The 56214-nt window shown below is 71.0% G+C and carries 49 protein-coding genes (2 of these 49 running past the window's edge); 32 read left to right on the top strand and 17 right to left on the bottom strand.

The genetic code is table 11. The annotated features are described in order from the left end of the window. From AC3WXD_RS06110 to AC3WXD_RS06075, 8 genes are all read left to right on the top strand, one after another. On the top strand, window positions 1-85 hold the 3' end of the coding sequence (locus AC3WXD_RS06110; RefSeq protein WP_492323268.1) for a response regulator. 617 nt of this gene lie to the left of the window's left edge; only the last 85 of its 702 coding nucleotides appear in the window; the start codon falls outside the window, past its left edge; it ends in the stop codon at window positions 83-85. A 155-nt stretch (window positions 86-240) separates the two neighbouring features. Then, the gene (locus AC3WXD_RS06105; RefSeq protein WP_492323267.1) at window positions 241-1521 is read left to right on the top strand and encodes an MFS transporter; all 1281 of its coding nucleotides are present in this window, start codon (window positions 241-243) and stop codon (window positions 1519-1521) included. Window positions 1522-1539: 18 nt separating this feature from the next. Beyond that, the gene (locus AC3WXD_RS06100) at window positions 1540-2991 is read left to right on the top strand and encodes a NarK family nitrate/nitrite MFS transporter (RefSeq protein ID WP_020206495.1); all 1452 of its coding nucleotides are present in this window, start codon (window positions 1540-1542) and stop codon (window positions 2989-2991) included. A 40-nt stretch (window positions 2992-3031) separates the two neighbouring features. After that, window positions 3032-6871, top strand: coding sequence for a nitrate reductase subunit alpha (locus AC3WXD_RS06095; protein WP_492323266.1), 3840 nt, complete (start codon window positions 3032-3034; stop codon window positions 6869-6871). A gap of 17 nt (window positions 6872-6888) precedes the next feature. Then, window positions 6889-8412, top strand: a complete 1524-nt coding sequence (gene narH, locus AC3WXD_RS06090; protein WP_454733546.1) for a nitrate reductase subunit beta — start codon at window positions 6889-6891, stop codon at window positions 8410-8412. 11 nt (window positions 8413-8423) lie between these two features. Next, a complete protein-coding gene (gene narJ, locus AC3WXD_RS06085; RefSeq protein ID WP_492323265.1) occupies window positions 8424-9104 on the top strand; it encodes a nitrate reductase molybdenum cofactor assembly chaperone in 681 nt (226 codons plus the stop codon). After that, entirely contained in the window at window positions 9101-9847 is a 747-nt protein-coding gene (gene narI / locus AC3WXD_RS06080; protein ID WP_020206500.1) for a respiratory nitrate reductase subunit gamma, read from the top strand. Before narJ (AC3WXD_RS06085) ends, narI (AC3WXD_RS06080) begins: the two co-directional genes overlap by 4 nt. A gap of 10 nt (window positions 9848-9857) precedes the next feature. Next, window positions 9858-10664, top strand: coding sequence for a peptidylprolyl isomerase (locus AC3WXD_RS06075; RefSeq protein WP_492323264.1), 807 nt, complete (start codon window positions 9858-9860; stop codon window positions 10662-10664). Between the two features lie 44 nt (window positions 10665-10708). On the opposite strand, the gene moaA is transcribed toward AC3WXD_RS06075, so the two are convergent. The 3 genes from moaA to AC3WXD_RS06060 are packed head-to-tail and all read right to left on the bottom strand — an operon-like array spanning window position 10709 to window position 14524. Continuing rightward, complete coding sequence (gene moaA / locus AC3WXD_RS06070) at window positions 10709-11833, bottom strand: GTP 3',8-cyclase MoaA (RefSeq protein ID WP_492323263.1); 1125 nt, start codon at window positions 11831-11833, stop codon at window positions 10709-10711. A 7-nt stretch (window positions 11834-11840) separates the two neighbouring features. Continuing rightward, the gene (locus AC3WXD_RS06065) at window positions 11841-12503 is read right to left on the bottom strand and encodes a response regulator (RefSeq protein WP_059411393.1); all 663 of its coding nucleotides are present in this window, start codon (window positions 12501-12503) and stop codon (window positions 11841-11843) included. 5 nt (window positions 12504-12508) lie between these two features. Beyond that, on the bottom strand, window positions 12509-14524 hold the full coding sequence (locus tag AC3WXD_RS06060; protein WP_370552797.1) for a type IV pili methyl-accepting chemotaxis transducer N-terminal domain-containing protein: 2016 nt from the start codon (window positions 14522-14524) through the stop codon (window positions 12509-12511). A gap of 293 nt (window positions 14525-14817) precedes the next feature. Here AC3WXD_RS06060 and AC3WXD_RS06055 point away from each other — a divergent pair, with 293 nt between their 5' ends. Continuing rightward, complete coding sequence (locus AC3WXD_RS06055; protein WP_020206265.1) at window positions 14818-15552, top strand: Crp/Fnr family transcriptional regulator; 735 nt, start codon at window positions 14818-14820, stop codon at window positions 15550-15552. 61 nt (window positions 15553-15613) lie between these two features. Here the strand turns inward: AC3WXD_RS06055 and fabI are convergent, their stop codons facing one another. Both fabI and AC3WXD_RS06045 read right to left on the bottom strand, forming a co-directional pair. Next, on the bottom strand, window positions 15614-16396 hold the full coding sequence (gene fabI / locus AC3WXD_RS06050; RefSeq protein WP_020206264.1) for an enoyl-ACP reductase FabI: 783 nt from the start codon (window positions 16394-16396) through the stop codon (window positions 15614-15616). Between the two features lie 67 nt (window positions 16397-16463). Then, complete coding sequence (locus AC3WXD_RS06045; RefSeq protein WP_020206263.1) at window positions 16464-17663, bottom strand: NAD(P)H-dependent flavin oxidoreductase; 1200 nt, start codon at window positions 17661-17663, stop codon at window positions 16464-16466. 322 nt (window positions 17664-17985) lie between these two features. Here AC3WXD_RS06045 and ubiU point away from each other — a divergent pair, with 322 nt between their 5' ends. From ubiU to ubiT, 3 genes are all read left to right on the top strand, one after another. Then, window positions 17986-19023, top strand: a complete 1038-nt coding sequence (ubiU, locus tag AC3WXD_RS06040) for a ubiquinone anaerobic biosynthesis protein UbiU (protein ID WP_020206262.1) — start codon at window positions 17986-17988, stop codon at window positions 19021-19023. A gap of 74 nt (window positions 19024-19097) precedes the next feature. Then, entirely contained in the window at window positions 19098-20018 is a 921-nt protein-coding gene (locus tag AC3WXD_RS06035) for a U32 family peptidase (protein ID WP_155888359.1), read from the top strand. Next, entirely contained in the window at window positions 20015-20470 is a 456-nt protein-coding gene (ubiT, locus tag AC3WXD_RS06030; RefSeq protein WP_020206260.1) for a ubiquinone anaerobic biosynthesis accessory factor UbiT, read from the top strand. The genes AC3WXD_RS06035 and ubiT overlap by 4 nt, the downstream gene beginning before the upstream one ends. Before the next feature lie 52 nt (window positions 20471-20522). Here the strand turns inward: ubiT and AC3WXD_RS06025 are convergent, their stop codons facing one another. The 10 genes from AC3WXD_RS06025 to norR all read right to left on the bottom strand — a co-directional run bounded on the left by AC3WXD_RS06025 (window position 20523) and on the right by norR (window position 33968). After that, window positions 20523-20954: a putative zinc-binding protein gene (locus AC3WXD_RS06025; protein WP_059411396.1), complete on the bottom strand. Its 432-nt coding sequence runs from the start codon at window positions 20952-20954 to the stop codon at window positions 20523-20525. Between the two features lie 41 nt (window positions 20955-20995). After that, window positions 20996-21562, bottom strand: a complete 567-nt coding sequence (gene mobB, locus AC3WXD_RS06020) for a molybdopterin-guanine dinucleotide biosynthesis protein B (protein WP_454733541.1) — start codon at window positions 21560-21562, stop codon at window positions 20996-20998. Window positions 21563-21743: 181 nt separating this feature from the next. Then, window positions 21744-22487, bottom strand: coding sequence for a peptidylprolyl isomerase (locus tag AC3WXD_RS06015; RefSeq protein WP_492323262.1), 744 nt, complete (start codon window positions 22485-22487; stop codon window positions 21744-21746). 47 nt (window positions 22488-22534) lie between these two features. Continuing rightward, on the bottom strand, window positions 22535-23218 hold the full coding sequence (gene narI / locus AC3WXD_RS06010) for a respiratory nitrate reductase subunit gamma (protein WP_454733539.1): 684 nt from the start codon (window positions 23216-23218) through the stop codon (window positions 22535-22537). A 10-nt stretch (window positions 23219-23228) separates the two neighbouring features. Beyond that, window positions 23229-23897: a nitrate reductase molybdenum cofactor assembly chaperone gene (gene narJ / locus AC3WXD_RS06005; RefSeq protein WP_020206255.1), complete on the bottom strand. Its 669-nt coding sequence runs from the start codon at window positions 23895-23897 to the stop codon at window positions 23229-23231. An 83-nt stretch (window positions 23898-23980) separates the two neighbouring features. After that, entirely contained in the window at window positions 23981-25531 is a 1551-nt protein-coding gene (gene narH, locus AC3WXD_RS06000; protein WP_029044293.1) for a nitrate reductase subunit beta, read from the bottom strand. Further along, window positions 25528-29268 carry a nitrate reductase subunit alpha gene (locus AC3WXD_RS05995; protein WP_492323261.1) on the bottom strand — a complete coding sequence of 1247 codons (3741 nt, stop codon included), beginning with the start codon at window positions 29266-29268 and terminating at the stop codon, window positions 25528-25530. The genes narH (AC3WXD_RS06000) and AC3WXD_RS05995 overlap by 4 nt, the downstream gene beginning before the upstream one ends. 182 nt (window positions 29269-29450) lie before the next feature. Further along, on the bottom strand, window positions 29451-30845 hold the full coding sequence (locus AC3WXD_RS05990; RefSeq protein ID WP_454733537.1) for a NarK family nitrate/nitrite MFS transporter: 1395 nt from the start codon (window positions 30843-30845) through the stop codon (window positions 29451-29453). A gap of 67 nt (window positions 30846-30912) precedes the next feature. Continuing rightward, complete coding sequence (locus tag AC3WXD_RS05985; protein ID WP_156173764.1) at window positions 30913-32223, bottom strand: MFS transporter; 1311 nt, start codon at window positions 32221-32223, stop codon at window positions 30913-30915. 185 nt (window positions 32224-32408) lie between these two features. Next, on the bottom strand, window positions 32409-33968 hold the full coding sequence (gene norR / locus AC3WXD_RS05980; RefSeq protein WP_059411402.1) for a nitric oxide reductase transcriptional regulator NorR: 1560 nt from the start codon (window positions 33966-33968) through the stop codon (window positions 32409-32411). 149 nt (window positions 33969-34117) lie between these two features. Between norR and ytfE the strand changes: the two genes are divergently transcribed. The 17 genes from ytfE (at window position 34118) to AC3WXD_RS05895 (ending at window position 51233) form a co-directional block, all read left to right on the top strand. Further along, window positions 34118-34798 carry an iron-sulfur cluster repair protein YtfE gene (gene ytfE / locus AC3WXD_RS05975; protein WP_454733536.1) on the top strand — a complete coding sequence of 227 codons (681 nt, stop codon included), beginning with the start codon at window positions 34118-34120 and terminating at the stop codon, window positions 34796-34798. Window positions 34799-34922: 124 nt separating this feature from the next. Further along, window positions 34923-37208: a nitric-oxide reductase large subunit gene (locus tag AC3WXD_RS05970; RefSeq protein WP_454733535.1), complete on the top strand. Its 2286-nt coding sequence runs from the start codon at window positions 34923-34925 to the stop codon at window positions 37206-37208. Between the two features lie 263 nt (window positions 37209-37471). Then, on the top strand, window positions 37472-39124 hold the full coding sequence (locus AC3WXD_RS05965; RefSeq protein WP_454733534.1) for a cytochrome D1 domain-containing protein: 1653 nt from the start codon (window positions 37472-37474) through the stop codon (window positions 39122-39124). Window positions 39125-39148: 24 nt separating this feature from the next. Further along, window positions 39149-39454: a c-type cytochrome gene (locus tag AC3WXD_RS05960; protein ID WP_020203209.1), complete on the top strand. Its 306-nt coding sequence runs from the start codon at window positions 39149-39151 to the stop codon at window positions 39452-39454. Next, entirely contained in the window at window positions 39436-39801 is a 366-nt protein-coding gene (locus AC3WXD_RS05955; RefSeq protein ID WP_492323260.1) for a c-type cytochrome, read from the top strand. The genes AC3WXD_RS05960 and AC3WXD_RS05955 overlap by 19 nt, the downstream gene beginning before the upstream one ends. Next, window positions 39741-40991 carry a cytochrome D1 domain-containing protein gene (locus AC3WXD_RS05950; RefSeq protein ID WP_492323259.1) on the top strand — a complete coding sequence of 417 codons (1251 nt, stop codon included), beginning with the start codon at window positions 39741-39743 and terminating at the stop codon, window positions 40989-40991. Before AC3WXD_RS05955 ends, AC3WXD_RS05950 begins: the two co-directional genes overlap by 61 nt. Before the next feature lie 13 nt (window positions 40992-41004). Continuing rightward, window positions 41005-41988 (top strand): siroheme decarboxylase subunit beta, encoded by a 984-nt coding sequence (ahbB, locus tag AC3WXD_RS05945; RefSeq protein WP_020203212.1) that lies wholly within the window; start codon window positions 41005-41007, stop codon window positions 41986-41988. Next, window positions 41985-42482, top strand: a complete 498-nt coding sequence (locus tag AC3WXD_RS05940) for an Lrp/AsnC family transcriptional regulator (RefSeq protein WP_059411406.1) — start codon at window positions 41985-41987, stop codon at window positions 42480-42482. The genes ahbB (AC3WXD_RS05945) and AC3WXD_RS05940 overlap by 4 nt, the downstream gene beginning before the upstream one ends. A 99-nt stretch (window positions 42483-42581) precedes the next feature. Further along, entirely contained in the window at window positions 42582-43037 is a 456-nt protein-coding gene (gene ahbB, locus AC3WXD_RS05935) for a siroheme decarboxylase subunit beta (RefSeq protein ID WP_043366638.1), read from the top strand. 2 nt (window positions 43038-43039) lie between these two features. After that, window positions 43040-44203 carry a heme d1 biosynthesis radical SAM protein NirJ gene (gene nirJ / locus AC3WXD_RS05930; RefSeq protein ID WP_059411407.1) on the top strand — a complete coding sequence of 388 codons (1164 nt, stop codon included), beginning with the start codon at window positions 43040-43042 and terminating at the stop codon, window positions 44201-44203. 77 nt (window positions 44204-44280) lie between these two features. Continuing rightward, window positions 44281-45765, top strand: a complete 1485-nt coding sequence (locus tag AC3WXD_RS05925) for a cytochrome D1 domain-containing protein (protein WP_492323362.1) — start codon at window positions 44281-44283, stop codon at window positions 45763-45765. A gap of 10 nt (window positions 45766-45775) precedes the next feature. Then, window positions 45776-46543, top strand: a complete 768-nt coding sequence (gene cobA, locus AC3WXD_RS05920) for a uroporphyrinogen-III C-methyltransferase (protein ID WP_492323258.1) — start codon at window positions 45776-45778, stop codon at window positions 46541-46543. 55 nt (window positions 46544-46598) lie between these two features. Next, on the top strand, window positions 46599-48638 hold the full coding sequence (locus tag AC3WXD_RS05915; protein ID WP_492323257.1) for a ribonucleoside triphosphate reductase: 2040 nt from the start codon (window positions 46599-46601) through the stop codon (window positions 48636-48638). 107 nt (window positions 48639-48745) lie between these two features. Further along, window positions 48746-48949, top strand: coding sequence for an anaerobic ribonucleoside-triphosphate reductase (gene nrdD / locus AC3WXD_RS05910; protein WP_020203219.1), 204 nt, complete (start codon window positions 48746-48748; stop codon window positions 48947-48949). After that, a complete protein-coding gene (locus AC3WXD_RS05905; protein ID WP_492323256.1) occupies window positions 48933-49631 on the top strand; it encodes an anaerobic ribonucleoside-triphosphate reductase activating protein in 699 nt (232 codons plus the stop codon). Before nrdD ends, AC3WXD_RS05905 begins: the two co-directional genes overlap by 17 nt. A gap of 112 nt (window positions 49632-49743) precedes the next feature. Further along, the gene (locus tag AC3WXD_RS05900) at window positions 49744-50097 is read left to right on the top strand and encodes a metal-sulfur cluster assembly factor (protein ID WP_020203221.1); all 354 of its coding nucleotides are present in this window, start codon (window positions 49744-49746) and stop codon (window positions 50095-50097) included. Next, window positions 50091-51233 carry a DUF8744 domain-containing protein gene (locus AC3WXD_RS05895; RefSeq protein WP_020203222.1) on the top strand — a complete coding sequence of 381 codons (1143 nt, stop codon included), beginning with the start codon at window positions 50091-50093 and terminating at the stop codon, window positions 51231-51233. The genes AC3WXD_RS05900 and AC3WXD_RS05895 overlap by 7 nt, the downstream gene beginning before the upstream one ends. A gap of 192 nt (window positions 51234-51425) precedes the next feature. On the opposite strand, the gene AC3WXD_RS05890 is transcribed toward AC3WXD_RS05895, so the two are convergent. Both AC3WXD_RS05890 and AC3WXD_RS05885 read right to left on the bottom strand, forming a co-directional pair. Then, window positions 51426-52106 (bottom strand): Crp/Fnr family transcriptional regulator, encoded by a 681-nt coding sequence (locus AC3WXD_RS05890; protein WP_020203223.1) that lies wholly within the window; start codon window positions 52104-52106, stop codon window positions 51426-51428. Between the two features lie 227 nt (window positions 52107-52333). Next, a complete protein-coding gene (locus AC3WXD_RS05885; protein ID WP_492323255.1) occupies window positions 52334-52885 on the bottom strand; it encodes a hemerythrin domain-containing protein in 552 nt (183 codons plus the stop codon). A gap of 365 nt (window positions 52886-53250) precedes the next feature. Between AC3WXD_RS05885 and AC3WXD_RS05880 the strand changes: the two genes are divergently transcribed. The 3 genes from AC3WXD_RS05880 to AC3WXD_RS05870 form a co-directional block, all read left to right on the top strand. Beyond that, window positions 53251-54576: a hypothetical protein gene (locus AC3WXD_RS05880; protein WP_492323254.1), complete on the top strand. Its 1326-nt coding sequence runs from the start codon at window positions 53251-53253 to the stop codon at window positions 54574-54576. Between the two features lie 111 nt (window positions 54577-54687). Beyond that, the gene (locus AC3WXD_RS05875; RefSeq protein ID WP_492323253.1) at window positions 54688-55230 is read left to right on the top strand and encodes a flavin reductase family protein; all 543 of its coding nucleotides are present in this window, start codon (window positions 54688-54690) and stop codon (window positions 55228-55230) included. Between the two features lie 158 nt (window positions 55231-55388). After that, on the top strand, window positions 55389-56214 hold the 5' portion of the coding sequence (locus AC3WXD_RS05870; protein ID WP_492323252.1) for a GntR family transcriptional regulator. Its footprint extends 104 nt past the window's final position; 826 of the gene's 930 nt are visible here — the first part of the coding sequence; the start codon lies at window positions 55389-55391; the stop codon falls past the right edge of the window.

The following is a 56214-nucleotide window of genomic DNA, read 5'->3' as shown; positions in this document are numbered from 1 at the left end:
CCACGTCCAGCACATCCTGCGCAAGCTCAACCTGAGTTCGCGGGTGCAGGCGGCGGTCTTCCTGGCCGGGCACGACAGCGCCTGATGCTGCCCCGGCCATAGTTCTTTCGAACTATGGCCGGGGCCCCGCGCGCGCCGCATCCCTACTCCTTCCGGACATGCCGGGCTGCCCGGCAGACCTATGTCGCGCCGCGCCGCCGGCGCCTAGATTGAAATCCGGCGAAAGACAGGGGGGGCGGCATGGCGCTATCGCAACGGGACCGGGTCGCGGCACCGGCCATCCGCGTGCTGGCGGCAAGCACGCTGGCCTTCACCGTGTGCTTCATGGTCTGGATGATGTTCGGCGTCATCGGCATCCCGATCCGCAAGACCCTCGGGCTGAACGCCACCGAGTTCGGCCTGCTGACCGCGGTGCCGGTGCTGACCGGCTCGCTGGTGCGCGTGCCGCTCGGCTTCATGACCGACCGCTTTGGCGGGCGCGTGGTCTTCTTCGTGCTGATGCTGGCCTGCGTGCCGCCGGTGTGGCTGATGTCCTACGCCACGCAGTACTGGCATTTCCTGCTGGCCGGATTGTTCGTCGGCCTGGCCGGCGGCTCGTTCTCGGTCGGCACGCCGTACGTCGCGCGCTGGTTCCCGAAAAGCCGGCAGGGTTTCGCGATGGGCGTGTTCGGCGCCGGCAACTCGGGCGCGGCGGTCAACAAGTTCATCGCGCCGGCGCTGGTGATGAGCTTCGGCTGGGCGATGGTGCCGCGCGCCTACGCGGCCATCCTGCTCGGCACGGCGCTGCTGTTCTGGCTGCTGAGCGCGCACGACCCGGCCCACGTCGCCGGCGGCGGCGCCTCCCTGCGGGAGCAGTTGCGCGCGCTGCGGGACCCGCGCGTGCTCAAGTATTGCCAGTATTACTCGATCGTCTTCGGCGGCTACGTCGCGCTGAGCCTGTGGATGGTGCAGTACTACGTGGGCGAGTACGGCCTGGGGCTGTCCGCCGCGGCGCTGCTGGCGGCCTGTTTCTCGCTGCCCGGCGGCGTCCTGCGCGCGGCGGGCGGCTGGCTCGCCGACCGCTACGGCGCGCACAGCGTGACGTGGTGGGTGCTGTGGGTGTGCTGGGTCTGCCTGTTCCTGCTGAGCTACCCGCGCACGGAATTCACGGTGGCCGCCGTGGACGGCGCCCGCAGCTTCCGGCTGGGCCTGAACGTCTATGCCTTCACCGCGCTGCTGGCGGTGCTGGGCATCGCCTTCGCGTTCGGCAAGGCGAGCGTGTTCAAGTACATCAGCGACGACTACCCGGACAACATCGGCGCCATCAGCGGCATCGTCGGCCTGGCCGGCGGGCTGGGCGGCTTCGTGTTGCCCATCCTGTTCGGCGTGCTGGTCGATGTCACCGGGGTGCGCTCGAGCGCCTTCATGCTGATGTACGGCGTGGTGTGGGTATCCCTGATCTGGATGTACTTCACCGAGGTGCGCCGCACCGAGATGATGGGCCCGCACGGCGCGCGCGCGGGCATGGCGGCGCGGCCCTGAGCGCGCCAGGAGACGGCAATGATCCGAACCGCAGCAGACACCCCGAAGCCCGCCGGCGGCGGCCGCGTGCTGACCATCTGGACGCCCGAGGACCGGGCCTTCTGGGAGCGCGAGGGCGAGGCGATCGCCAAGCTGAACCTGTGGATCTCGGTGCCGGCGCTGTTCCTGGCGTTCGCGATCTGGCAGTTGTGGAGCGTGGTGGCGGTCAACCTGCCGCAGCTCGGCTTCCGCTACTCGACCAACCAGCTGTTCTGGCTGGCGGCCGCGCCCGCGCTGTCGGGCGCCACGCTGCGCATCTTCTATTCCTTCATGGTGCCGCTGTTCGGCGGGCGCCGCTGGACCGCGATCTCCACCGCGTCGCTGCTGGTGCCCGCCATCGGCATCGGCATCGCGGTGCAGGACCCGTCCACCAGCTACCCGACCATGCTGCTGCTGGCGCTGCTGTGCGGGCTGGGCGGCGGCAACTTCAGCTCCAGCATGGCCAACATCAGCTTCTTCTTTCCCAAGGAGCACAAGGGCTCGGCGCTCGGCGTGAACGCGGGGCTGGGAAACCTCGGCGTCTCGGTGGTGCAGTTCCTGAGCCCGCTGGTGGTGACGGTGGGCATCCTCGGCATCTTCGGCGGCGACCCGCAGACCATCGTCGGCAAGAGCGGCCAGGCCAGCCAGGTGTGGGCGCAGAACGCCGCCTACATCTGGATTCCGTGGATCGCGCTGGCCTCGCTGGCGGCATGGTTCTTCATGAACGACATCGCCGACGCGCGCGCGTCGTTCGCCGCGCAGGCGGCCATCTTCCGGCGCAAGCACAACTGGCTGATGTGCGTGCTCTACCTCGGCACCTTCGGCTCGTTCATCGGCTTCGCGGCGGGCTTTCCGCTGCTGATCAAGAGCCAGTTCCCCGACATCAACCCGCTGGCCTACGCGTGGCTGGGGCCGCTGCTCGGCGCGCTGATCCGCCCGGTGGGCGGCTGGCTGGCCGACCGGCTCGGCGGCGCCTCGGTGACGCTGTGGAACTTCGCCGTGATGGCGCTGGCGGTGGTGGGGGTGCTGTATTTCCTGCCCAAGGGCGCGGGCGGCTACGCGCTCGCCGCCGGTCCGGCGCAGGGCAGCTTCACCGGCTTCTTCCTGATGTTCCTGGTGCTGTTCCTGACCACCGGCATCGGCAACGGCTCGACCTTCCGCATGATCCCGGTGATCTTCCTCAACCAGAAGCTGCGCGAGGTGGACGGCGCCGGCGAGGAGGCGCAGGCCCGCGCCATCAAGGAAGGCAATACCGAAGGGGCGGCGGCGCTGGGCTTCGCCGGGGCGCTGGGCGCCTACGGCGGCTTCTTCATCCCCAAGAGCTACGGCACCGCCATCGCCGCGACCGGCGGGCCGGAGGCGGCGCTGTGGGTGTTCGTCGTGTTCTACCTGCTGTGCGTGGCGATCACCTGGTGGTACTACGGGCGCCGCGGCGCCGAGATGCCGTGCTGAGCACGCGCGTGATCCGCACAACCGAGACCGGAGCCCCGCCATGAGCCATTTCCTCGACCGCCTGACCTATTTCAGCCAGACGCGCGAGCGTTTCTCCGACGGCCACGGCCAGACCACCGGCGAGGACCGCACCTGGGAGGACGCCTACCGCAACCGCTGGCAGCACGACAAGATCGTGCGCTCCACCCACGGCACCAACTGCACCGGCTCGTGCTCGTGGAAGATCTACGTCAAGGGCGGCATCGTGACCTGGGAGACCCAGCAGACCGACTACCCGCGCACGCGCGCCGACCTGCCCAACCACGAGCCGCGCGGCTGCGCGCGCGGCGCGAGCTATTCCTGGTACCTGTACAGCGCCAACCGCGTCAAGTACCCGATGGTGCGCGGGCGGCTGCTCAAGCACTGGCGCGCCGCGCGCGCGGTGGCCAGCAGCGCGGTGGACGCCTGGGCCGCCGTGGTCGAGGACGACGCGGCCCGCCGCGAATACCAGCAGCAGCGCGGCCTGGGCGGCTTCGTGCGCAGCACCTGGGACGAGGTCAACGAGCTGATCGCCGCGGCCAACGTGTACACCATCCAGCGGCACGGCCCGGACCGCGTGATCGGCTTCTCGCCGATCCCGGCCATGAGCATGGTCAGCTACGCCGCGGGCAGCCGCTACCTGAGCCTGATCGGCGGAGTCAGCATGAGCTTCTACGACTGGTACTGCGACCTGCCGCCGGCCAGCCCGCAGACCTGGGGCGAGCAGACCGATGTGCCGGAGAGCGCCGACTGGTACAACGCCACCTTCCTGATCGCCTGGGGCTCCAACGTGCCGCAGACGCGCACGCCGGACGCGCATTTCTTCACCGAGGTGCGCTACAAGGGCGCCAAGGTGGTGGCGGTGACGCCGGACTACGCCGAGGTCTCCAAGCTGGCCGACCTGTGGCTGCACCCGAAGCAGGGCACCGACGCGGCGCTGGCGATGGCGATGGGCCACGTCATCCTCAAGGAGTTCTATTTCGCGCGGCGCAGCGCCTACTTCGACGACTACGCGCGCCGCTACACGGACCTGCCCATGCTGGTCGCGCTCAAGGCGCGCACGCTGCCCGGCGGCGGCACGATCCTGGTGCCGGACCGCTACGTGCGCGCGAGCGACTTCGCCGACGGCCTGGCGCAGCAGAACCATCCCGAATGGAAGACGGTCGGCTTCGACGACCAGGGCCGGGTCGCGCTGCCGCACGGCTCGATCGGCTTTCGCTGGGGCCCGGACGGCAGGCCCGACGCCGGCCGCTGGAACCTGGAGGACAAGGAAGCGCGCCACGGCGAGGCGGCCAGGCTCAAGCTGTCGGTGCTGGAGGACGGCGCGCAGCCGCACGAGGTCGTCGACGTGGGCTTTCCGTATTTCGGCGGCATCGACACGCCCAACTTCACCGCCAGCAAGACCGCCGGCGACGTGATCGCGCGGCGCGTGCCGGCGGTGCGGCTGGCATTGCGCGAGGATGGCGGGCAGGAAGGCGCGCAGGAAGGCGGACAGGACCGCGCGCAGGGCGGGACGCTGGTGGCCACGGTGTTCGACCTGCTGGCGGCCAACTACGGCGTGGCGCGCGGGCTGCCGGGCGAGCAGCCGGGCACGGCCGCCACCGGCGGCTACGACGACGATGCGCCCTACACCCCGGCCTGGCAGGAGCGCATCACCGGCGTGCCGCGCCAGCAGGTCATCGCGGTGGCGCGGCAGTTCGCCGAGAACGCCGACAAGACCCGCGGCAAGTCGATGGTCATCATCGGCGCGGCCATGAACCACTGGTATCACTGCGACATGAACTACCGCGGCATCATCAACATGCTGATGCTGTGCGGCTGCATCGGCCAGAGCGGCGGCGGCTGGGCGCACTACGTGGGCCAGGAAAAGCTGCGCCCGCAGACCGGCTGGACCGCGCTGGCGTTCGCGCTGGACTGGATCCGCCCGCCGCGCCAGATGAACTCCACCAGCTTCTTCTACGCCCACACGGACCAGTGGCGCTACGAGAAGCTCGGCGTGGGCGAGATCCTCTCGCCGCTGGCCGACCCGGCCCGCCACGGCGGCTCGATGATCGACTACAACGTGCGCGCCGAGCGCATGGGCTGGCTGCCGTCGGCGCCGCAGCTGCAGACCAATCCGCTGCAGGTGCACCGCGACGCGCAGCAGCGCGGGCTGGACACGCGCGACTACGTGGTCCAGTCGCTCAAGGACGGCACGCTGAAGATGAGCTGCGAGGACCCCGACCACCCGGCCAACTGGCCGCGCAACATGTTCGTGTGGCGCTCCAACCTGCTGGGCTCGTCCGGCAAGGGGCACGAATATTTCCTCAAGCACCTGCTCGGCACCAGCCACGGCGTGCAGGGCCGCGACCTGGGGCCCGACCATGCCCATCCCGAGGAAGTGCGCTGGCACGAGCAGGCGCCCGAGGGCAAGCTGGACCTGCTGGTCACGCTCGACTTCCGCATGAGCACCACCTGCATGTACTCCGACGTGGTGCTGCCGACCGCCACCTGGTACGAGAAGAACGACCTCAACACCAGCGACATGCACCCGTTCATCCATCCGCTTTCCACCGCGGTCGACCCGGCCTGGCAGGCGCGCAGCGACTGGGAGATCTACAAGGGCCTGGCCCGGGTCTTCAGCGAGGTCTGCGCGGGCCACCTCGGCGTGGAGAAGGACGTGATGCTCACCCCGCTCATGCACGACACGCCCGCCGAACTGGCGCAGCCGTTCGGCGTGCATGACTGGAAGAAGGGCGAATGCGAGCTGCTGCCCGGCCAGACCGCGCCGCAGATCAGCGTGGTGGAGCGCGACTATCCCAACACCTACCGGCGCTTCACCGCGCTGGGGCCGCTGATGACCCGCATCGGCAACGGCGGCAAGGGCATCGGCTGGAACACGGAAAGCGAGGTGCGGGCGCTGGGCGAGCTCAACGGCACGGTCGACGAGCCCGGCGCCACGCAGGGCCTGCCGCGCATCGACACCGACATCGACGCCGCCGAGGTGGTGATGATGCTGGCGCCCGAGACCAACGGCCACGTCGCGGTCAAGGCGTGGGAGGCGCTGGGCCGCATCACCGGGCGCGAGCATGCGCACCTGGCGCTGCACCGCGAGGACGAGAAGATCCGCTTCCGCGACATCCAGGCGCAGCCGCGCAAGATCATCTCGTCGCCGACCTGGAGCGGGCTGGAGAGCGAGAAGGTGAGCTACAACGCGGGCTACACCAACGTGCACGAGCTGATCCCGTGGCGCACGCTGAGCGGGCGCCAGCAGTTCTACCAGGACCATCCGTGGATGCGCGATTTCGGCGAGGGGTTCGTCAGCTACCGGCCGCCGATCAACCTCAAGAACGTCGACGAGATGCGCGGCCGAAAGCCCAACGGCCACCCGGAGATCGCGCTGAACTTCATCACCCCGCACCAGAAGTGGGGCATCCACTCGACCTACACCGACAACCTGATCATGCTCACGCTCAACCGCGGCGGGCCGGTGGTCTGGCTGTCCGAGGACGACGCGGTGCGCGCCGGCATCGTCGACAACGACTGGGTCGAGCTGTTCAACGCCAACGGCGCCATCGCCGCGCGCGCGGTGGTGAGCCAGCGCGTCAAGCCCGGCATGGTGATGATGTACCACGCGCAGGAGAAGATCATCAACACGCCCGGCTCGGAGATCACCGGGCTGCGCGGCGGCATCCACAACTCGGTCACGCGCGTGGTGCTCAAGCCGACCCACATGATCGGCGGCTACGCGCAGTACAGCTACGGCTTCAACTACTACGGGACCATCGGCACCAACCGCGACGAGTTCGTGCTGGTGCGCAAGATGGACCGCGTCGACTGGCTCGACGAGCCCGCCCGCGCCGGCGCCCCCGGCATCGCCTGAGAACGAGGAGAGCGACGATGAAAGTCCGCGCCCAGATCGGCATGGTCCTCAACCTGGACAAATGCATCGGCTGCCATACCTGCTCCGTGACCTGCAAGAACGTCTGGACCAACCGCTCCGGCATGGAGTATGCGTGGTTCAACAACGTGGAGACCAAGCCCGGCATCGGCTATCCCAAGGAATGGGAGGACCAGGCGCGCTGGAACGGCGGCTGGGTGCGCAAGGCGGACGGCAGCATCGAGCCGCGCCAGGGCGGCAGGTGGAAGCTGCTGATGCGCATCTTCTCCAATCCCAACCTGCCGCAGATCGACGACTACTACGAGCCCTTCACCTTCGACTACGACCACCTGCAGTCGGCGCCCGAATCCGTCACGGCGCCGACCGCGCGGCCGCGCAGCCTGATCACCGGCAAGCGCATGGAGAAGATCGAGTGGGGGCCGAACTGGGAGGAGATCCTCGGCGGCGAGTTCGCCAAGCGCTCGAAGGACCGCAACTTCGACGACATCCAGAAGGAGATCTACGGGCAGTTCGAGAACACCTTCATGATGTACCTGCCGCGCCTGTGCGAGCACTGCCTGAACCCGGCCTGCGTGGCGTCCTGCCCGTCGGGGTCGATCTACAAGCGGGAAGAGGACGGCATCGTGCTGATCGACCAGGACAAGTGCCGCGGCTGGCGCATGTGCGTGTCCGGCTGCCCGTACAAGAAGATCTACTACAACTGGCAGAGCGGCAAGGCCGAGAAATGCATCTTCTGCTATCCGCGCATCGAGGCCGGCCAGCCCACGGTGTGCTCGGAGACCTGCGTGGGCCGCATCCGCTATCTCGGCGTGCTGCTCTACGACGCGGACCGCATCGAGGCGGCGGCCAGCGTGGAGCACGACCGCGATCTCTACGAGGCGCAGCTCGACATCTTCCTCGACCCGGACGACCCCGAGGTCATCGAGCAGGCGCGCGCGGACGGCGTGCCCGAGTCGTGGATGGAGGGCGCGCGCCGCAGCCCGGTCTACCGCATGGCGGTGGACTGGAAGGTCGCGCTGCCGCTGCACCCGGAGTACCGCACGCTGCCGATGGTCTGGTACGTGCCGCCGCTGTCGCCGATCACGGCCGCGGCCAACGCGGGCGAGGTCGGCATCAACGGCGAGATTCCCGACGTGAAGCAGCTGCGCATCCCGGTCAAGTACCTCGCCAACCTGCTCACCGCGGGCGACACCACGCCGGTGGTGCGCGCGCTCGAGCGGCTGCTGGCCATGCGCGCGTACCAGCGCGACAAGCACGTGGAGGGGCGCCAGAACCTGGCGGCGCTGCAGCAGGCCGGGCTGAGCGTGGCGCAGGTCGAGCAGATGTACCAGGTGATGGCCATCGCCAACTACGAGGACCGCTTCGTCATTCCCACGGCGCACCGCGAGTACGCCGAGGACGCCTTCGACCTGCGCGGCGGCTGCGGCTTCTCGTTCGGCAACGGCTGCTCGGACGGCACCAGCGAGACCAGCCTGTTCGGCGGCAAGAAGCGGCGCACCATTCCGATCAAGGCAACCCTGTAGGAGACGCGGCCATGAGACCATTCGATGCGCGGATCTGCTTGGCGCTGGCGCGCCTGCTGGCCTACCCCGGGGACGAGCTGCGCGCGTCGCTGGCGCCGCTGCGCGACTGCATCGCGCACAGCCGCGCGCTCGGCGACGACGGGCGCGACGGCCTGCTGGCGCTGGTGGACGGCATGCGCCAGCGCGACCCCTACGAGCTGGAAGCGGGCTACGTCGACACCTTCGACCGCGGCCGCGCCACCGCGCTGCACCTGTTCGAGCACGTGCACGGCGATTCGCGCGAGCGCGGCCAGGCGCTGGTGGACCTGCTGCGGATGTACGAGGCCGCCGGCCTGGCGCTGGGCCCGGGCGAGCTGCCCGACTACCTGCCGGTGGTGCTGGAGTTCGCCGCCACCCAGCCCGCGCCCACCGCGCGCGCGTTCCTGGCCGAGATGGCGCACATCCTCAACGCCGTGCACGCCGCGCTGGCGCAGCGCCACAGCCCGTACCGGGCGGCCATCGCCGCCGTGCTGGAGCTGGCCGGCGAGCGCGTCGAGCCGGTGCGGCTGCCGCCCGAGGAGCCGCTCGACGAAGCCTGGGCCGAGCCGCCCGCCTTCGACGGCTGCGCCACGCGCGGCCAGGACAAGCCCGGCGCGCCGCAGCCCATCCATTTCGTCCGCCGCGACGGACCCGCCACCGGAGCGCGATCATGACTGCCGCCCTCGACACCTTCTTCTTCAGCCTGTATCCGTACATCTGCCTGGCCGTGTTCCTGGTCGGCAGCCTGATCCGCTTCGACCGCGACCAGTACACGTGGAAAAGCGATTCCTCGCAGATGCTGCGCGCCGGGCAACTGCGCTGGGCCAGCAACCTGTTCCACGTCGGCGTGCTGTTCCTGTTCTTCGGGCACCTGTTCGGCATGCTCACGCCGCACGCGGTCTACGGCCATTTCATCAGCGCCGGCGCCAAGCAGCTGCTGGCGATGGTGTCCGGCGGCGTGGCCGGCGTGCTCGGCTTCGTCGGCGTGAGCCTGCTGCTGCATCGCCGCCTGGGCGACGCGCGCATCCGCGCCACCTCGCGGCCCGGCGACATCGCCATCCTCTGGCTGCTGTGGGTGCAGCTGGCGCTGGGGCTGGGCACCATACCGCTGTCCGGCCAGCACCTGGACGGCAGCATGATGCTGGTGCTGGCCGAATGGGCGCAGCGCGTCGTGACGCTGCGCGGCGGCACGGCGGAACTGATGCAGGGCGTGGGCTGGGTGTTCAAGCTCCACATGGTGCTGGGCATGACGGTGTTCCTGGTCTTTCCCTTCACCCGGCTGGTCCATGTCTGGAGCGGCTTCGCCTCGGTGGCCTATCTGTTCCGCCCCTATCAGGTGGTGCGCAGCCGGCGCCTGAACCTGCCGGCCGGACAGGAACGCGGCACCCGGCGCGCGCAGCCCGGGCAATCGCATTGAGGAGCGCGCCATGACCGGGCACACATCCACGGCATTCGTCCCCGTCGCCCCCGTCGCGTCGGTGAACGGCCAGGCCCTGCACGCGCGCGGCGAAGCGCTCGCGCCCGAGACGCTGCGCCAGCGCGCCTGCACCGAACTGCTGTGCCAGGCGGCCCGGCGCGCCGGGCTGCTCGATGCGGCCGACGCCGGCACCGTCGACGGCGTGGTCAGCGAGGCGGCCAGCGCCGCGATCGAGGGCCTGCTGGAAACCGCCCTGCAGGTGCCCGAGCCCGGCGAGGAAGCGTGCCGGCGCCACCACGCCGCCAACCCCGCCGCCTACAGCCGCGGCGAGCGCGTGCTGGCGCGCCACATCCTGTTCGCGGTGACGCCCGGCATGGACGTCAACGCGCTGCGCCAGCGCGCCGAGCGCATGCTGGTGGAAGTGCGCTGCCACGCGGACCCGGAACTGGCCGGCGAGTACTTCGCCAAGGCCGCCGGCGAGTTCTCGAACTGCCCGAGCGGCGCCGAGGGCGGCGAGCTGGGCTGGCTGGAAGCGGGCGACTGCGCGCCGGAGTTCGCGCGCGAGCTGTTCGGGCACCAGGAAGTGGGCGTGCTGCCGCGGCTGGTGCACAGCCGCTTCGGCCTGCACGTGGTGGAAGTGCGCGCGCGCGAGCGCGGCGAGGCACAGCCGTTCGAGGCGGTGCGCGCCGCGGTGGCGCTGCGGATGCGCCAGCAGGCCTACGTCACGGCGCTGCGCCAGTACCTGCGGCTGCTGGCGGGCCAGGCCGTGATCGAAGGGGTCGATCTCGACGCGGCCGACACACCGCTCGTGCAATAGGGCATCCGGGTCGTCCTCAACCGCCGCTCCTCAGCCACCGCTCCTCAGCCGCCGATATAGGACATCTCGATCTTGCTGTCGGCGCGCGCGTGCCGCACGGCGGGGTCGCCGCGCTGCTCGGAGTAATGGTCGGTGCGGGCCTGCCAGACCCGCGCGATAGCGTTGGCGATCTCCAGGTCGCTGTGCGGGCCGCGCAGCAGCGCGCGCAGGTCGTGGCCCTCGGTGGCGAACAGGCACAGGTAGAGCTTGCCTTCGGTCGACAGCCGGATGCGGCTGCAGTCGCCGCAGAACGCGCGCGTCACGCTGGAGATCACGCCGATCTCGCCGGCGCCGTCGCGGTAGCGCCAGCGCTCGGCGGTCTCGCCGCTGTAGTTGGCGGCCACGGCGTCGAGCGGGAAGGCTTCGTGGATGCGGCCCACCACCTCGGCCGAGGGCAGCACCTCGTCCATGCGCCAGTGGTTGCTGGCGCCCACGTCCATGAACTCGATGAAGCGCACGATGATGCCGCTGCCGCGGAAATGCGCCGCCATCGGCACGATCTCGGCGTCGTTGGTGCCGCGCTTGACCACCATGTTGACCTTGATCGGCGCCAGGCCGGCGGCCTGGGCGGTCTCGATGCCGTCGAGCACGTCGGCCACGGCGAAGTCGACGTCGTTCATGCGGCGGAAGGTGGCGTCGTCGATGGCGTCCAGGCTCACGCTCACGCGGGTCAGGCCGGCGTCGCGCAGGGCGCGGGCCTTGCGCGCGAGCAGGGAGGCGTTGGTGGTGAGGGTGAGGTCGAGCGGCTTGCCGGCGGGGGTCTCGATGCGGGCGAGCATCTCGACGAGTTTCTCGATGTTCTTGCGCAGCAGCGGCTCGCCGCCGGTCAAGCGGATCTTCTCGACGCCATGCGCGACGAAGAGGCGGGCGGCGCGCTCGATTTCCTCGAAGCTGAGCAGCGCGGAGTGGGGCAGGAAGGTGTAGTCCTTGTCGAAGACTTCCTTGGGCATGCAGTAGACGCAGCGGAAGTTGCAGCGGTCGGTGACGGAGATGCGCAGGTCGTGCAGCGGCCTGCCGCGGGTGTCGGCAACCAGTCCCGAGGGCGCGGCGAGCACGTCCGGGATGACGGGCATCATCGAACGGTAGCGATGGTCGCGCAGGTCGAAGATGGGGATGACGGTTTCGGTCATGGCCGGGTCAGCCGGGCGTGGTCAGCCCGCGCTCGACCGCGTAGACCGCGATCTGGACGCGGCTGGTCAGGTTGAGCTTCTTGAGGATGTTCTGCACGTGGATCTTGACCGTGCTTTCCGCCACGCCCAGCTCGCGCGCGATCTCCTTGTTGCTTTCGCCGCGCGCCAGGCCGCGCACGATCTCGTGCTCGCGCGAGGTCAGGCGGGCCTTGTCGCCGGCGCTGGCCGCCGCCGCGGGCTGCGGGGCGGGCGCGCGGAACTGCGCGACCAGCTTTTCCGTCATGCCGGGCGAGATCACCGCCTCGCCGGCCGCGGCGCGGCGGATGGCGCTGGTCAGGGTCTCCGCCTCGATGTTCTTGAGCAGGTAGCCCTGCGCGCCGCTGCGCAGCGCCGCGGCCAGCTCCTCGGCTTCCTCGGACACGGTGAGCATGACCACGGCGCAGCCGGGCAGGTCCTCCACCAGGAATTTCAGGGTTTCGAGCCCGGACAGGCCCGGCATGTTCAGGTCCAGCAGGATCACGTCGGGCCGGTGCTGCTTGGCCCGCTTGACGCCTTCCACGCCGTCGGCCGCTTCGTCGACGATCTCGAAATCGGTCTGGCGCGCGAGCAGCGCGCGCACGCCCGAGCGGAACAGGGTGTGGTCGTCTATCAGGAGGATGCGGATGGTCATGGTATTCACTCAAGAGGTTGGGCCGGGCCCTGGCGCGGCAGCACGAGCTCCACGCGCGTGCCGGTGCCCGGCGCGGCCACGATGCGCAGGCTGGCGGCCAGCCGCGCGGCGCGCTCGCGCATGATGTGCAGGCCCACGTGGGCCTGGTCGTCGCCGGCCGGCGTCATGGGGTCGAAGCCCTCGCCGTCGTCTTCCACCACCATGCTGAACGCGCGGCCGTTGCGCACGATCACGCTGGCGTGGGCGGCGCGCGCGTGCTTGCGGATATTGGAAAGGGCTTCCTGCAGGATGAACAGCACCTGCAACTGCTGCTCCGGCTGCAGGGGCGGCCCGCCCTGGGCGTCGTTGAACACCAGCGCCAGCTCGGTGCTGCTCTGGCGCCGGAAGCGCGCCACCGTGTCTTCCACCGCCTGCCGCAGCTCGCCGTGCCCGAGCTTGCTGCGGAAGTTGAGCAGGAGCTCGCGCACGTCCTGGTAGCTTTCCTCGACGCCGCAGCGCAGCAGCGGCACCAGCGCGCGGGTCTCGTCCACGTCGCCGCGCGCGACCGCGTCCTGCAGCAGCTGCACCTGCAGGTTCAGGTAGTTCAGGCCCTGGGCGATGCTGTCGTGCAGGCCCTGCGCGACGAGGTTGCGCTCCTCCACCACCGCGAGCTGGCGCGCGGTCTCCGACAGGTGCAGGTGGTCGAGCGCCACGCCGATGTGCTGCCCGAACGTCTCCAGCAGGCGCACGTCGGAGGCGGGCAGCTGCAGCGGATGGCGGAAGTGGAGGGAGAACGTGCCGAGCACCGCGCGCTGGGTCTCGATGCGGAACACGGCCAGCCCCGGCAGGCCCTCGCCGGCGCAGCGAAAGCGCGTGCCGGGCGTGAACTGGCGGGCGGACAGCGCCGCGCCCTTGCCGAGGTCCTCGATCAGCACCACCGATTCGCTCGCGGCCTCGCCGCAGAAGCACGCATCCGCCTGCATGCAGTGCTCGGCCTCCTCGAGCTCCGCGGAGAGGCCGGCCGACACCAGCAGGTGGAGCTGGTTGTGCTCGGCGTCGATCATGCGCACGCTGCCGCCGTCGGCGTCGAACTGCTTCATCACGCGCTGCAGGAAACCGCGGCAGAGTGCCTCGGCGCCGTTCGGCATGTTGAGGAAGGCGGCCATGTCGTAGAGCGCGGTGAGGTCGCGGTTGTGCCGCGCCAGCTCCGCGGTCTTCTGCGACACGCGCGCCTCCAGGTCCTGGTACAGCCCCTGCAGTTCGGCGGCCATCCGGTTGAAGCCGCCGGCCAGCATGCCGAACTCGTCGCGCGTCTCCACCGGCAGGCGCAGCGAGAACTCGCGCGCGGCCATGCGCTGCAGGCCGTCCTGCAGGCGCAGCACCGGCAGGATGATCCAGATGTAGAGCAGGTAGATGACGGCCACCGTGCCCATGCACGCCATCGCCGCCAGCCCGGCCTGCGACAGCCGCAGCAGGGTGGTCTTGGTGGTGTTTTCCTGCTCGATCATGTTGACCAGCAGGTTGATCTGGTCGACGAAGGAGGACAGCGCGGGCAGGTAGGCGCTGGCCTGTCCCGGCGCGGCGCCCAGGTCGGCGAGGGCGTCGGGCTTGATGCGGCGGTTCCAGTCGAGCGTGACCCGCTCGAGCTGCGCGTGGATGGCCGGCGCGCTGGGCAGGAACAGCGGGCGCGCCGGGTCGCCGTGGTGCAGGCGCGCCAGGGTGTCGTCCATGCCGCCGATCTCGGCGTCGAGGCGATGGTTTTCGCCGGCGCGCGCCCTGGCCAGCTCGATGGCGACGCGGTTGGCGCGCATGCGCAGGCTGCCGGCGTCGTTGATGGCGGCACCCGCGCCTTCGAGCTGCCAGGACAGCCACAGCGTGCCGGAAATCATGGTCAGCACGATCAGCAGCGCGCCCAGCGAGAGCGAGACGATGCGCGTCGACAGGCGGTGGCGCAGGCCCGGCATGGCGGGTTCGCCGGACGGCGCGGGGATGGGCGGCTCCACGGCGGGAGCGAAGGAATCGGGGGGCGTGCGGTCTACCATGTGGCGGCCCCGGGCGGGTGGTTTGCGATATGGAATAGGGATGGGCGCAGTCGGGGCTAGTCGCATTTTGACGGCTGGAACGGGTGGCGATTTGCGCCAGATCAAGAACGCATGCGTGCGCGGTGATGGCTGTCCGACTTTGTGAAAATATCACACAGTGACATAAATTTTTCGTGCCCGGAGTGTGCCAGAATCCGGCCAGGAAGGCACGGGAGTGCGGTCCGCGTCCCACGCGAAGAGCGGCCGCCCGGCCGGCATCTGGCATCGCGCAAAGGCAATCCGGAGAGGAAACCATGCTGAATCAGTTCACCAGCCCGCTGCACTGGCACGGGCTCGGCGCCGCCGCCGGCGCGGACCACGCGCCCGAGGCCGCCCGCCTCGCGCGGCTGCCGCTGTTCCGCGGCCTCGAGCCGGCCCTGCTGGACGAGCTCGCGCTGGCCGCGCGCTCGTGCCGCCTGCCCAAGGGCGGCGTGCTGTTCGGGCGCGGCGAGCCGTGCAAGGGCCTGCATATCGTGGCGGAGGGCATGGTCAAGCTCGCTTTGCCGGTGATGCCCGGGCGCGAGAAGGCCATCGAGGTGTTCGGCCCCGGCGCGGTGTTCGGCGAGGCGGTGATGTTCCTCGACGCGCCCTATCTGGTGGAATGCCGGGCGCTGGCGCGCAGCGCCGTGATCCGCATCGACACCGCCGCCATGCAGCGCGCGATCGCGCGCGCGCCCGAGCTGTCGGCGCGCCTGCTCAGGAACCTGTCGGCGCGGCTGGTCACGCTGATGCGGGACATCGAGGGGGTGAGCCTGCGCTGCGCGCTGCAGCGGGTCGCGGAGTTCCTGCTGCAGCAGGCGGGCGAAAGCGGGCGGACCTGGCTGGCGTGCACGCAGCGCGTGATCGCGTCCAAGCTGGGGCTGTCGCCGGAGACGCTGTCGCGCGCGATGCGCACGCTGGCCGGCGAGCGGCTGCTGCGGCTCGAGCGCGGCAAGATCCATCTGCTGGACGTGGACGGGCTGCGCCTGCGTTCCCGCGCGGCGGGGTGACGCCTGCCGGCGTGGGCGGCGCCGTTGGGTGCCGTCCGGTGCTATCGGGCGCTGTGCGGCGCTATTCGCCCGGCGGGCAGGCCATCGCCTTGAAGCCCGCGTCGACGTAGGTCACCTGCCCGGTCATGCCGCTGGCGAGGTCCGACAGCAGGAAGGCCGCCACGTTGCCGACTTCGCCGATGTCCACGTTGCGGCGCAGGGCGGCGGTCCGCTCCACATACTCCAGGATCAGCCCGAAGTCCTTGATGCCGGCCGCGGCCAGCGTGCGGATCGGCCCCGCGGAGATGGCGTTGACGCGCGTGCCGCGCGCGCCGAGCGCGGCGGCGAGATAGCGCACGCTGGCTTCCAGCGACGCCTTTGCCGGCCCCATCACGTTGTAGTGCGGCATCGCGCGCTGCGCGCCGATGTACGACAGGGTCAGCAGCGAGGCCCGCGGCGACAGCAGCGGCAGCGCGGCCTTGGCCAGCGCGGGAAAGCTGTACGCGGAGATGTCGTGCGCGATGCGGAAGCTCTCGCGCGAGAGGCCGTCGAGGAAGCCGCCCGAGATCGCCTCGCGCGGGGCGAAGCCGATGGCGTGCACCAGCCCGTCCAGCGTGCCCCAGCGCGCGGCCAGCGCCGCCAGCATGCCGTCGATCGCGGCGTCGCTGGCGACGTCGCATTCGAACACCAGCTCGCTGCCGAACTCGCCGGCGATGTCCTGGATGCGCTGCCGGAACCGTTCGCCGGCGTAGGAAAAGGCCAGCTCGGCGCCTTCGCGCCGGCAGGCCGCGGCAATGCCGTAGGCGATCGAGCGGGGCGACAGCACGCCGGTGACGAGGATGCGCTTGTTGTCGAGGAATCCCATGATGCTCCTGGTGCGCGGGGCCGGCATGCGGTGCGCCGGCACCCGGATGGATGAACTGGCCGGGCCGCTACAGGGCCTGGCCGGCCGGCGCCGCCGGCATGGCGGGCGCGGCGGGCGCGGTAAAGCCGGCGGGCATTTCGCCGGTGAGCAGGTAGCGCATCAGCTCGCGCACCGGGCGGATGGCGTCGCCGAACGGCAGCGCGCCCCTGCCGCGGAAGAACAGGCCGCGCTCCACGTCGCCGCGCATGGCCTGGGCCAGCTTGAGGTCGATGCAGAACTGGCCGATGCGGCCGATGCCGTCGCGCAGGCCGCACGCCTGCAGGCAATCGAAGCCCTCCAGGCAGTCGCGCACCTTGGCGCGGGTGCGCAGCGCGGTTTCGCGCGACAGGTAGCGCTTGAGCCACGGCGTCAGCACGGCGCGCGCCGGCAGGCCCGCCACGCTGGTGAATTCGCACAACTGATCGGGGCGGGCGCCGGCCAGCACCGCCTTGAAGTCCGGGTGCGCGTCGCCTTCCTCGGTGACGGCGAAGGCCGTGCCCAGCTGCACCGCGGCGGCGCCCTCGCCGAGCCAGTGGCGCACCTTGGCGTGGCTGTTGATCCCGCCCGCGAGGATCAGCGGCACGCTGCCCCAGGCCAGGCCCAGCGTGGCGAACAGCTCGCGGCAGTCGGCCAGCACGCGCGCGAAGGAAAAGCGCGGCTCGCCGAGATCCTCGATGCGCGCGGCGCCCAGGTGGCCGCCGGCGTGGGCCGGATGCTCGACGACGATGGCGTCCGGCAGCCGGTTCTTCTTCATCCACTTGCGCAGCACCAGGCCGATGCCGCGCGCGTCCGACAGGATGGGGATCAGCGCGATGTCCGGGCGGCTGGCCGCGAGTTCGGGCAGGTCGAGCGGCAGGCCCGCGCCCATCACGATGGCGTCGGCGCCGCTCTCGCAGGCCTGCCGGACCAGCGCGGCGTGCGAGCCGACCGCCTTCATGACGTTGACCGCGATCGCGCCGCGCCCGCCCGCGAGCCGCCGCGCGCCCTGGATCTCGCGGTCGAGCGCGACCAGGTTGGCGGCCTCGATGCGGGACTTGTCGCGCGACCGGGCGGTGTCGGCCAGCAGGTCGGGATGATGGTGGCGCAGGTCGATGCTGGCGATGGTGCCCATGCCGTTCTGGCTCGCCACGGCACCGGCCAGCCGGTGCGCGGAGACGCCGATGCCCATGCCGCCCTGTACCACCGGGACCAGCCTGCGGCCCGCCAGCTTCAGCCAATGCTCTTGCATATCGCCCTCGGTAAGACTTCCCGCCCGCCGGCGGCGGTGCCGCGCGGCGCGGGAAGACACCAAGGGTTGCATGGACGCGCCGCCGGGTTTTTGCGCTGGATCAATTGGCGGGCCGCGCGCTACCAATGGCCTATGCCGCCTGGCGGATGGCCGTCAAGCCCGCGCGCGCGCCGCGGCACAGGCTCTTGCTCCCGGACAATTGGCCGGGCGCCGCATTTGGCTAGGATCATGGCTCACAGGCGCGCGCGGGGCCCTGACGACCATCGCGGGCCTTCGCGGACCATCGCGCCCGCGCGCGCCGCGAACCTCATCGAGCAGATCCATGACACCAGACACACCAGGTACTTCAGGCCCGGGCCGCCGCCCGCAACTGGTCGCGCCCGCCGGCTCGCTGGCGGCGCTGCGCGCGGCCCTGCAGCACGGCGCCGACGCCGTCTACCTCGGCCTGCGCGACGCCACCAACGCGCGCAACTTCGGCGGGCTGAACTTCACCGAGGCCGACATCCGGGCCGGCGTGGCGGAGGCCCACGCGCGCGGCGCGGAAGTCCTGTTCGCCATCAACACCTTCGCCCAGATGGGCGCGGTGGCCAACTGGCACCGCGCCATCGACGCCGCCGCCGAACTCGGCGCGGACGCCGTCATCATGGCCGATCCCGGCCTCATGGGTTATGCCCGCGAGCGCCATCCGCAGCTGCGCCTGCACCTGTCGGTGCAGGGCTCGGCCACGCACGCCGACGCCATCGAGCTGATGCGCAGGCGCTTCGGCATCCACCGCGTGGTGCTGCCGCGCGTGCTGTCGCTGGCGCAGATCGGCAAGCTGGCGCGGCAGACCGACGCGGAGCTGGAGGTGTTCGGCTTCGGCAGCCTGTGCGTGATGGCCGAGGGCCGCTGCCTGCTGTCGTCCTACGCGACCGGCGACTCGCCCAATAACAAGGGGGTGTGCTCGCCCGCGCACGCGGTGCGCTGGGAGGAGCGCGAGGGCACCATGCACGCGCGGCTGTCGGGCATCCTGATCGACAGCTACGCGCCGGGCGAGCCCGCCGGCTACCCGACCCTGTGCAAGGGGCGCTTCGAGGTGGAGGGCGAGCGCGGCTACGTGCTGGAGGAGCCGACCAGCCTCAACGCGCTGTCGCTGCTGCCGGCGCTGATCGGCATGGGCATCGCCGCGATCAAGATCGAAGGCCGCCAGCGCAGCCCGCGCTACGTCGGCGACGTGGTCGGCGTGCTGCGCGCCGCCATCGACGCCGCCTGCGCCGATCCGGCCCGCTTCGCCGCGCGCCAGGAATGGCAGGGCGTGCTCGGCCGCCACGCCGAGGGCGACCAGGTGACGCAGGGCGCCTACGACCGGCCGTGGCGCTGACGCCGGCCGGGTTTCCCGCGCCGCGCCTCTTCTGACTTTCTTCTGAACCTCTTTCTTCCGGAACCGGACTACCCATGAATCCATCGATGATCGAGCCCGCGGCGCCCAGCTTCGGCATCGCGCTCGGCCCGCTGCTGTACTACTGGCCGCGCTCCAAGGTCATGCAGTTCTATGCCGACGTCGCCGACACGGCGGTCGGGCGCGTCTACCTGGGCGAGACCGTCTGCACGCGCCGCCACGAGCTGCGCCACGCCCACTGGCTGGAGATCGCGCGGATGCTGCGCGACGCCGGCAAGGAGGTGGTGCTGTCGACGCCCGTGCTGGTCGAGTCCGACAGCGACATCGCCTGCATGCAGCGCGTCTGCGAGCAGGACGAATACCTGGTCGAGGCCAACGACCTGGGCGCGGTCAACCGCATGCAGGGGCGGCCCTTCGTCGGCGGTCCGCATCTGAACGCCTACCACGCGGACACGCTGGCGTGGCTGGGCGGGCTCGGCGCCGTGGCCTGCGTGCCGCCGCTGGAAATGGACCGCACCGCGCTGGCCGCGCTGGCGGCCGCGCGCCCGGCCGGCATGGGGCTGGAAGTGCTGGTGTGGGGGCGTATGCCGCTGGCGTTCTCGGCGCGCTGCTTCACCGCGCGCCATCACCGCCTGCGCAAGGACAACTGCGAGTTCCGCTGCCTGGACTACCCGGACGGGCTGGTGGCCTCGACCGGCGAGGGCCAGCCGTTCTTCACGCTCAACGGGGTGCAGATCCAGTCCGCCAGCTGCCTCGACCTGTGCGCCGAGGTGCCGGCGATGGCGGCGATGGGCATCGACTTCGTGCGCGTCAGCCCGCATGCCAGCGCCACGCTGGACGTGGTGGCGGCGCTGGCGGCGCTGCGCGCGGGGGAGGCTGCCGTGGCCGGCACCGGCCACTGGCCGGCGGGCGCCGCGCCCAGCAATGGCTACTGGGACGGCAAGGCCGGCATTACCTGGCAGGAGGCGCGCGCATGATCGCCCCGAAAGCCCTCCTGGCGCGCCTGCACCGCGCGCTGCCGGCGCCGGCGCAGTCCCTGCCCGCGGTGGCGGCGCTCGAACTCGCGCGGCGGCGCGGCTGGCTGCGGCCGCCGGCCGCGCTCGACGGCCACGGCTTCCTGCTGGCGGTGGACGATCTCGGCCTGCAGATACGGTTCCGCTGCGTGGACGGCCGCTTTGCCGCGGGCCCGTTCGACGGCAGCGCGCCGGCGCTGACCTTGCGCGCCAACGCCGCGGACTACCTGCGCCTGCTGGGCGGGGAGGCCGATACCGACACGCTGTTCTTCCAGCGGCGCCTGTCCATCGGCGGCGATACCGCGCTCGGGCTGGAGGTCAAGTATTGGCTCGACACGGTGGACCGGCCGGAATGGCTGGCCGGGCTGGCCCGGCATCTTGCGCCGGGCGCGGTGGCGTCGCAGCCGGGCCGCTGACGCGGGCCTTGCCGCGCGCCCCGCTGCGGGCGCGCGCGGCGGTCGGCGGTCGCTAGGCCGGGCGCTGCTCGCGCATCGCGCCGGCCTCGGCCGGCGGCGCATCCGCGGGCGCCGCGAGCGACGACAACGCCGACGTCACCGCCTGCCACGCCGCGTCCGCTTCCGTTTCGGTGCATTCGCCGTGCTGGCGCTTGGTGGCGCCCAGGCGGTTGAGCACGAGGTGCCGGTCCGGCGCGACGCCGGCGCCGGCCAGGCAGGCTTTCACGCAGGCCAGCGGGCAGCCGTCCAGGGCCAGGATCGGGCGGCCCGAGCGCGCCACCCGGACCAGCGCGGCGACACCGCCGCCGACCCCGCTGATGCAGGACATCTCGGCCTGCCCGCCGCGGTCGAGCCGGATGGCAAAGGTGTTGGCGAGCTGCGCCACGCTGGAGCAGCCCGAGCAGGCGTAGACGAGGGGCAGCGTGGCGGTGTCGGCGTTGGGCATGGGAAACCTCCGGACGGGATGGGCGGGACGGCGGACGGCGATCAGGACGCGGCCGCCGGCGGACCGTGCCGCGCGCCGTTCGCGGGCGACGCATCGCGCGGCACCGCGGCGTCCAGGCCGCACAGCCCGAGGATGAAGCGCGCCACCTGGGCGGGCTGGCCGAGCGGCAGGCAGGGCAGGCCGGCGTCGAGCGGCGCGTCGCTGGCCACCGCGACGATGGACGGATCGCCGGGGTAGTACGGCGCGCGCCCGTGCGCGGGCCGGTAGACCTCCAGGCGCGGGATGTCCTCGCTGCGAAAGCCTTCCACCAGCGTCAGGTCGGCCGGCGCCAGCCGCGCCACCTGCTCGCGCAGGGTCGGCTCGGGCGCGCCGTCGAGTTCGTGCACGATGGCGAAACGGAACGGCGAGGCCACCAGCACCTCGCCGGCGCCGGCCTGGCGAAAGCGCGCGCTGTCCTTGCCCGGCGGCTCCAGCTCGAGCGGATGGTGGCTGTGCTTGATGACGTTGACGGTCAGGCCGTGAAGGCGGAACCAGGCGAGCATGGCCGTGATCAGCGTGGTCTTGCCGCTGCCCGAGGTGCCTGCGATGCCGATGATGGCGGGTTGCATGACTGCGCTCCCATGCGTGGTGTCCGCGCGGACCGCCGCTGCCGCCCGCGCGCGTTGGTGATGGTCTGGACGTTGTTTCAAGATGCAGCGAAGCGGTCCTGGCTGGACGCGCGGCCGCGGACGGTACAACCAGTACTTGCCGTGCCGCGCAACGACGCCAGGATCCTTTTGAAACGACTTCTTACTGGACCAGCGGTGTCGCGGCGCCGCCGAGGTCGATGCCCTCGATATGCGCGCCGCCGATGAGCAGGCTGGCGTACTGCTTCCAGGCGCGGTCGCGCGCCGCCGCGGCGAGCGCGCGCGCGATCGGCTGCCGCACCGCGTCGAACGGCAGCTGCACGCCGTCGCAGCGCGCGATCACCCGCACCACGTGCAGGCCGTGGCGGGTCTCGACCAGCCGCGGCAGCACGCCGGGCTGGCGCGCGGCGAAGATGGCGCGCTCGAACTCGGGCACGGTCTCGCCGCGCGACACGCGGCCCAGGCCGCCGCCGGCGCCGCCGCTGGGGCAGTTGGAGCGCGCCCTGGCCAGCCCGGCGAACGCCGCCGGATCGGCCAGCGCCTGCGCCAGCGTGGCCGCGGCGGTCTCGCGCAGCGCGTCGAGCGGCACGCGCGGCGTGACCTGGAACAGGATGTGCGCGGCATCGACCCACTCGCCGTCGCGGAAGCGCTCGTGGTGGCTGTCGTAGTGGCGGCGGCAACTGGCTTCGTCCGGCTCGGGCAGGCCGACCTCGCGCTCGAGCAGCGCCTGCGTCAGCGCCTCGTCGTCGCCGTGCAGCCCGAGCCGCTGCGCCTGCGCGCGCACCAGGTGGCGCAGCACCAGGGCCACCACCGCATGGCGGGCGGGCTCGCGCGTGCCGGCGTGGTGGGCCAGTTCGCGTTCGATGTCGGCGTCTTCCAGCTCGACGCCGTTGACCAGGATGGGCATGGTTTTCTCCTCTTGGGGCGGTGATCGGGGGCGATGATCGGGGACGGTCAGCGGCTGCGCACCAGCTGCCAGGCGCGGCCCAGGTAGCCGACCGAGCCGAAGCCGCTCCACACGTGCACCAGCCGCGTGAACGGGAAGATGGCGAACAGCGAGATCCCCATGAACAGGTGGGCCTTGAACAGCAGCGGCGCGCCCGCGATGTAGCCGGCGGCGTCGCCGCGCAGGGTGACGATGTGCTGCGCCCAGGTCATCAGCAGCACCATCATGTGGCCGTCCATGTGGCGCGACGATTCGAAGATGGTGGACAGGCCCAGCAGCAGCGTCACGAGGATCCACAGCAGCAGCACCTTGTCGCCGGTGCGCGTGACCGCGGACACGCGCGCGTTGGTGAAGCGGCGGTGCAGCAGGATCAGCAGGCCGGACAGGCACATGGTGCCCATCACGCCGCCGGCGGCCATCGCCACGCCCTGCTTGAAGCTGTGCGAGACGCCCAGCGCGTCCCATACCGCCACCGGCGTGAGCAGGCCCACGAGGTGGCCGAAGAACAGCCCGATGATGCCGACGTGGAACAGGATGCTGCCGACGCGCAGGTTGCCCCGGTACAGCAGCTGCGAGCTGTCGCTCTTCCAGCCGTACTGTTCGCGCTCGAAGCGCGCCAGGCTGCCGAACAGGAACACGACCAGCGCGATGTAGGGGTAGATGCCGTAGAGGAACTGGTTGAGCAGGTTCATGGTCGTGGCCTCAGCGTGCGGTGGACAGCGGCGCGGTGCCGCGGGCGTAGAAATGCACGGGCTGGTCGCCCGCCGGGCGCGGCGCGAGCAGCGGCTCCACGCCGTCGGCGCCGGGGCCGAAGGTCTCCAGCGCTTCGTCCATGCTGCGCACCGGCGGCTCGGTGCGCGGCTGCGGCTGCACGTCGGTGAGCGTGCGCAGCACGGCGAACGCCGTGGCATACGGGCTTTCGTCGCGCGCCAGGCGCTCGCCGACCGCGGCGAGCACGTGGATGGCGTCGCCCAGCAACTGCTCGGCGTGGTCCTCCCTGCCGCCGGCGGCCAGCACGCCGAGGAACTCCACGAACAGCGGCACGTAGTCGGGCAGCTCCGCCGTCACCGGCTCGAAGCCCTCGCGGCGGTATTCGTCGAGCAGGTCGACCATCGCCTGGCCGCGGTCGCGGCTCTCGCCGTGCACGTGCTCGAACAGGTGCAGCGAGTGGGCCGGATTGCGGTCGAAGGTGGCGACGTAGTTCTCCTGCAGCTCGATCAGCGTGTTGGTCTTGAGCAGGTCGCACAGCGGCGCCAGCGTGGCTTGCGCCTGCGGCCATTCGGCCAGCGCGGCGTCGATCTCGGGCAGGGCGTCGAGCAGATCCTGCTCGGGGTAGCACAGCAGCGCGCTGAGGATGGGGTAGAGCGGCATGGGAAGGCTCCAGTTCGGTAGGGATGGCAAAAGGGTGCGCGGGGTCAGGCGTCGGTGACAGGGCGCCAGTTACAGGGCGCCGGTCACGTCGCCACGGCTTTCTTGCGCGATTTCGGCATGTCGGCGAACACCACGCTGCCTTGCGGCTTCTTGCCGAACAGCGAGCCGTCCGAGGTGCCGCCCGAGCAGCCGTTGCCGAAGGTGAAGCCGCAGCTGGCTTTGTCGTTGAAGCTGTCCTCCACCATCTCCTTGTGCGAGGACGGGATCACGAAGCGGTCCTCGTAGTTGGCGATCGCCATGATCTGGTACATGTCCTCCACCTGCGCCGGCGTGAGGCCGACCTGCTGCAGCACGGCCAGGTCCTGCGCGCCGTCGACCACTTCCGAGCGCTTGTAGGCGCGCATGGCCAGCATCCGCTCGAGCGCCTTGAGCACCGGCGCCACCTCGCCCGCGGTCAGCAGGTTGGCCAGGTACTTGACCGGGATGCGCAGGCTCTTCACGTCCGGGATCACGCCGTCCATGCCCATGTGGCCCGCGGCGGCGGCGGACTGGATCGGCGACAGCGGCGGGATGTACCACACCATCGGCAGCGTGCGGTACTCGGGGTGCAGCGGGAAGGCCACCTTCCATTCGCACGCCATCTTGTACACGGGCGACTTGCGCGCGGCGTCCAGCCAGCTCTGCGCGATGCCCTGGCGCAGCGCCTCGGCCTGGACCGCCGGGTCGTGCGGGTCGAGGAAGATGTCCAGTTGCGACTGGTAGAGATCCTGCGGGTTCTCCACCGCGGCGGCGTCCTGGATGCGGTCGGCGTCGTACAGCATCACGCCGAGGTAGCGGATGCGCCCGACGCAGGTCTCCGCGCACACCGTGGGCTGGCCGGCCTCGATGCGCGGATAGCAGAACAGGCATTTCTCGGCCTTGCCGCTCTGCCAGTTGTAGTAGATCTTCTTGTACGGGCAGCCGGAGATGCACATGCGCCAGCCGCGGCACTTGTCCTGGTCGACCAGCACGATGCCGTCGTCCTCGCGCTTGTAGATCGAGCCGGACGGGCACGAGGCCACGCAGGCCGGGTTCAGGCAGTGCTCGCACAGGCGCGGCAGGTACATCATGAAGGTGTTCTCGAAGGTCGAGTACATCTCCTTCTGCACGTCGTCGAACAGCTTGTCCTTGCTGCGCGCGCCGAACTCGCCGCCGAGGTCGTCCTCCCAGTTCGGGCCCCATTCGATCTTTTCCATCTTCTTGCCGGTCAGCACCGAGACCGGGCGCGCGGTGGGCGGCGTCTGCACCAGCGGCGCCTTCTGCAGGTGCTCGTAGTCGTAGGTGAACGGCTCGTAGTATTCGTCGATCTGCGGCAGGTTGGGGTTGGTGAACAGCTTGGCCAGGATGCCGAGCCGGCTGCCCTGGCGCGGCTCGAGCTTGCCGGCGGCGTTGCGCGTCCAGCCGCCGAGCCACTTGTCCTGGTTCTCCCATTCCTTGGGATAGCCGATGCCGGGCTTGGTCTCGACGTTGTTGAACCACGCGTACTCCACGCCGTCGCGGCTGGTCCAGACGTTCTTGCAGGTAATCGAGCAGGTATGGCAGCCGATGCATTTGTCCAGGTTGAGGACCATGGCTACCTGGGCACGGATTTTCATTGCGCGGCTCCTTCCTTCGCTTGTTGTTCCACCAGCGGGCCTTCCAGCCAGTCGACCTTGTTCATCTTGCGCAGGATCACGAACTCGTCGCGGTTGCTGCCGACGGTGCCGTAGTAGTTGAAACCGTAGGCCAGCTGCGCGTAGCCGCCGATCATGTGGGTGGGCTTGGTGACGGTGCGGGTCACGGAGTTGTGGATGCCGCCGCGCATGCCGCTGGTCTCGGCGCCGGGCACGTTCACGATCTTTTCCTGGGCGTGGTACATCAGGCACATGCCCTTGGGCACGCGCTGCGACACCACCACGCGCGCGGTCAGCGTGCCGTTGACGTTGAAGACTTCCACCCAGTCGTTGTCGCGGATGCCGCTGGCCTTGGCCTCGCTCTCCGAGATCCACACGTGCGGCCCGCCGCGCGACAGCGTCAGCATGCGCAGGTTGTCCGAGTAGGTGGAGTGGATGCCCCACTTCTGGTGCGGCGTGATCCAGTTCAGCACCAGCTCCGGGTTGCCGTTGGGCCGGGCGCCGAGCATCGGCGCGGTGGTCTTGGTGTCGATGGCCGGCTTGTAGACGCAGCTGCCTTCGCCGAAGTCCAGCATCCAGCGGTGGTCCTGGTAGAACTGCTGGCGGCCGGTCAGGGTGCGCCAGGGGATCAGCTCGTGCACGTTGGTGTAGCCGGCGTTGTAGCTGACCTCTTCCGATTCCAGCCCGGACCAGGTGGGCGCGGAGATGATCTTGCGCGGCTGCACCTGCACGTCGCGGAAGCGGATCTTGTCGTGCTCGCGCCCGTTGGCCAGGTGCGCGTGCTCGCGCCCGGTGATGCGCGACAGCGCCTCCCACGCCTTCACCGCGACGTGCCCGTTGGTCTCCGGCGCGAAGGTCAGGATCATCTCGGCGGCGTCGATGGCGGTGTCCAGCCGCGGGCGGCCCTGGCTCACGCCGGGCTCGTCCACGATCTTGCTGAGCGCGCCGATCTCGCCGACTTCGTGGCGGGTATCCCAGTTGATGCCCTTGCCGCCGTTGCCGAGCTTGTCGAGCAGCGGCCCGATCGAGGTGAACTTCTTGTAGATGTCGGCATAGTTGCGCTCGACCACCGTCATCGACGGCGCGGTCTTGCCGGGAATCAGCTCGCACTCGCCGCGCTTCCAGTCCTTCGGCGCGAACGGCTGGGCCAGCTCGCCCGGGGTGTCGTGCAGCAGCGGCGTGCACACCAGGTCGGTGCGGGTGCCCAGGTGGGCGCCGCCGATCTCGCTGAACTTCTTCGCGATGGCCTTGTAGATCTCCCAGTCCGTGCGGCTTTCCCACAGCGGCTGCACCGCCTCCGAGAGCGGATGGATGAACGGGTGCATGTCGCTGGTGTTGAGGTCGTCCTTCTCGTACCAGGTCGCGGTGGGCAGCACCACATCGCCGTACAGGCAGGTGGTGCTCATGCGGAAGTCGAGCACGGTCAGCAGGTCGAGCTTACCCTCGGCGGCCGGGCGCACCGTGACCTCGCTCGGCGTGATGGCGTCGGCTTCGTCGCCGAACAGCGCGTTCTGGGTGCCGAGCAGGTACTTGAGGAAATACTCGTGCCCCTTGCCCGAGCTGCCGAGGATGTTCGAGCGCCAGACGAACATGTTGCGCGGGAAGTTGGCCGGGTTGTCGGGGTCGTCGCAGGCGAACTGCAGGCCGCCGGACTTGAGCTGCGCCACGGTGTAGGCGACCGGGTCCTGGCCGGCGGCTTCGGCCGCGTCGGCGACGTCGAGCGGGTTGCTGCTCAACTGCGGCGCCGAGGGCAGCCAGCCCATGCGCTCCGAGCGGGCGTTGAGATCCAGCAGCGAGAGGTTCTGGTAGCGGGCCTTGTCGGCGGTCGGGGCGAGGATCTCGTCCACGGCGAGCTTCTCGTGGCGCCACTGGCTGGTGTGGCTGTAGAAGAACGAGGTGCCGTTCATCTGGCGCGGCGGGCGCGACCAGTCCAGGCCGAAGGCCAGCGGCGCCCAGCCGAACTGCGGGCGCAGCTTTTCCTGGCCCACGTAGTGCGCCCAGCCGCCGCCGCTCTTGCCCACGCAGCCGCACATCATCAGCAGGTTGATGATGCCGCGGTAGATCATGTCGTTGTGGTACCAGTGGTTGAGCGCGGCGCCGACGATCACCATGCTCTTGCCCTGGGTGCGGTCGGCGTTGTCGGCGAACTCGCGCGCGACCTGGATCACCAGGTGGCGCGGCACGGTGGTGTGCTTTTCCTGCCAGGCCGGCGTGTACGGCACGTCGTCGTCGAACGAGGTGGCCACGTTGTCGCCGCCGAGGCCCTGGTCCACGCCGTAGTTGGCCATCTGCAGGTCATAGACGGTGGCCACCAGCGCGCTGCTGCCGTCGGCCAGCGTGATGCGCCGGGCCGGCACGCGGCGCTTGAGCAGCGCGTCGTGCTCGGCGCCGAAATACGGGAAGCCGACCTCGGCCACCTCGTGCCCGGTGGCCATCAGCGAGAGCAGCGGGTCGAGCGCGCGGCCGCTGCCGCCGTCCTTCATCTCCAGGTTCCAGCGGCCCACCTTCTCGCCGCCGTTGTGCGCGGCCTCGCCCCAGCGGAAGCCGATGGTGCCGTTGGGCACGGCGAAGTCGCCGCTGGCGGCGTCGATCACCAGCGTCTTCCATTCCGGGTTGTTGGCCTCGCCGCGCGCGCCGGCCAGGTGGGAGGCGCGCAGGAAGTGGTCGGGCACCAGCGTGCCGCCGTTGTCGCGCAGCAGCACCAGCATCGGCATGTCGGTGTACTGCTTGAGGTAGTCGCGGAAGTAAGCGGAGCGGCCGTTCAGGTGGAATTCCTTGAGCACCACGTGGCCCATCGCCATCGCCAGCGCGGCGTCCGTGCCCTGCTTGGGGGCCAGCCAGATGTCGCCGAACTTGACCATCTCGCCGAAGTCGGACGACACCGCCACGGTCTTGGTGCCCTTGTAGCGGACCTCGGTGTAGAAGTGCGCGTCAGGGGTGCGCGTCTGCGGCACGTTGGAGCCCCACACCATCAGGTAGGTGGAGTTGTACCAGTCGGCCGATTCCGGCACGTCGGTCTGCTCGCCCCAGACCTGCGGGCTGGCCGGCGGCAGGTCGCAGTACCAGTCGTAGAACGACAGGCAGACCCCGCCCAGCAGGCTCAGGTAGCGCGCGCCGGCGGCGTAGGACACCATCGACATGGCGGGAATCGGCGAGAAGCCGACCACGCGGTCCGGGCCGAAGCGCTTGATGGTGAAGGCGTTGGCTGCGGCGATGATCTCGGTGGCGGTGTCCCAGTCGGCGCGCACGAAGCCGCCCTGGCCGCGCACGCTCTTGTAGCGCCGCGCCTTGACCGGGTCCTGGCTGATCGAGGCCCAGGCGGCCACCGGGTCGAGGGTCTTGCGGGCTTCGCGCCACATCTCCATCAGGCGCCCGCGGATCATCGGGTATTTCACGCGCTGCGCGGAATAGACGTACCAGCTGTACGAGGCGCCGCGCGGGCAGCCGCGCGGCTCGTGGTTGGGCAGGTCCGGGCGGGTGCGCGGATAGTCGGTCTGCTGCGTCTCCCAGGTGATCAGTCCGTTCTTGACGTACACCTTCCACGAGCACGAGCCGGTGCAGTTCACGCCGTGGGTGGAGCGCACGATCTTGTCGTGCTGCCAGCGGTTGCGGTATCCGTTCTCCCACCGGCGGTCTTCGTCCACCACGGCGCCGTGCCCGTCCGCGAAGGTGGACTTGACGCGCGACATGAATTTCAGTCGATCCAGGAAATGACTCATTGTTGTTCTCCGCGAGGGCTTTTGCTGACCGTTGGGGAAGCGGTCCAGGGATGTGCACAGCTTATGGGCAGGGCGCGGCGCTGCCCATTCGCTGGTGGAGGAGTAGGGCGCGATGCGCTCGGGCTAGTCCGGCCGCCGCCGCCTAGTTCGGAAGAACTAGGCCGGCAGGGCGGGCGGGAGCGTCAGCAGGGCATCGGCGCGTTCTTGCGCGCGTAGTGCCACCACGTCACCAGCATGCAGCTCAGGTAGAACGCGACGAAGCAGTACAGCGCGGCGTCGGCCGAGCCGGTCAGCTCCAGCGAGGTGCCGAAGCTCTTGGGAATGAAGAAGCCGCCATAGGCGCCGATGGCGCCGGAAAAGCCCAGCACCGCGGCCGATTCCTTGCCGGCGTCCAGCAGCGCCTGCCGCTGCGCGGCCTCGTCCTTGCCGCGCGCGGCGCGCTGGCGCTCGGTCATGAAGATCACCGGGATCATGCGGAAGGTCGAGCCGTTGCCGATGCCGGTCAGCGCGAACAGCACCACGAACGCGGCCAGGAACAGGGGGAAGCTGCCGCCGGCGCCGCCCGCCCAGCCGTGCGGCAGCGCGGCCAGCACGCCGAGCACGGCGGCGATCATCGCCGCGAAGCACCACAGCGTGACCCGGGCCCCGCCGAGCTTGTCCGACACCCAGCCGCCGACCGGGCGCATCAGCGCGCCCACCAGCGGCCCGAGGAAGGCGTAGGCGGTGGGGTTGACGCCGGGGAACTGCGACTTGGTGAGCAGCGCGAAGCCGGCCGAGAAGCCGATGAACGAGCCGAAGGTGCCCACGTACAGCCAGCACATCAGCCAGTTGTGCTTGCGCTTGAAGATCACCGCCTGGTCGGCGAACGAGGCGCGCGCGTCGGCGATGTCGTTCATGCCGAACCAGGCCGCCAGCGTGGCCACCACGATGAACGGCACCCAGATGAAGCCGGCGTTCTGCAGCCACAGGCTCTTGCCGACCTCGCCGGCCTGGTAGGTCTGGGCGTCGCCGCCGAGCGCGCCGAACAGCCCCACCGAGACCACCAGCGGGGTGAGGAACTGCACCACCGACACGCCCAGGTTGCCGATGCCGGCATTGAGCCCGGTCGCCAGGCCCTTCTTGGCCTTGGGAAAGAAGAAGCTGATGTTGGACATCGACGAGCTGAAGTTGGCGCCGCCGAAGCCGCACAGCAGCGCCAGCACCAGCAGCGTGGGATAGCTCGTGGTGGGGTCGCGCAGCGCGAAGCCCATGCCCAGCGCCGGCACCAGCAGCGTGGCGGTGGAGATCGCCGTGAAGCGCCGGCCGCCGAAGATCGGCACCAGGAACGCATAGAAGATGCGCAGCGTGGCGCCCGACAGCGCGGGCAGCGCGGTGAGCCAGAACAGCTGGTTCTTGGTGAAGCGGAAGCCGGCGCGGTCGAGGTTGACCGCCACCACGCTCCACAGCATCCAGATGGCGAAGGCGAGCATCAGCGCGGCGATCGAGATGCACAGGTTGCGGTAGGCGATGCGCTCGCCCTGGGCGCGCCAGAAAGCGGTGCTTTCTGGCTCCCAGCGGGTTAATACGGAACTTGACATGACTGTCCTGTGGGTCGGAACGAAGAAGAGGAATGCGGAAGGCGGCGCGGGCGGGCCGCGGGCGCGCTCATGCCGAGGCCGGCTGCGCCGCGGGCACGCGCGCGGTGGTGGCGGTGGTGGTGGCGGCGGCCGCGTCGGGGCCGCCGCGCTGGCTGTAGTGCATCCACACCAGGCTCACGCAGACCGTGCCGTACAGCAGCATGAAACAACTGCTGCGCACGCCGCTGAGGTCCGCCAGCAGGCCGAACAGCACCGGCAGGATGAAGCCGCCCAGGCCGCCGGCCAGCCCCACCACGCCGGAGACGGCGCCGAGGTTGTGGCCGAAGTCGTTGGCGATGAACTTGAACACCGAGGCCTTGCCCACCGCCATCGCGATGCCGACGACGAACAGCAGCACCGTGAACGGCAGCGCCGACAGGCCGATGTGGAACGCCTGCGGGCCGCGCGCGGTGTGGATGATGAAGTCGGTCTGCGGATAGCTGAGCACGAAGAACGCCACCCAGCACACCCACATCACCCACCACGTGGTGCGGTGCGCGCCGTAGCGGTCGGAGATCCAGCCGCCGATGGCGCGCAGCACGCCGCCCGGCAGCGAGAAGCAGGCCGCCAGCAGCGCGGCGATCTTGATGTCGAAGCCGTATTCGCCGATGTAGTACTTGGTCATCCACAGCGACAGGCCGACATAGCCGCCGAACACCACCGAGTAGTACTGCGAATAGCGCCATACGCGCGGGTCGCGCAGCATGGCGAACTGCGCGCGCAGGCTGGCCGAGGACGGCACGCGGTGGGCGGGATCGCTGGACGAGAAGATCCAGAACAGCACCGCCGTGACCAGCATGGCGACCGCGTACACGCGCGGCACCACGGTCCAGCTCCCGCCGGCGGCGACGATCAGCGCCGGCGCCACGAACTTGGTCAGCGCCGAGCCGGAGTTGCCGGCGCCGAAGATGCCCATCGCCAGGCCCTGGCGCGAGCGCGGGAACCAGCGCGCCACGTAGGGCGTGCCCACCGAGAACGAGCCGCCGGCCAGGCCCACGAACAGGCCCAGCACCAGCAGCTGCGGCAGCGTGGTGGCATGCGAGATCATCCAGATCGGGATCACCGTGGCCAGCATCAGCACGAAGAAGACGATGCGCCCGCCGTAGCGGTCGGTCCAGATGCCCAGCGGCACGCGCACCAGCGAGCCGCTCAGCACGGGGGTGGCGGCCAGCAGGCCGAATTCGGTCTCGGACAGGCCGAGCTGCTGCTTGATGGGGATGCCCAGCACCGCGAACATCATCCAGATGGCGAAGCAGATGGTGAAGGCGAAGGTGCTGGACACCAGCACCGCATAGGCGCCGCGCGGCACGGGCTCGCGCGGGAGAGGCTGAGTGGGCATGACCATGCTCCTGTGTCGACAATGACGATCGGCTCCCAGCGTAGAGAGCGCGTGCACGGTTGACCATTCGCCGGCAGCACATGTGCGGGTGCCGGTGGAGCTAGTTCCAATGGGGAATGCGAGGCGGCGGCGGAGGCGGGGCGGCCGGGCCGCCGGCCCGGCTGGCGCCGGTCTTCAGCCGGGTTTCAGTCCGGTGCGTGGCCCGTCCCGCCGTCCGGCTTGATGCCGAGCCGGCGCGCGAGCTTGTGCAGGTTGCTGGCGTCCACGCCGAGGTGGCGGGCCGCCTGCGCCCAGTTGCCGCCCTGGGCGGCCAGCGCCTGCCCGATGCAGTGCCGCTGGCACTGGTCCACCGCTTCGCGCAGGGTGGCGGTCGGGGAGGGGGCCAGGGTGGGGGCGGCCGGTGGCGCGGCGGTGGCCGCGGCCGGCTCCAGCGCGTCGAGGTCGAGCAGTTCCGCCTCGAGCGTCACGATGTCGTTGCGGCTGGCGCCGCGGCTGACGGTCTTGAGCGCGGCGCGGCTGATGACGTGCTCCAGCTCGCGCACGTTGCCTGGCCACGGATAGCGGCGCAGCGCGGCCTCGGCGGCGCCGGACAGGCGCAGGCTGCGCAGGCCGAGCCGGGCGCGGTTGCGCTCCAGCATGCGGCCGGCCAGCAGCAGCACGTCGTTGCCGCGCTCGCGCAGCGGCGGGATCGGGATCGGGTAGACCGACAGGCGGTGATAGAGGTCGGCGCGGAACGAGCCGTCGCGCACGTGGTCGCGCAGGCTGCGGTTGGTGGCGGCGATGATGCGCACGTCGACGCGGCGGGGCCGGTCCGAGCCCAGGCGCTGGATCTCGCCGTTCTGCAGCGTGCGCAGCAGCTTGGCCTGGATCGAGAGCGGCAGCTCGCCCACCTCGTCGAGAAACAGCGTGCCGCCGTCGGCCGCCTCGAAGCGGCCGGGCCGGTCGCCCAGCGCGCCCGAGAACGCGCCCCTGGCGTGGCCGAACAGCTCGCTCTCGGCCAGCGACTCGGGCAGCGCGGCGCAGTTGACGTGGATCAGCGGCTGCGCGCGCCGGCGCGAGAGCCGGTGCAGCCGGTGCGCGAACAGCTCCTTGCCCACGCCGGTCTCGCCCAGCAGCAGCACCGGCAGTTCCGAGTCGGCCACCACCGTGAGCTCGTGCAGCAGGCGGGCGATGGCCTCGCTCTGGCCGATGATCTCGCCGTCGTCGCGGGCCGCGTCGCCGGGCGGGGCGTCGCCGCGCGTGAGCCGCAGCGCGCGGATCTCGGCTTCCAGCCGCGTGGTGCGGATCGCGGCCTCGACCACCACCGTCAGCCGCCGCAGGTCGGCCTGCGCCTCGTCGCCGAAGGTGCCGACCGTCAGCGCGTCGAGCGTCAGCACGCCCCACGGCTGGCCCTCTACGTGCAGGCTCGTTCCCATGCAGTCGTGCACCGGCAGCGGCTCGCCGACGCGCTCGTCGATCAGCCCGTCGTAGGGATCGGGCAGCACGCTGTCGTGGTGGAAGCAGGTCACGCCGCGGCGGGCCAGGATGGCGGCCAGGCGCGGGTGCAGGCCCACCGCGAAGCGGCGCCCGAGGGCGTCGCGGACCAGTCCGTCGATGGCCACCGGCCGCAGCTGGTCTTCTTCGAGCTGCAGCAGCGCCACGGCGCCGCAGCGGAAATGGGCGCGCAGGCTGCCGACCAGCCGCTGCAGGCGCACGGCCTGGGGCAGGTCCGCGACCAGATCGGTGAGCAGGAGGTTTTCCATCATGGTCAATTCAACCCTTATGGGTTCTTATTACCGTTGCCGGGTCGTGGTGAATCATACCGTCAAAAAATCAAGGCATTGATTTTATTGCATTAATTTTCCGGCACGGCTTTCGCTATGTGAGTGATGCACATCCCACACAGGAGGACATCATGAGCATGACCGATCAATCGCTGGGCGAGCTGGCCCGCCGGATTCCGGGCGCCACCCGGGTGTTCCACGACTACCAGCTCGATTTCTGCTGCGGCGGCAAGCAGAGCCTGGGCGAGGCCGCGCAGGCCGCGGGCCTCGACGCGCGCGCCATCGAGACGCGCCTGCTGTCGCTGCAGGCGCAGGCCCGGCGCGACGGCACCGACTGGAGCGCCGCCGACGCGGTCGACCTGATCGCCCACATCATCGCGCGTTACCACGAGGTGCACCGCCAGCAGCTGCCCGAGCTGATCCGCCTGGCGCGCCGCGTGGAGCAGGTGCATGGCGACCGCGCCGACTGCCCGCGCGGCCTCGCGGATCATCTCGCCGTCATGCACCAGGAGCTGGAAAGCCACATGCAGAAGGAGGAGCAGATCCTGTTCCCGCTGCTGGCCCGTGCGCCGGGCCGGCTCGCCAGCGGCCCCATCGCGGTCATGCGCATGGAGCACGACGAGCACGGGCAGGCGCTGCAGCAGCTCGGCGCGCTGACCGACGACATCACGCTGCCGCGCGCCGCGTGCAATACGTGGCGGGCCCTGTACCTGGGGCTGCGCACGTTCCGCGAAGACCTGATGGAACACATCCATCTGGAGAACAACATCCTGTTCGACAACGCCGAGCACGCCGCGCCGGCCCACGCCTGATCGCGCCGCTGGCGCGCGCGGGCACGCACGCGCAGCACGCACGAGACGCACACAAGCAGCACAGACAAGCAGCACACACGAGCAGCGCGCGCGGCAAGCGCGCGGACAACCGCGAGACCCCATCATGGGACAGTACAAGAAACTCTGGTTCACCCTGATCGCCGTACTGGCGGTCACTTTTTCGCTGCTGGGCTATTACGGCACCGAGGTCTACCGCAAGGCGCCGCCGGTGCCGCAGCAGGTCGTCAGCGCCGACGGCAAGGCCCTGTTCAGCAAGGACGACATCCTCGACGGGCAGACCGCGTGGCAGTCGGTCGGCGGCATGCAGCTCGGCTCGATCTGGGGCCACGGCGCCTACCAGGCGCCGGACTGGACCGCCGACTGGCTGCACCGCGAGCTGACCGCGTGGCTCGACCTGGCCGCGCAGGATGGCTACGGCCGCGCCTACGCCGCGCTCGACGGGCCGACCCAGGCCGCGCTGCGCGAGCAGTTGCGCGCCGAGTACCGCGGCAACCGCGCCGACCCGGACAGCGGCGTGCTGACCGTCTCCGCGCGGCGCGCGCAGGCCATCGCCGCCACCGGCGCGTACTACGACAGCCTGTTCTCCGACGCGCCGGCGCTGCGCAAGAGCCGCGAGAGCTTCGCCATGAAGGAGAACACGCTGCCCAGCGCCGCGCGCCGCGCCAAGCTGACGCACTTCTTCTTCTGGACCGCGTGGGCCGCCGCCACCGAGCGCCCGGGTCTGAGCGCCACCTACACCAACAACTGGCCGCACGAGCCGCTGATCGGCAACCAGCCCACCAGCGAGAACATCATCTGGTCCATCGCCAGCGTGGTGGTGCTGCTGGCGGGCGTGGGCTTCCTGGTCTGGGCGTGGTCGTTCCTGCGCGGCCATGAAGCCGCGCCGCCGCCGGTGGCCGCGCGCGACCCGCTCACCACCTTCGCGCTCACGCCGTCGCAGCGCGCGCTGGGCAAGTACCTGTTCCTGGTGGTGGCGCTGTTCGTGTTCCAGGTGCTGATCGGCGGACTGACGGCCCACTACACCGTGGAGGGGCAGAAGTTCTATGGATTCGAATTGTCGAAGTGGTTCCCGTACACGCTGATGCGCACCTGGCACATCCAGAGCGCGCTGTTCTGGATCGCCACCGGCTTTCTCGCCGCGGGCCTGTTCCTGGCGCCGCTCATCAACGGCGGCAAGGACCCGAAATACCAGAAGCTCGGCGTGGACGTACTGTTCTGGGCGCTGGTGGTGGTCGTGGCCGGATCGTTTACCGGCAACTACCTGGCGATCGCGCAGATCATGCCGGAGAACCTCAACTTCTGGCTCGGGCACCAGGGCTACGAGTACGTCGACCTGGGCCGCCTGTGGCAGATCGGCAAGTTCGCCGGCATCCTGTTCTGGCTGGTGCTGATGCTGCGCGGCATCGCGCCGGCGCTGCGCGCGCGCGGCGGCGACAAGAACCTGCTGGCCCTGCTCACGTCTTCGGTGGTGGCCATCGGCCTGTTCTACGGCGCGGGCCTGTTCTACGGCGAGCGCACCAACCTGTCGGTGATGGAGTACTGGCGCTGGTGGGTCGTGCATCTGTGGGTCGAGGGCTTCTTCGAGGTGTTCGCCACCACGGCGCTGGCCTTCATCTTCTCCACGCTCGGGCTGGTGTCGCGCCCGATGGCGACCGCGGCCAGCCTGGCATCGGCGTCGCTGTTCATGCTGGGCGGGCTGCCCGGCACCTTCCACCATCTCTACTTCGCCGGCACCACCACGCCGGTGATGGCGGTGGGCGCGAGCTTCAGCGCGCTCGAAGTGGTGCCGCTGATCGTGCTGGGCCATGAAGCGTGGGAGAACTGGCGCCTCAAGGAGCGCGCGCCGTGGATGGCCAACCTGAAATGGCCGCTGATGTGCTTCGTCGCGGTGGCGTTCTGGAACATGCTCGGCGCCGGCGTGTTCGGCTTCATGATCAACCCGCCGATCTCGCTGTACTACGTGCAGGGCCTCAACACCACGCCGGTGCATGCCCATGCCGCGCTGTTCGGCGTCTACGGCTTCCTCGCGCTGGGCTTCACGCTGCTGGTGCTGCGCTACGTGCGGCCCGCCCATGCGCTGAACCCCGGCCTGATGAAGACCGCGTTCTGGGGGCTCAACGCGGGCCTGGTGCTGATGATCGGCACCAGCCTGCTGCCGATCGGCATCATCCAGTTCCACGCCAGCGCCAGCGAGGGCTTGTGGTACGCGCGCAGCGAGGCCTTCATGCAGCAGCCGATCCTGCAGACGCTGCGCTGGGTGCGCACCTTCGGCGACGTGGTGTTCATCGTCGGCGCGCTGGCGATGGCATTGCAGGTCGTGCTCGGCCTGGCCGGCAAGGCGCCGGCGCTGGGCGCGCCGGAAAGCAGCCTGGAGCCCGCGCCGCGCTGAGCGCATCGACCGCATCGCGCTAGCAGCATGGCAGCCGCCCGGGCATCCGCCCCGGCGGCTGCAGTGTGTTTACGCGCGCCGCCGGCGCGGGGCATTCGACGCATGCGCACGCGCGCGCCGATCGTGCCCGCGGCTTGCCGACTGCTTGACAGCTATCAAGCGCGCGCCAGGATTTCTCCGACATGATGCGCGTAAGGTTCCTTGCCGCGCGCTATCGCGCAACCAGGACCCAGCGGTTTCCCCAACTCGCCGAAGAAGAGCATATGAAAGCGAAATCCTGGATGTTCCCCGCACTTGCGGCGCTGCCACTTTCCCTCTGGCTCGGGCTCACCCACGCGGACACGGCGGCATCGCCGCCGGCCGCCGCGGTCACGCTGACGCCGGCCGAATTCGACCAGGCGCGCCAGATCTATTTCGAACGTTGCGCCGGCTGCCACGGCGTGCTGCGCAAGGGCGCGACCGGCAAGCCGCTGACGCCGGACATCACGCGCGCGCGCGGCACCGAATACCTGAAGACCTTCATCAAGTACGGCAGCCCCGCGGGCATGCCCAACTGGGGCACCTCGGGCGACCTGTCGGATGCCGAGGTGGACCTGATGGCGCGCTACATTCAGCTGGACCCGCCCACGCCGCCCGAATTCTCGCTGGCCGACATCGAGAAAAGCCGCAAGGACGTGGTGCCGGTGGCGCGGCGCCCGACGCGCAAGATGAACGCCTACAACCTCGACAACCTGTTCTCCGTGACGCTGCGCGACGCGGGCGAGGTCGCGCTGATCGACGGCGACAGCAAGCAGATCATCACCATCGTCAAGACCGGCTATGCCGTGCACATCTCGCGCATGTCGGCCTCGGGCCGCTACCTGTACGTGATCGGGCGCGACGCCAAGGTCGACCTGATCGACCTGTGGCTGCCCAGGCCGGACATCGTCGCCGAGGTCAAGGTCGGGCTCGAGGCGCGCTCGGTGGAGACCTCCAAGTACAGGGGCTACGAGGACAAGTACGCGGTGGCCGGGACCTACTGGCCGCCGCAGTACGTGATCATGGAGGGCGACACCCTCAAGCCGCTCAAGGTGGTGTCGACGCGCGGCATGACGGTGGACAACGAATACCATCCCGAGCCGCGCGTGGCCTCGATCGTGGCCAGCCACTTCCATCCCGAGTTCGTGATCACGGCCAAGGAAACCGGCAAGATCATGATGGTCAACTACGCCGACCTGAACAACCTGAAGACCACCACCATCGACTCGGCCAAGTTCCTGCACGACGGCGGCTTCGATGCCAGCGGGCGCTACTTCATGGTGGCGGCCAACGCCTCCAACAAGATCGCCGTGGTCGACACCAAGGAAGACAAGCTGGCCGCGCTGGTCGACGTGGGCAAGACGCCCCACCCGGGGCGCGGCGCCAACTTCGTCCATCCGAAGTACGGCCCGGTGTGGGCCACCAGCCATCTCGGCGACGAGACCGTCAGCCTGCTCGGGACCGATCCGGTGGGCCACAAGGCGCAGGCGTGGAAGGTCGTGCAGACCGTGAAGGGGCAGGGCGGTGGCTCGCTGTTCATCAAGACGCATCCGAAGTCGCGCAACCTGTGGGTGGACACGCCGCTCAATCCCGATCCCAAGCTCAGCCAGTCGGTCGCGGTGTTCGACACCCGCAGGCTGGAGGACGGCTACAAGGTGCTGCCGATCGCGCAGTGGGCGCAGCTCAAGGGCGAAGGCGCCAAGCGCGTGGTGCAGGCCGAGTACAACCAGGCCGGCGACGAGGTCTGGTTCTCGGTGTGGGGCACCAAGGACGGCGAGTCCGCGCTGGTGGTGGTCGACGACAAGACGCGCACGCTCAAGACCGTGATCAAGGACCCGCGCCTGATCACGCCGACCGGCAAGTTCAATGCCTTCAACACGCAGCACGACATCTACTGAGGCGCGCCGCGCCGGAGCCATCTCATGCATGCAAGCAACGTCATCGCCGCGGCGCTGGTCGCCGCCTTCCTGCCGGCGGCCGCGCACGCCAGCGCCGAGCTGGCCGCGAGCAAGGCCTGCCTGGCCTGCCACAGCACCGACAAGAAGCTGATCGGGCCCGCCTTCAAGGACGTGGCCGCGAAGTACAAGGGCAGCCCGGACGGCGAGAAGCAGATGGTCCGGTCGATCCTCGAGGGCAGCAGCGGCAAGTGGGGACCGATCCCGATGCCGGCCAACCGCGTGAGCGAGGCGGAAGCCGGCGCGCTCGCCAGATGGGTGCTGAGCCTGTAGGCCGGGCCGCGGCGCGCTCGCTGGCGCTGGCGCTGGCATGCATGGCGGCGGGTGTTGCCACCGCCGCCGATCCGGAGCCGGCGCGGCAGGCGCAACTCGCGCGCTGGCTGCGCGACGACTGCGGCGCCTGCCACGGCATGACCCTGCGCGGCGGCCTGGGGCCGCCGCTCGGCGCGGCGGCGCTGGCCGGCAAGCCGCGCGACGCGCTGGTGGCGACCGTGCTGCAAGGCCGCCCCGGCACCGCGATGCCGCCCTGGCAACCCTTCATGACGCAAGACGAGGCAGCATGGCTGATCGAACGACTTCAGGCGGGCGCGCCGCCCGCCGTAGATTCCCCGGCCCGCTGAGGCTGGCCGCGGCGCTCGCGCTGGCCGCGGGCTTGTCCGGTTTGTCCGGCTGCATGGGCGGCATGGGCGGCATGGGCGAGACCACGCGCGGCACCGGCGACCTGGGCGTGGTGATCGAGCGCGCCGCCGGCCGCGTGCAGGTGGTGGAGACCACCGGCATGACGCGCCTGGCCACCGTGGCCGGGCTCGGCGACCTGTCGCACGCCAGCGTGGTGTTCTCGCGCGATGGCCGCTATGCCTATGTCTTCGGCCGCGATGGCGGCCTGTCGCGCGTGGACCTGCTGCGCGCGCGCGTGACGCATCGCGTGATGCAGGCCGGCAACAGCATCGGCGGCGCCATCCTGCAGGACGGCAGCGTGGTCGCGGCGCAGAACTACGCGCCCGGCGGCATCCGCCTGTTCGATGCCGCCACGCTGGAGCCGCTGGCCGACATCCCGGCGATCGGCCGCGACGGCCGCCGCTCCAAGGTGGTCGGCCTGGCCGACCTGCCCGGGCGCCGCCTGGCCGCCAGCCTGTTCGAGTCCGGCGAGATCTGGATCATCGACGCCACCGATCCGCGGCATCCGCGCATCACCCGGCTCGACGCCGGCCGCGAGCCCTACGACGGGCTGGTCACGCCCGATGGCCGCTGGTACGTCGCCGGCCTGTTCGGCGAGGACGGGCTCGCGCTGGTGGATTTGTGGCAGGACCCGCCGGCGTCGCGCAAGGTGCTGGCGGGCTACGGCCGCGGCGAAACGCGCTTGCCCGTCTACAAGATGCCGCACCTGCGCGGCTGGGCGATGGCGCAGGGCGAGGCCTGGCTGCCGGCGGTGGGCCGCCACGAAGTGCTGGTGGCCGATGCCGCGCGCGGCTGGCGGGAGAGCGGCCGCGTCGCGCTGGCCGGCCAGCCGGTCTTCGTGATGGCGCGGCCGGACGGGCGGCAGGTCTGGGTCAATTTCGCCTTTCCCGACAACGACACCGTACAGGTGATCGACACCGCCACGCGCCAGGTGGTGCGCACGCTCAAGCCGTGCCGGGGCGTGCTGCACATGGAGTTCACGCCCAAGGGCGAGGCGGTATGGCTGTCATGCCGCGACGAAGACCGCGTCGAGATCTACGACACCGCGAGCTTCGCCCGCCTCGCCACGCTGCCGGCCGACAACCCGAGCGGCATTTTCTTCACCGTGCGCGCGCAGCGCTTCGGCATGTAGACCCATACCGACCATGTACGACGAACGCCGACTCTATGATGACATCCAGCGCGATTTCCCGCTGCAGCCGCGGCCCTTCCAGTGCGTGGCCCAGGCGCACGGCCTAAGCGAGCAGGCCGTGCTCGGCCTGCTGGCGCGCGACCTGGGCGCCGGGCGCGTGAGCCGCATCGGCGCGGTCTTCGCGCCCAACACCATCGGCGTGAGCACGCTCGCCGCGCTGAAGGTGGAGCCCGCCTGGCTGGACCGCGTGGCCGCGCGCGTCAGCGCCAATGCCGCCGTCAGCCACAACTACGCGCGCCACGGGCACGCCTACAACCTGTGGTTCGTCGCCGGGGCGCGGCACCGCGCCACGCTCGACGCGGCGCTGGCGGCGATCGCCGCCGAAACCGGCCAGCGGCCGCTGGACCTGCCGCTCGAGCGCGAATACCACATCGACCTGGGTTTCCCGCTGCGCGGCGCGGCCGCCCGGCCGGCATGGCCGGCCGTCAGGATGCCTTCCCGGCAACAACTGAACGACGACGACTGGCGCCTGGTGGCGGCGCTGGAAGCGGGCCTGCCGCTGACGCCGCGCCCCTATCACGCGCTGGCGCGGCAATGTGGCCTGCCGCTGGACCGCGTGCTGACGCGGTTGTCGCAGTGGCATGCCTGCGGCGTCATCCGCCGCTTCGGCGCCATCCTCCATCACCGGCGCTTCGGCTACGACAGCAACGCGATGTGCGTGTGGGACGTGCCGGACGGCCGCGTCGACGCGCTGGGCCAGCGCCTGGCGCGGCTCGGCGTGGTCAGCTTGTGCTACCGCCGCCCGCGGCGGCCGCCGCACTGGCCCTACAACCTGTTCGTCATGGTTCACGCGCGCAGCGAGGACGAGCTGCATGCCGCGCTGGCGCTGTTCGACCAGCAGTGCGGGCTGGCCGCCGCGCCGCGCGCGGTGCTGCTCGGCAGCCAGTGCTACAAGCAGCGCGGCACGCGCTACGCCGGCGCGCCGGCAAGCCCATGAGCGCCGCCCGAACCCGGTCCATCGAGACCGCACTGGACGCGCCGGCGGCGCTGGACGCGCTCGACCGCCGCATCGTCAACGCCCTGCAGGGCGGCTTTCCGCTCACGCCGCGTCCGTATGCCGACGCCGCCGCCGCGCTCGGCACCGACGAGGCCACGCTGCTGGCGCGCCTGCGGGCGATGCTGGCGCGCGGCGTGCTGACCCGCTTCGGCCCGCTGTACCAGATCGAGCGGGCCGGCGGGCGCTTCGTGCTGTGCGCGTGCCACGCGCCGGCCGCGCGCCTGGAAGCCGTGATCGCGGCCATCAACGCGCACCCGGAGGTGGCCCATCACTACGCGCGCACCCATCACTTCAACCTGTGGTTCGTGCTGGCGGTCGCGCACCCCGGCGCGGTGGCGCACACGCTCGCGCGCATCGCAGCCAGCGCCGGGGTGGAGGTGCTGGCGTTTCCCAAGGAGCGGGAGTTCCACGTCCATCTCCATTTGCAGGCATAGACATTCATGTACCCCAAGCTTTCCACTTCGTCGCCGGATCCGGCGCCTGCCGCGGATGCGGCGGATGCCGCCTGGCCCGACGCCACCGACCGCGCGCTGATGCGCGCCACGCAGGCCGGGCTGCCGCTGGTGGCCGCGCCCTATGCGGCGCTGGGCGCCGCGCTCGGCATCGGCGAGCAGGAGGTCATCGCGCGCTTCGCGGCGATGCAGGCGCGCGGCCTGATGCGCCGGCTGGGCGCGGTCCCCAACCACTATGCGCTGGGCTGGCGCGCCAACGGCATGACGGTGTGGGACGTGGCCGACGAGCATGTCGAGGCGCTCGGCCGGATGGTCGGCGCGCTGCCGTTCGTCAGCCACTGCTACCAGCGCCCGCGGCGGCTGCCGCGCTGGCCCTACAACCTGTTCGCCATGATCCACGCCCGCACGCGCGAGCAGGCCATGCCGCTGGTGGCGCAGATCGGCGCGCTGCTGGGCGACGCCTGCCGGGAGCGCGACGTGCTGTGGTCGACCCGCATCCTCAAGAAAACCGGGCTGCGCCTGCCGCCAGGAGACTGAACATGTTCCGCCTGTCCCGATTCATGGAAGCCCTGCGCGACGGTGGCCCGGTGCCGGCCCCGCGCCCGCCCGCCGGCCCGGTGGTGATCTGGAACCTGGTGCGGCGCTGCAACCTCAACTGCAGGCACTGCTACTCGACCTCGGCCGATACCGACTTCAAGGGCGAGCTGACCACGGCGGAGGCCCTCGCCGTGCTGGCGCAACTGCGGCAGGCGCGCGTGCCGGCGCTGATCCTGTCGGGCGGCGAGCCGCTGCTGCGGCCCGATCTGTACCCGCTGGCGCGGCGCGCGCGGGCGCTGGGTTTTCATCTGTCGCTGTCGTCCAACGGCACCTTGCTCGATCGCGCGCACGCGGCGCGGCTGGCCGATGCGGGCTTCGGCTACGTGGGCGTGAGCCTGGACGGGCTCGAAGCCACCCACGACCGCTTCCGGCGCAGCGACGGCGCCTTCGCGCGGGCGCTGGCGGGGCTGCGCGCGGCGCGCGCGGCCGGCCTGCGCGTGGGCGTGCGCATGACGCTGACCGAGGCCAACGCGGCGGAGCTGCCCGCGCTGGTGGCGCTGACGGAGGCCGAGGGCATCGACAAGTTCTACCTGTCCCACTTCAACTACGCGGGCCGCGCGCGCGGCCACCAGCGCGACAACGCCCGCCATGCCCACACCCGCGCCGCGCTGGACTGGCTGTTCGCGCATGTGTGGGAGCGCGCGCGGCAGGGCCGCGCGGGCGATTTCGTCACCGGCAACAACGATGCCGACGGCGTCTACCTGCTGCACTGGATCGCGCGGCGCCAGCCCGCCCGCGTGGCCGACATGCGGCAGCGCCTGGTGGACTGGGGCGGCAACGCCACCGGCGTGAACGTGGCCAACATCGACAATCTCGGCAACGTCCACCCCGACACCATGTGGTGGACGGTGACGCTGGGCAACGTGCGCGAGCGCCCGTTCGGCGCGATCTGGGCCGACCGCAGCCATCCGCTGATGGCCGGGCTGGCCGCCCGGCCGCGCCCGCTGCAGGGCCGCTGCGCGGTCTGCGCGCAGCGCGCCATCTGCAACGGCAACACCCGCGCGCGCGCCCATGCCGTGAGCGCGAACGCCTGGGCCGAGGACCCGGGCTGCTACCTGACCGAGGCGGAGATCATGGCGCCGCTGGCCGCGGAGGTGCCGGCATGAACGCCGCCATGCGGTTGCCGCGCTGGCGGGCGCTGGTCGCGGCGCTGTCTGCCTTGCTGCTGGGCGTGTTGCTTGCCATGCCCCGTGCCGCCGTGGCGGCGGCGCAGGAAACGCCGGCGCCGCTGGATGCCGCCGCGTTCTACGGCCAGCACTGCGCGGCCTGCCACGGCGCCGCGCGCCTGGGCGGCATGGGCCCGGCGCTGCTGCCGGAGAGCCTGGAGCGCCTGCGGCCGCAGGAACTGGCGGCGGTGTTGCGCGACGGCCGCCCCGCGACCCAGATGGCGGGTTTCGCCGGCCAGCTCGACGCCGCCGGCATCGACGCGCTGGCCGCGTGGCTGCGCGCCGCGCCGGCGGCGGCGCCGGACTGGAGCGCGGCCGACATGGCGGCCTCGCGCATCGTCTATCACCCCGCCGGCAGCCTGCCCGCGCGCCCCGTGTTCAGCGCCGACCCGGCCAACCTGTTCCTGGTGGTGGAGGCCGGCAGCCATCACGTCAGCGTGCTCGACGGCGACAAGCTCGAGCGCATCTACCGCTTCCGCAGCCGCTTCGCGCTGCACGGCGGCCCCAAGTTCAGCCACGACGGGCGTTACGTGTTCCTCGCCAGCCGCGACGGCTGGGTCAGCAAGTTCGACCTGTGGAACCTGACGCTCGCCGCCGAGATCCGGGTCGGGCTCAACACCCGCAACCTCGCCGTCAGCGACGACGGCAAATGGGTGCTGGCCGGCAACACGCTGCCGCGGACGCTGGTGCTGCTGCATGCCGAGGACTTGGCGCCGGCGCGCGTGTACGACGTGCGCGGCGCCGACGGCACGGCCTCGCGCGTGTCGGCGGTGTACGACGCCGCGCCGCGCGAGAGCTTCATCGTCGCCCTGCGCGACATCCCGGAGGTGTGGGAGATCCCGTATGGCGCCGCGCCCGCCGCCGCGCCGCCGGGCCGCGCTTTCACGCCGCGCGTGATCGCGCTCGGCGAAGTGCTCGACGACTTCTTCTTCGACCAGCGCTACCTGCACATACTGGGCGCCTCGCGCAACGGGCATGGCCAGGTGATCGACCTGGCGCAGGGGCGCAAGGTGGCCGACCTGGCCCTGAGCGGCATGCCGCACCTGGGCAGCGGCATCACGTGGGTGCGCCGCGGGCGCGAGGTGATGGCCTCGCCCAACCTGAAGCAGGGCCGCATCAGCGTGATCGACATGCAGAGCTGGCAGACCGTCGCCGAGATCGCCACCAACGGGCCGGGCTTCTTCCTGCGCAGCCACGAGAACACGCCGTATGCCTGGACCGACGCCATGATGAGCCCGCGCCGCGACACGCTGCAGGTGATCGACAAGGACAGCCTGCGGGTGGTGGCCAGCGTCACGCCCAGCCCGGGCCGCACCGCCGCCCACGTGGAGTTCACGCGGGACGGCCGCTACGCGCTGGTGAGCGTGATGGAGCAGGACGGCGCCATCGTGGCCTACGACGCGGCCACGCTGCGCGAGGTCGCGCGCATTCCGATGGACAAGCCGGTCGGCAAGTACAACGTCTTCAACAAGACCACCCGCTCGTCGGGGACCAGTCATTGAGGAGCATGAGATGGACAGGCAACTGAAGCCGGGCAAGGTATGGCTGGTGGGCGCGGGGCCCGGCGATCCGGAACTGGCCACGGTCAAGGCCGCGCGGGTGCTGGGCCAGGTCCAGGTATGGCTGATGGACGACCTGGTATCGCCCGGCATGCGCCGCTACGCCGCGCCGGACACGCGCATCATATCGGTGGGCAAGCGCGGCGGGCGCTGCTCGGCGAGCCAGGCCAGCATCCAGGCGCTGACGCTGGCGCACGCGCTGGCCGGCCGCGACGTGGCCCGCGTCAAGGGCGGCGATCCGCTGCTGTTCGGGCGCGGCGGCGAAGAGGCCGAATTCCTGCGCGCGCACGGCATCGCGGTGGAGGTGGTCAACGGCGTCAGCAGCGGCATGGCCGCCGCGCAGGCGCTGGGCATCGCGCTGACGCATCGCGCCCACTGCCACGGCGTGACCTTCGTCACCGCGCACACCAGCGGCGACGGGCGGCCCGACTGGCGCGCGCTGGCCGCCGGCGGCACCACGCTGGTCATCTACATGGGCATGGGGCGGCTGTGCGCGATCCGCGACGCCCTGCTGGCCGCGGGCATGCGGCCCGGCATGCCCGCGGCCGTGGTCATGCACGCCAGCAACCCGGGCGAGCGCCGCTGGGCCGGCACGCTGGCCACGCTTGCCGAAGCGCTCGCGGCGGGGCTGGCCAGCCCGGCGGTGGTCCTGATCGGCGGCGTGGCGGCGCGGGCGCTCCCGGACATGCCATACGCTTGCCCGCGGTCAATCAACATATAGTGTTTCACCGGTACGCTGTGGCCCATATCTAGTATGAATGTTGCCGGGAGAAGAGATGGAGCACCGTACCGAAGAAGCTGCCGTAGCCGCCGCGGGCCTGCCCGGCGAGGTCGTCAAGCGCAACGGCGAAAGAGCCGCCTTCGCCGTCGAGCGGATCCGGTCCGCGCTGTGCCGCGCCGGCGCCGCGGCCGGCGAGTTCGGCGACGCGCAGGCGGGCAGCCTCGCCGCGCAGGTATGCCGGGTACTGGCGCACCGCTGCCAGGGCCGGGCGCCGGACGTCGAGCAGATCCAGGACGTGGCCGAGCAGGTGCTGATCGCCGCCGACTACTGCGACACCGCGCGCGCGTTCATCGCCTATCGCGGCCGGCACGCCAGGCTGCGCGAGGACCGCAAGACCCTGGTCGACGTGGCGGCCTCGATCAACGAATACCTGAGCAAGGCCGACTGGCGCGTGAACGCCAATGCCAACCAGGGTTATTCGCTGGGCGGGCTGATCCTCAACGTGGCCGGCAAGGTCACGGCCAACTACTGGCTGTCCCACGTCTACGCGCCGGAGATCGGCGAGGCCCACCGCAACGGCGACATCCACATCCACGATCTCGACATGCTGAGCGGCTACTGCGCCGGCTGGTCGCTGCGCACGCTGCTGCACGAGGGGTTCAACGGCGTGCCGGGCAAGGTGGAGGCGGGGCCGCCCAACCACATGTCGTCGGCGGTGGGGCAGATCGTCAATTTCCTCGGCACGCTGCAGAACGAGTGGGCCGGCGCGCAGGCGTTCTCGTCGTTCGATACCTACATGGCGCCCTTCGTGCGCAAGGACGCCATGTCCTACGCCGAGGTGCGGCAGTGCGTCCAGGAGCTGATCTACAACCTCAACGTGCCTTCGCGCTGGGGCACGCAGACGCCGTTCACCAACCTCACCTTCGACTGGACCTGCCCGGATGACCTGCGCGAGCAGGTGCCGGTCATCGGCGGGCGCGAGATGCCGTTCGCCTATGGCGAGCTGCAGCAGGAGATGGACCTCATCAACCGCGCCTACATCGAGGTGATGACGGCGGGCGACGCCAAGGGCAGGGTGTTCACCTTCCCGATCCCGACCTACAACATCACGCGCGACTTTCCGTGGGAATCGGAGAACGCCGCGCGGCTGTTCGAGATGACGGCCAGGTACGGGCTGCCGTATTTCCAGAACTTCATCAACTCGGAGCTGGAGCCGAACATGGTGCGCTCCATGTGCTGCCGCCTGCAGCTCGACCTGCGCGAGCTGCTCAAGCGCGGCAACGGCCTGTTCGGCAGCGCCGAGCAGACCGGCAGCGTCGGCGTGGTGACGGTCAACTGCGCGCGCCTGGGCCACCTGCACGCCGGCGACGAAGCGGCGCTGCTGCGCGCGCTGGACCGCCTGCTCGAACTGGGCAAGCAGAGCCTGGAGAGCAAGCGCAAGCGGATCCAGCAACTGATGGACCAGGGCCTGTTCCCCTACACCAGGCGCTACCTCGGCACCCTGCGCAATCATTTCTCGACGCTGGGCGTGAACGGCATCAACGAGATGATCCGCAACTTCACCGCGGACCGGCACGACATCACCTCGGCGTGGGGCGAGGCCTTCGCGCTGCGCCTGCTCGACCACGTGCGCGAGCGCATCGTGGCCTTCCAGCAGGAAACCGGCCATCTCTACAACCTCGAGGCCACGCCGGCCGAAGGCGCGACGTACCGCTTCGCGCGCGAGGACCGCAAGCGCTGGCCCGGCATCCTCCAGGCCGGCAGCGCGGCGCAGCCCTACTACACCAATTCGTCGCAGCTGCCGGTCGGCTGGACCGACGACCCGTTCGAGGCGCTGGCGCGGCAGCAGCCCCTGCAGGCGCGCTACACCGGCGGCACCGTGCTGCACCTGTACATGGGCGAGCGCCTGTCCAGCGGCGCGGCCTGCCGCGAGCTGGTGCGGCGCGCGCTGACGCGCTTCCGCCTGCCGTACATCACGGTGACGCCGACGTTCTCGATCTGCCCCACGCACGGCTACCTTGCCGGCGAGCATCCGTTCTGCCCGCGCTGCGACGAAGAGATCCTCGCGCGCAAGCGGGACGCGCTTGCCGCCTAGCCGGCTGGCCGCACGGCCGGGGGCATGGACGCCGCAATGATGGCGGCATCCCCCTGCGTTTTTTCCCGACTTTTCCCCCAACCTTTTTTCAACCCGGAGCACGCATCATGACCGACCACGCACGACAATCCGCCACCTCCCTTTCCACCCCGCCGGCCGACGTTGCGCTGCGCGACGAGGAGCGCCAGCCCTGCGAGGTCTGGACCCGGGTGATGGGCTACCACCGGCCGGTGGCCAGCTTCAACGCCGGCAAGCAGGGCGAGCACCGCGAGCGCAGGTTCTTCGCGGAGCCTCATGCGGTTGCCGCCTGACGCCGCCGCCGCCACTGCCGCCGCATTGCGCGTCGGCGGCATGACGGCGCTGACGACCATCGACTTCCCGGGCCGCCTGTCCGCCGTGGTGTTCTGCCAGGGCTGCCCGTGGCGCTGCGGCTATTGCCACAACCCGGCGCTGCTCGATGCCGGCGCGCCCGCCGGCATGGCCTGGGCGCAGGTGCTGGGCTTCCTGGAGACCCGGCGCGGCCTGCTCGACGGCGTGGTGTTTTCCGGCGGCGAGCCGACCTTGCAGGCGGCGCTGCCGGGCGCCATCGCGGCGGTGCGGGCGCGCGGCTTCGAGGCCGCGCTGCACACCGCCGGCATGTATCCCGGGCGCCTGGCGGCGGTGCTGCCGGCGCTCGACTGGGTCGGCCTCGACATCAAGGCGCCCGAGCACCGCTACGACGCCATCACGCGGGTGCCCGGCAGCGGCGGGCGGGCCTGGGAATCGCTGCGCCGCTGGCTGGCCAGCGGCGTGGCGGGCGAGTGCCGCACCACCTGGCACCACGGCCTGTTCGACGTCGCCGAGCTGCACGCGCTGGCCGCACGGCTGGCCGCGCTCGGCGTGACGCGCTGGGCGTTGCAGGCGTGCCGCGGCGGCGCGGGCGCGGCGCTGGGCCGCGCCGACGTCGACCGGCTGGCGGCGCGCTTCAGCCATTTCACGCTGCGCGAGGCGTGAAGCGCGGCGCGCGCTTGCGCCATGTCAATCGATGCGCGGGTACGGGCCAGGCGGAGGACGTGGCCGTACTACGATGAAAGCGTGCATCACAGTAATCCGGGAGGAGGCAGGCATGCCGTTGGAACAAGCATGGAATGCGACAGGCGGTTTTGACTACCAGGGCCCGCAGGAATGGCTCGCGCCCATCACGGAGGCGCTGCGCCGCGTGGTGGACCCCGAGCTGGCGCTGAATATCCTCGACGTGGGCCTGGTCTACGCGGTGGCGGTCTCGGAGGGCGTGGTGAAGGTCACGATGACCATGACCTCGGCCGCGTGCCCGGTGGCGGACATGATTCTGGACGACGTGCAGTTCGAGCTCGAAGACACCATGCCGCTGGGCTATGCGATCGAGCTGGAACTGTGCTGGGAGCCGGCATGGTCGCCCGAGCGCATGAGCGCGGCGGCCAGGCGCGTGATGGGATGGTGAGGGCGCCGCCGCGCCGCGCGCGCGAACGCCGGCGCGGCGCGTGGCCGCGCGTCGCGGTGCTGGCGCCGGCCGTCCTCGCCTTGCTCGCGGGCCTGCTCGGCGGCCTGCTGCGCGCCGGCGTGGCGCTGCCCGGCGCCGGCGCCGCCGCGCTGCCGTGGCAGGCGTTCGCGTTCCACGGCGCGCTGATGACCGGCGGCTTCTTCGGCACCGTGATCGGCATCGAGCGGGCGGTGGCGCTGGGCCGGCCCGCGGCCTTCGCCGCGCCGCTGGCGTCGGGGCTGGGCGCGCTGCTGCTGGTGGCGGGGTTTCCCGCGGCCGGCGCGTGGCTCATGGCCGGCGGCGCGCTGGCGTTCGCCGGCGTCAGCGTGGCCGTGCTGCGGCGCCAGCCGGCCGCGCACACCGCCTTGCTGCTGGCGGCCGCGCTGGCGTGGCTGGCCGGCACCGCGGCGCTGGCCTCGGGGCGCGCGCTGGCCTCGGTCAACGCCTGGTGCTTCCTGTTCCTGGTGGTCACGGTTGCCGCCGAGCGGCTCGAGATGACGCGCCTGATGCGCCGGCGGCGCGGCGCGCAGGGCGCTTTGCTCGCCATTCTGGCCGCGCTCGCGCTGGGCGCCGCCGGCTCGGCGCTGGACGGGCGCGCGGGCACGCTGGGCGGCTGCGTCTATGGCGTGGCGCTGGCCTGCCTCGCCATCTGGCTGGCGGTGTTCGACATCGCGCGCCGCACGGTGCGCAGCCACGGACTGAGCCGCTACATGGCGGTCTGCCTGCTGCTCGGCTACGGCTGGCTGCTGGTGGCCGGGGCGGCATGGGCCGCCACCGCGGCCGGGCTGCCGTGGCGCGACGCGGCGCTCCACGCGCTGGGGCTGGGGTTCATCGTCAGCATGGTGATGGCGCATGCGCCGGTCATCCTGCCGGCCATCACGCGCATCCGGCTGGCGTTCGGCAACGGCTTCTACGCGCCGCTGGCGGTGCTGCACCTGTCCCTGGCCGCGCGGCTGGCCTTCGGGCACCGGCTGCCGGCGGTCAAGGCCGCGGCGGCGCTCGGCAACGTGGCGGCCATGCTGCTGTTCATTGCCGTCACGGCCGCCGCGGCGCGCGCGTGGCGGACCCGCGCGGCGGCGCTTGCGCGGCGGTCCTGAAAAAAAAGAGCCTGCCCGCGATGCCTCGGACATCATCGGGCAGGCTTCCAGCAGTACCACTACATCGAGGCCGCCGGGCAAGCCCCCGCACCCCGGCAACCTCACCATGATCTTGCCGCGTGCCCGCGCCGGCCGCCTTGTCGGCGGACAAGCCGATGGCAGGTGGCGCGGCTGACTCGCGCTGCTCCGCGCCTAGCCCGCGGCGAACCGCAGCTGCAGCGCCTGCACGTCGTGGATCACGACCTCGGGGCCGGCCACGCTGATGAGGGCGGCTTCGCTGAGGCGCTGCAGCGCGCGCGAGAGCGTGGCCGGCGACAGCCCCAACTTGGAGGCGATCAGGTTCTTGTTGACGGCGAAGCGGGTCAGGTTGCCCTCGCGCGGGCGGTTCAGCAGGTAGCCGATCACGCGCTGCTGCGCGTTCTGCAGGTTGACCGTCTCGATGTCCTGCACCAGCGAATGCAGGCGCATCGACAGGCCGGCGAGCATGCGGCGCGCGAAGGACGGATCGCGGTCGATGGCGGCGAAGATGTCCTTCTTGCCGAGCAGGATGAGCAGCGTGTCTTCCAGCGCCTGGGCATCCACGAGGTAGGGCCGGTCAAGGAACATGACGGCCTCGCCGAAGGCCTGGCCGGGGCCGAAGAACTCCACGACCTTCTCGGGGTTGCCGTGCAGCGACGGCAGCGCGAGCTTGATCTGGCCGACCGCGACGACGTAGAGGCCCGGCGCCGCGTCGCCGCGCCGGAACACGTGGCCATGCCTGGGGACCCTGACCTCGCGGCAGGAGCCGGCCAGCTCGCTCAACTGGCCGGCATCGAGGTTGCGGAAAAGCGGCAGGCTGCCCAGCAGCCCGTCGAGATTGAGTTTGTGGCGCATGCTTTGTCTCGGTGACGGTGGTGGCACCGGTCGGTCTGTCGGCGCGGGCCGTCATGGCGGGGCACGCGGCAGCGGCACAGGGCGTGCGCGGCGACCGGCTCGCAGCGCATAGGATTCCACGCGGCGGCCCGCCGGATTTTGTGGTGGGTCAAGTTGCATCGCCCCGGCGCGCAGGCCGCGGCCGGATGTGACGTGGCGCGCGCGTGCCGCCTGTGCCGCGCGTGGCGCTAGCGCGCGCCTCTTCGCCGCGCCATGCGCCGGCCGATCTCGGCGAGCCGGTCATGCGGCAGCTTGTCGGCGGCGGGATAGATTTCGCGCTCCTCGCGCAAGGCATGCGCGGGATAGCCGGTGGCGAACGGGTCGAGCTCCGGCGGGGCGGCCTGCGCGGTCCCTTGCGAGACCGCTTCCAGCCACGGCTGCACGGCGCGCCACAATGCGCCGAGATGCCCGTGCTCGGCGGCGATCTCGCCGATGCGGGCGTCGAGCGCGGCGTCGCCCAGTTCCCGCAGCGCCGGAAACAGGTCTTCCTCCTCGTCCATGTGGTGCAGCGGCGCGGCGACCTGGAAGTAACGCAACGCGCCGGCGGCCGCGCTGCGCGCCTCTTCGTCCGCGCCGTGCAGCGCCACGTGCCGGGCCAGCCTGGGGCACAGGCCGGCGAAGCGCCGCACCTTGTCGTGGCAGGCCAGCAGCAGTTCGATCGGCGGCTCGAAGCCGGGCAGGCTGGCGGTGGTGGAAAGCATGGTGGAGTCCCGGTTGAGGCAGGCGGCCGTGGTTTGCATCTGATCTGCGTGGAGCATGGCCGAAAGTATGGCCGAAAGCGGAACCCGCCGGTTGAGATGGAGCAAGCAGGCGCGGGAATGCGGCGGGCCGGCTGCCGCAGGCACAATCCGCAGGCGCGGTCCTTCACCGCGATCAAGCCGGCGCCGCGGCCCGGCGGCTAGCATGCGTGCGGCGGGATGGACGGCGCGGGGCCGTCCGCGCCTTGCTTGTTTGCCTGTTCGCCTGCCCCGCGCCTTGCTTCCCGCTTCGGGCGGGGGACTGATCCGATGCCGAAACCGCCGCTTTGCCCGCCATGCTTTTCCTTGTGTCCCGCCGTGCCCGGCCACACCCCGGGCCACACCCCGGGCCGGTTCCCGGAGCACCCATGAAGCCCGCGCGCCTGAGATACGAGAACGCGCCGCGGCCCGCCGTGGTCCTCGGCTGCCTGCTGCCGGCACCGTGGCTTGGCGCCGCCGCGGGACTGCTGCTGGCATTCGGCCCGCCGGACGGGCTGCCGTCGCGGTTCGCGCCGGTCGCGCTGGCGGTGGTGCATCTGCTCGCACTGGGCATGCTGGCGCCCGTCATGGTGGGCGCGCTGTTCCAGATGATGCCGGTGATCGCCGGGGTGCGGGTGCCCGGCACCGCCGCGCTGGCGCCGCTGGCCGCGCTGCTGGGCGGGGGCGCCGCGCTGGGGCTGGCCGGCGGGTTCGTGGCCGGCTGGCTGCCCGGTTTCCGCGCGGCGATCCTGCTCGGGGCGCCGTTCCTGGGCCTGGTCGGGCTGGCCTTGCTGCGGGCCGGCGCGCGCGTGGCCGCGGCGGATGCCACCACGCGCACGCTGGCGCGCGCGGGCGCGCCGCTGATCGTGACCGTGGCCACCGGCGCGGCGCTGGCCGGCGTGCTCGGCGGGCAGTGGCAACTGCCGCTGCGGCCGCTGCTGCAACTGCACGTCGCCTGGGGCCTGGTGGGCTGGCTGGCCGCGCTGGTCGCCGGCGTCGCCACCACGGTGGTGCCGATGTTCTGGCAGGCGCCGCGGCTGCCCGCCGTGGTGGCGTCCTTCCTGCCGTGGGGAATCTGGCTGCTGTTGCTGGGCTACAGCGGGGTGGCGGTCGACCTGCCGGCGCTGGCGGAGGTGGGCGCGCTGCCGCTCCTGCTGCTGCTGGCGCTGCTGGCCCTGCTCGGGCTGCGCGGCATGCTGCGGGCGCGGCGCCGGCATGATCCCGGCTGGCGGCTCTGGGTCGCGGCCTGCCTGAGCGCGCTCGCGGCGGCGGCGCTGGCGATGGCGGCCCCGCTGTTGCACGGGGTGGCCGCGCTGCCCTGGTGGATCGGCACGGCGGTGCTGGTCGGATGCGGGGTGCTGCCGGTCACGGCCATGACGGGCAAGATCGTGCCGTTCGTGATCTGGCTGCACTTGCGCCGCGGCCTGCCGCTGCCGGCGCGGGTGCCGGCCATGCAGGCGATCATTGCGCCCGCGCGGCAGCATTGGCAGGCCCGCCTGCTGCTGCTCGCCTATGTCCTGCTGCTGGCGCTGCCGCTGGCGCCGCGCTGGCTGGCCCTGGCCGGCGGCATGGCGTTCGCGCTCGCCAACGCCTGGCTCGGGCTGCAGCTGCTGTGCGCGGTGCGGGTGTTTCGCCGCGTGAAGGCCGCGGGCGGGCTGCCGCCCCGGCACGCGGCCGGGCACGATGGGCACGATGGGCATGACCCAAGAGGTTGACGCAGGGCAAGCCGGGCCGGGCGCGATTGCGTAGCATGAGTCAGTGGCCGGCGGGTGCGCTTGCCTGCGCCCGCCGCGCCGTGCATTGCCAACCATCGCGAGGTGCCTTCGATGCGTCAAATGGAAATGAGCAAGGTCTTTACCCTGATGGAGTCCGGCCCGGTCGTCCTGGTGACGACCCATGACGGGCAGAAGGACAACATCATGACCATCTCGTGGACGATGGTGATGGACTTCACGCCGGTGTTCGCGCTGACCACGGGTGCGTGGAACTACTCCTACGCGGCGCTGCGCAAGCATGAGGAATGCGTCATCGCCATTCCGACGGTGGACATGCTGGACACGGTGGTCGGCATCGGCACGTGCTCCGGCGCGGACATGGACAAGTTCGCCCGGTTCAGGCTCACGCCGGTGCCGGGCAAGGTCGTCAAGGCGCCGCTGATCCGGGAGTGCTTCGCCAACATCGAGTGCAAGGTCATCGACATCGTGAAGAAGCACGACATCGTCGTGCTGGAGGCCGTCGCCGCGTGGATCGATCCCGAGCGCAAGGAGCAGCGCATGGTCCACGCCGTCGGCGACGGCACGTTCATCGTCGACGGGCGCAAGTTCGACCGGCGGGAGATGATGGCCTCCAAGCTGCCGCCGGGCGTGTAGCGCACCCGCGCAAGCGCAGGCGGACGCGCATTGCGCCGCCGCGGCGCCGGCGAAAGTGCATGCTCCCGCGCCCCGTTCGCCATGCCCTTGCACACCCCCGTGGCCATCGACTACGTTGATCTCTGAGGCCGGCGTGGCCGCTTTGATGGGGACCAACGATGAACAGGGTCATAGGACACCTGGCCGCGCTCGTTGCCTTGGGCCTGTGTGCCGCCGGCGGAGCACGGGCAGCCGACGCCGGCTGCGGGCCCGCGCCGGCCGAGGGATCGGTGCGCTGCGACGATCCCGGCAGCGGGATGCGCTGCTCGCTGGTGACGGGCGAGCGCCCGCGCAACCAGCGCCCGTGGTGCGGCAGCGCGGCGCTGACGAGCCGCTATGAACGCATCCACGCCGAGCAGCAGCGGCTGCTGCGCGCCGGCGCGATCCGCGATGCGGATGTCGACGCGTGGCGCGCCCGGCGCGATGCCTGCGAATCCGCATCCTGCCTCGAGAGCCTGTATCACGAATGGTGGCGCTGGCGCGATGCGGGCCGCTTCCGTTCCGGGCTGCCATCCGTGCCGCCATCCGGGCTGCCATCCGCGCGATCGTCCGTATCGCTTTCCGCATCCTCTTCCGCATCGCCCTCCGCGGCGCTTCCCGTGCCGCCTTCGGCGCAGCCCGCCGCTAGCGTCGCGGCGCGCGTTCCGCCAAAGCCGGCACCTGTGCCCGCCGTGGCGGAAAGGGCATCGCCGGCGCCATTGCCCGCGATGCGGGACAGCGCGCGGCCGGCCGGACCGGCGCTGGCGCCGGCGGAGGCCGGCGCGCCGGATGTCCTGGATGTTTCGGACACCTCGGATGCCTCGCCGGGCGGGACCGCCGTGGCGCCCGCCGCGTCCCCGCCGGATTCGGGCGTCCCGGTTTCGCCGGCCTTGCTGGGCGGCGTCGCCGCGTTCGGCATGGGCGCGGTCTATGCGTGGCAGCGCCGGCGCGGCCGGGGCGCGGCAC

The sequence above is a fragment of the Cupriavidus sp. FW216-B1 genome (assembly GCF_058789195.1).
This window is presented reverse-complemented; position numbering and strand designations above follow the sequence as displayed.

Excerpts from the sequence above, each read along its gene's own strand:
- AC3WXD_RS06105 (WP_492323267.1), top strand. The coding sequence starts at position 241 with ATGGCGCTATCGCAACGGGACCGGGTCGCGGCACCGGCCATCCGCGTG.
- AC3WXD_RS06100 (WP_020206495.1), top strand. The coding sequence starts at position 1,540 with ATGATCCGAACCGCAGCAGACACCCCGAAGCCCGCCGGCGGCGGCCGC.
- AC3WXD_RS06095 (WP_492323266.1), top strand. The coding sequence starts at position 3,032 with ATGAGCCATTTCCTCGACCGCCTGACCTATTTCAGCCAGACGCGCGAG.
- narH (WP_454733546.1), top strand. The coding sequence starts at position 6,889 with ATGAAAGTCCGCGCCCAGATCGGCATGGTCCTCAACCTGGACAAATGC.
- narJ (WP_492323265.1), top strand. The coding sequence starts at position 8,424 with ATGAGACCATTCGATGCGCGGATCTGCTTGGCGCTGGCGCGCCTGCTG.
- narI (WP_020206500.1), top strand. The coding sequence starts at position 9,101 with ATGACTGCCGCCCTCGACACCTTCTTCTTCAGCCTGTATCCGTACATC.
- AC3WXD_RS06075 (WP_492323264.1), top strand. The coding sequence starts at position 9,858 with ATGACCGGGCACACATCCACGGCATTCGTCCCCGTCGCCCCCGTCGCG.
- moaA (WP_492323263.1), bottom strand. The coding sequence starts at position 11,833 with ATGACCGAAACCGTCATCCCCATCTTCGACCTGCGCGACCATCGCTAC.
- AC3WXD_RS06065 (WP_059411393.1), bottom strand. The coding sequence starts at position 12,503 with ATGACCATCCGCATCCTCCTGATAGACGACCACACCCTGTTCCGCTCG.
- AC3WXD_RS06060 (WP_370552797.1), bottom strand. The coding sequence starts at position 14,524 with ATGGTAGACCGCACGCCCCCCGATTCCTTCGCTCCCGCCGTGGAGCCG.
- AC3WXD_RS06055 (WP_020206265.1), top strand. The coding sequence starts at position 14,818 with ATGCTGAATCAGTTCACCAGCCCGCTGCACTGGCACGGGCTCGGCGCC.
- fabI (WP_020206264.1), bottom strand. The coding sequence starts at position 16,396 with ATGGGATTCCTCGACAACAAGCGCATCCTCGTCACCGGCGTGCTGTCG.
- AC3WXD_RS06045 (WP_020206263.1), bottom strand. The coding sequence starts at position 17,663 with ATGCAAGAGCATTGGCTGAAGCTGGCGGGCCGCAGGCTGGTCCCGGTG.
- ubiU (WP_020206262.1), top strand. The coding sequence starts at position 17,986 with ATGACACCAGACACACCAGGTACTTCAGGCCCGGGCCGCCGCCCGCAA.
- AC3WXD_RS06035 (WP_155888359.1), top strand. The coding sequence starts at position 19,098 with ATGAATCCATCGATGATCGAGCCCGCGGCGCCCAGCTTCGGCATCGCG.
- ubiT (WP_020206260.1), top strand. The coding sequence starts at position 20,015 with ATGATCGCCCCGAAAGCCCTCCTGGCGCGCCTGCACCGCGCGCTGCCG.
- AC3WXD_RS06025 (WP_059411396.1), bottom strand. The coding sequence starts at position 20,954 with ATGCCCAACGCCGACACCGCCACGCTGCCCCTCGTCTACGCCTGCTCG.
- mobB (WP_454733541.1), bottom strand. The coding sequence starts at position 21,562 with ATGCAACCCGCCATCATCGGCATCGCAGGCACCTCGGGCAGCGGCAAG.
- AC3WXD_RS06015 (WP_492323262.1), bottom strand. The coding sequence starts at position 22,487 with ATGCCCATCCTGGTCAACGGCGTCGAGCTGGAAGACGCCGACATCGAA.
- narI (WP_454733539.1), bottom strand. The coding sequence starts at position 23,218 with ATGAACCTGCTCAACCAGTTCCTCTACGGCATCTACCCCTACATCGCG.
- narJ (WP_020206255.1), bottom strand. The coding sequence starts at position 23,897 with ATGCCGCTCTACCCCATCCTCAGCGCGCTGCTGTGCTACCCCGAGCAG.
- narH (WP_029044293.1), bottom strand. The coding sequence starts at position 25,531 with ATGAAAATCCGTGCCCAGGTAGCCATGGTCCTCAACCTGGACAAATGC.
- AC3WXD_RS05995 (WP_492323261.1), bottom strand. The coding sequence starts at position 29,268 with ATGAGTCATTTCCTGGATCGACTGAAATTCATGTCGCGCGTCAAGTCC.
- AC3WXD_RS05990 (WP_454733537.1), bottom strand. The coding sequence starts at position 30,845 with ATGTCAAGTTCCGTATTAACCCGCTGGGAGCCAGAAAGCACCGCTTTC.
- AC3WXD_RS05985 (WP_156173764.1), bottom strand. The coding sequence starts at position 32,223 with ATGCCCACTCAGCCTCTCCCGCGCGAGCCCGTGCCGCGCGGCGCCTAT.
- norR (WP_059411402.1), bottom strand. The coding sequence starts at position 33,968 with ATGATGGAAAACCTCCTGCTCACCGATCTGGTCGCGGACCTGCCCCAG.
- ytfE (WP_454733536.1), top strand. The coding sequence starts at position 34,118 with ATGAGCATGACCGATCAATCGCTGGGCGAGCTGGCCCGCCGGATTCCG.
- AC3WXD_RS05970 (WP_454733535.1), top strand. The coding sequence starts at position 34,923 with ATGGGACAGTACAAGAAACTCTGGTTCACCCTGATCGCCGTACTGGCG.
- AC3WXD_RS05965 (WP_454733534.1), top strand. The coding sequence starts at position 37,472 with ATGAAAGCGAAATCCTGGATGTTCCCCGCACTTGCGGCGCTGCCACTT.
- AC3WXD_RS05960 (WP_020203209.1), top strand. The coding sequence starts at position 39,149 with ATGCATGCAAGCAACGTCATCGCCGCGGCGCTGGTCGCCGCCTTCCTG.
- AC3WXD_RS05955 (WP_492323260.1), top strand. The coding sequence starts at position 39,436 with ATGGGTGCTGAGCCTGTAGGCCGGGCCGCGGCGCGCTCGCTGGCGCTG.
- AC3WXD_RS05950 (WP_492323259.1), top strand. The coding sequence starts at position 39,741 with ATGGCTGATCGAACGACTTCAGGCGGGCGCGCCGCCCGCCGTAGATTC.
- ahbB (WP_020203212.1), top strand. The coding sequence starts at position 41,005 with ATGTACGACGAACGCCGACTCTATGATGACATCCAGCGCGATTTCCCG.
- AC3WXD_RS05940 (WP_059411406.1), top strand. The coding sequence starts at position 41,985 with ATGAGCGCCGCCCGAACCCGGTCCATCGAGACCGCACTGGACGCGCCG.
- ahbB (WP_043366638.1), top strand. The coding sequence starts at position 42,582 with ATGCGCGCCACGCAGGCCGGGCTGCCGCTGGTGGCCGCGCCCTATGCG.
- nirJ (WP_059411407.1), top strand. The coding sequence starts at position 43,040 with ATGTTCCGCCTGTCCCGATTCATGGAAGCCCTGCGCGACGGTGGCCCG.
- AC3WXD_RS05925 (WP_492323362.1), top strand. The coding sequence starts at position 44,281 with ATGCCCCGTGCCGCCGTGGCGGCGGCGCAGGAAACGCCGGCGCCGCTG.
- cobA (WP_492323258.1), top strand. The coding sequence starts at position 45,776 with ATGGACAGGCAACTGAAGCCGGGCAAGGTATGGCTGGTGGGCGCGGGG.
- AC3WXD_RS05915 (WP_492323257.1), top strand. The coding sequence starts at position 46,599 with ATGGAGCACCGTACCGAAGAAGCTGCCGTAGCCGCCGCGGGCCTGCCC.
- nrdD (WP_020203219.1), top strand. The coding sequence starts at position 48,746 with ATGACCGACCACGCACGACAATCCGCCACCTCCCTTTCCACCCCGCCG.
- AC3WXD_RS05905 (WP_492323256.1), top strand. The coding sequence starts at position 48,933 with ATGCGGTTGCCGCCTGACGCCGCCGCCGCCACTGCCGCCGCATTGCGC.
- AC3WXD_RS05900 (WP_020203221.1), top strand. The coding sequence starts at position 49,744 with ATGCCGTTGGAACAAGCATGGAATGCGACAGGCGGTTTTGACTACCAG.
- AC3WXD_RS05895 (WP_020203222.1), top strand. The coding sequence starts at position 50,091 with ATGGTGAGGGCGCCGCCGCGCCGCGCGCGCGAACGCCGGCGCGGCGCG.
- AC3WXD_RS05890 (WP_020203223.1), bottom strand. The coding sequence starts at position 52,106 with ATGCGCCACAAACTCAATCTCGACGGGCTGCTGGGCAGCCTGCCGCTT.
- AC3WXD_RS05885 (WP_492323255.1), bottom strand. The coding sequence starts at position 52,885 with ATGCAAACCACGGCCGCCTGCCTCAACCGGGACTCCACCATGCTTTCC.
- AC3WXD_RS05880 (WP_492323254.1), top strand. The coding sequence starts at position 53,251 with ATGAAGCCCGCGCGCCTGAGATACGAGAACGCGCCGCGGCCCGCCGTG.
- AC3WXD_RS05875 (WP_492323253.1), top strand. The coding sequence starts at position 54,688 with ATGCGTCAAATGGAAATGAGCAAGGTCTTTACCCTGATGGAGTCCGGC.